The organism is Tsuneonella sediminis (genome assembly GCF_051912845.1).
Classification (GTDB): Bacteria; Pseudomonadota; Alphaproteobacteria; order Sphingomonadales; family Sphingomonadaceae; genus Tsuneonella; species Tsuneonella sediminis.
This window is the reverse complement of record NZ_JBNCBU010000001.1, coordinates 110,441-166,131: the sequence shown is the minus strand read 5'-3', so window position 1 is coordinate 166,131 and position 55,691 is coordinate 110,441. Positions and strand designations below refer to the sequence as shown.

The following is a 55,691-nucleotide window of genomic DNA, read 5'->3' as shown; positions in this document are numbered from 1 at the left end:
TCGACCGAGGCGCATGCGCGCCGTTCGGCCAGTTCGGTCGCGGCGATGCAGAGGCGATGCGCGGCCATTTTCGTGGAAGCAAGCGGTCCCCCGCCGACAGCGAAGCCGCTCGACACCAGGGCGCGCGGAAAGAACGGTGAATGGACTTCGGTCAGCGGCAGCCAGCCCGTGAGCGTGCCGTCCTTTTCGGCGAGAAGGCCCAGCGCGCGCTGCCCCGTCCCCGCTTCCACCGCGCGCAGCCATGCCGGTCGATGGAAAGGGGTGCCTCCGTGCTGCTCCACGAACCGCTCGATGCGGGCCGCTTCGCCCGGGTCGTCGAGGTCCGCGCGCGCAATAGTTTCGGCCGTGTGGGCGAACGGCGCGTTCATGCCGCGAGGCTCGTCGCGCGGCTCGCTTCCCGGTGAGCCAGCATATCCATCCGGCCCCACTCGAACTCGTGAACCAGTTCGCGCAGCTTGCCGGCCATTTTCTCGAGGTTGGTATAGTGCCGCAACCGGGAACGCATCGGGGCATTGGGAACGCGCGGCTGGTCGGGGTCGACCTCCCAGGGGTGGAAATAGAACACCGCGGGACGGCGCTCGGTCCGGTTGACCTGGCGGATCGCCCAGCGGCTGAATGCGTAAGGCAGGACCCGGAAGAACCCGCCGCCGCCCGCCGCGACACGCCGGCCTCCCAGCATGGCCGTGGTTACCGGGATCTCGACCAGCTGGCTCCACGGTAGGGGGTTGAAGGCGAACCGCGGCGCTTCGCGCCAGCCGTAATGGTCATGCGCGATCGGCGCGACCGACGAACTGTAGGCATACCCCTGATCGGCGAGTTCCATGTAGGCCCACGGGGTGCGCTGATCGATCGAGAAGCTCGGCGCGCGATAACCGGTCACCCGAGCGCCGGTGACGTCCTCGAGCACCTTGCGCGCCCGTGCGATATCAGCGCCGAAACTCTTGCGGTCGAGCGAGTGTACCCGGGCGTGGTCCCACCCGTGGCTCGCGATCTCGTGTCCGGCATCCGCGATTCTGCGCATCAGTTCGGGGTTGCGCTGCGCCACCCAGCCCAGCGTGAAGAATGTTGCCTTCACATCGGCTTCCGCAAACAGGTCGAGCACGCGCAGCACGTTGTCGGCCACGCGGAGAGGCAGCCGCTCCCACGCATCGCGCGCGATCACGTCCTCGAACGCGCCGACCTGGAACCAGTCCTCGACGTCGACCGAAAGGCCGTTGACGATCTTGCGTGAGGGGACGGTCAGGGCCGCCATGTCGGCAGTTCTCCTGTCAGGCCGCGGCGCGCGGCGTTTCGCCTTCGAGCCAGTCGATCAGCAGCGCCAGCATGCGGCGCACTGCGCCGTCCTGCTCCGCGACGCGTTCTTCGAGTTCCGCAAGACGCTGCTGCCAAGCCTCGTCGGCCCCGATTGAGGCAGGTCGCGATCGGCCGAGATCGGCAATCGCCCGCTGAAGCTCGGCGATGCGTGCATCCCGGTCCGCGAGAAGCTTCTCGACCTCGGCCCCCGGCATCGCGGCGGACGAAAAGGCGTGCTTGATCGGTCCGGCCGCGGGGGGCGCCGACAGCTTCGACGAAGGATTGGGCGCCGCCATCGGGAACGTGCTCTCGTCCTGCATTTCCTTGCGGATCGACGACAGCATCGCCGCATCGAGTCGCGTGCGCTTCTCGACCGCGCCGAGCAGAAGCAGCCGGCTCATCATCTGGTTGACCCTTCGCGGAATTCCGCCGGTCGCCTCGTGCAGGTCCGCGAAGACCCGCTGGTCGATGGCCGGATTGCCCGACCAGCCCACGCACTTGAGCCGGTGGCTCACGTAGGGCTCGATCTCCTCGCGCTCCATCGCATCGAGGTGGTGCGCGGCAATCACGCGCTGGCGCAGCTGTTCGAGCTGCGCATGGTCGGCCAGCACCTGCCTGAATTCCGGCTGCCCCAGCAGAAGCGTCTGGAGCAGCGGGTGTGCGCCCAGCTGGAAGTTTGACAGCATGCGCAGCTCCTCCAGCGCCTCGACGCTGAGGTTTTGCGATTCATCGACCACAAGAAGGCAGCGGCGACCCGCGCGCGCCTCGTCCTGAAGAAACCCCTCGATCGCGGCGAGCGCGGCGGCCTTGTCGCCGCTCCCGGCCAGATCGATGCCGAACGCCTGCGCGGCCGAGATCACCATTTCCTCGCCATCGAGGTTGCTGGTGACGATCTGTCCGACCGTAAGCTGGCTGGGATCGATCCTGCGCATCAGGTGCGCCACCAGCGTCGACTTGCCCGCGCCCACCTCGCCGGTGATGACGATGAAGCCTTCGCCCTGCGCCAGCCCGTAGCCCAAATAGCTCAGCGCCTTGCGGTGCGTTCCGCTCTCGAAATAGAAGTTCGGATCGGGCGTCAGCTGGAAGGGCCGGGCCGAAAGACCGTAGAAATCGTCGAACATGCTCTTCTCTCAGTTCCGTTACGGTCGTCGTCAGAAGTCGTAGCGCAGGCCCAGCAGCGCGGCGGCTGTGGACAGGTCGCGGCCTGCGGTGTCGCTTTCGAACCGATCCAGGCTGATCGCGGCGTTCGCAGACAGTCCGCTGTCGATGTACCGGCGATAGGCGGCAGCGGCGCCGAGCACGGTCGCATCCCCTCCGCCGGCAATGCCGCTCTTGAGCCACTGGATACGCGAATTGACCGTAAAGCTGTCGCGCGGGCTCAACTGGCCGGTCAGATAGCTCGCAACCCAGTAACTTTCGTCGACAACGCCGTTAGCCGCGGCGAGCACGGTGCCGGGTGCGCCGATGAACCGGCGACGGTCGTAGCCTGCGCCGATCCCGCCCGACATCCGGCCGACCCGCTTTGAAACGCCAAGCTGCACGCCGCGCCCGCGGAAAATAGCCGAGCGGACCGAACCCAGCACGCCGGTCAGGCAGCCCCCACCTTGGGTCGCGCTGACGCAACCCTGCAGATCGCCGGTGACCGGGTTGCGGATGGCCGCGAAGTCGGTCGGCAGGGCGGCAAGCGCGTTCGTCAGCAATCCGCCGAAACCCGAGATCCCGTCGTAGACCGACAGGTTCACCGACGTCCGGGTATCGGGTGCCCAGGCGAAGCTGCCGTAGTAGGTCGTCGAATCGTAGCGTTTGCCGACGTGTGCTTCGGCCGCAGTGCGGCTCGATGGGCGCCAGACGACGCCCACGTCCCAGATCAGGCCCGAAACGTCATAGGCAAGCCTGCGCGGCGACGACGGATCGGTTACGAAGCGGCCATCGGCGCCAATCAGCGGGTTGCCCGCGGCGTCGCGCGCGGCGTCGCGGTTCGAGATCTCGACATCCTCGTATCCGACACCCCCGACCAGCGCGAGGCTGGGTCCGAGGGGAACCGTCACGTCGCTGCGCCAGTGAAGGTCGCGAACGCGGCTATCGAGGGTGGTGGTGTCCTCCTGGTAGAACCCTGCTCCCACCCCGATACCCACCGGCAGGGGCGCCCCCGGCCTGAGTCCGGCGTGAACGTTGGCGCTCTGGACCACGCTTTCGTCGAACACGTCGACCCGCGCCGCGCCGGGTGCCAGTGCGACAGCGTCGGGCGCCTCGGCGCGGGTATAACCGACCCGGTAGTTGGCGTTGATTTCTGCCTCTCCCGCGCTCGTGTGCAGGGCGGGTCCGGCATAGGCCGAATAGATGCGGCTTTCCGCGGGATCGCTACGGACGGGAGTGAAAGTGGCGCCATTGCCCTCTACCCGCGTTCGCGTAGCGAGTGCGCCCGCTTCCAGCGTGAGCGCGTTGGGAACGACAGTAGCGTAGCCGCGCGCGAGGCCGCTGAGGGTTGAGCTGTCCGAGACCCGGTCGTCGTAACCGAATGTCCGCTCGTAGCGGATCGAAGCCGAACCGCCGTTATGGCGCCCCTGCACGCTGGCGTCGACCCCGACCGCCGCCTGACTGTATGTAACGGTATCGTCCCCGGGCGAAAGTTCGGCGGCGAGGACGTGACTCGCCTCGACATAGGGACCGATGCGCACCGCCTTTCGGCCGTCGTCGGAACCGCGTTCCTGTGCATGGGCGGGAACCGCCGCGACCGTCATGGCGCAAGCGAGTGCAATGGCTGTCCGGTTCACCGCCCTACCCCTCGTAACCATAGTACGTTCCGAATTTTCGCCCGCTCGGACTGAAATGCGCCGCGTTGAGCAGGAGCTTGATGTCGGGACACGAGCCGAGCAGACGCACTGCATCCTCGAGCGCACTGCGCCCGGTCCGGTCGGCGCGGCAGACGAGCAGCGCCTGGCCGACATGCTTGGCAAGCTCGGCCGCCGGCGATGCCGCCAGTGCCGGCGGACTGTCGAACACGATCATCCGGTGCGGTGCACCGCGCGTCAGTCGGTCGAGAACTTCGGCGGTGCGTGCGCTGGCCAGGTATTCACTGTCGGCCGTGCTCTGTTCGCCGGCTGGCAACACGAACAGTCCCGGAATGTCGGTCGCGAGCACGAGATTTTCGACTTCGACCGAGCGGTCCGCGAGCGCATCCATCAGGCCCGGGCGCTTGGGCAAGCCAAGGGTCGACAGTACCGAGGGCTTGGCGAAATCCGCGTCGATCAGCAGAACCTCGCGCTCGCGTTCGCCAGCCATCGCGACGGCAAGGTTGATTGCGCAGAACGTCTTGCCTTCTCCCGGGTGCGGCGAGCAGACGAGCACCCGGCGCGAACTTGCGTCGCCGGCCGCATTGGCCGCGGCGATGACCTCGCGCTTGACGATGCGAAACTCCTCGAGAAGCGCGGTCGCCCCAGCTTCGGGTACGATGATCCCGCGATCGGCCAGCCTGTCGCGATCGATCGAGTGACGGGGGCCAGAAAATCGGACCGGCTTCTCGTTTACGGGCGACGCGACCGCGCGCGGGGGTGCCGGCGGCAGATCGCCGGATGCTCCAGCCTCGCCCCTGTCCGCACCAGTCGCCGTTCTTGCAGCCGAGGCAGCCTCGTGCCTGGAGACTCCCGCGCGTTTCGCCGGCGGTTCCTCGAGCCGTTCGGGCATCTTTGCCGGGCGGAAGGGATCCAGCCCGAAAGCCCCGCTTGCGCGCTCCAGCAGCGAACCAGTGCCCGGATCTTCCGGCGGTTCGCCCGGAAGCAGGATCCTGGTCTGTTCGGTCATCTTGCCCGCCCCCTCACGCGACCATGCCGCGCTGGACGAACTCGATCCCCAGCAGCACCACGAACAGGCCGGCGAGCGCTCCGCTGCCGGCGTAGAACATTTTCATCCGCTTCGCCCGCAGCGCTCTGCCCCCTTCCGACAGTGTCTCGGAGATCGAGCCGAGCACGGGCAGATCGAACGCCCGTTCGAGGGCCGCCGCAGTGGCGAAGGTCGACCTCACCTGCGAAAGCGCGAACGCGGTGCCGATGCCCGCCGCCATTCCCGCCACGAGCACGCCGAACAGCAGCAGCGGGCGATTCGGCGATGCCGGCTGACGCGGCGTGGTGGGCGGATCGACGACGTCGAACTTGAAGCTCGAGCGTTCGCTCTCGACTTGCCCGCGCAAACGCATCTCCTCGCGGTTCTGGAGGAGTTCGTCGTATTTCTTCTTCAGCACTTCGTAATCGCGGCTGATCCGGTTCGCTTCGGCGGAGACGGCCGGTTCGCTCGCCTGGTCGGCCATCGCCCCGCTGATCTCGGCCTGGAGGGCCGCCTTGCGGGCCAGCAACGCCTGGACGTTCGCTTCGCGCTCCGCCTTGATCGAAACGAGCGAGCTGTAGGCGGGATTGGGCATGCCCGCCGCAGCGCTTCCCGCGCCGCTTTTCTGCAGCAGGGCGATCTGGCGTTTCAATGCGACGATGTCGGGATGGCTGTCGGTTAGCCCGCGCGCCTGAAGCCCGGCCAGCTGGGCCTGTGCCTGGCCCAGCGCGCTGCCGTCGCCCGCGCCCGCGAGCGTCCGGGGCGTACCGGCGAGCTGACCGCTGATCGCGGCGAGCGCGCTCTGCGCGGCGGCAAGGTCTGCCTCCACACCGCGCAGCTCCTGCCGGGTGCCCGACAGGCGGCCGGCTATCGCGGTCGATCCGCCGACAAGCTCGGGATGCTCCGCCTCGAATTGCGAGAGCTTCGCCTCGGCCGTTTCGAGCTCGGCTTTCCTTTCCTCGAGCTGCTGGTCGAGGAAGACCACCGTTTCGGCAACTTCGCCGCGATTGCCGGCGATGTTCTCCTCGCGGAAAATGTCGATCAGCTTCTGCACGACGTTTTGCGCCAGCCGGGCGTTTTCGGCATCCGACAGCTTGCGCTTGCCGATCTGCGCGGTGATGGTGAACAAGTTGTCCTCGACGCTCTCGACCTTGACGTCCTCGGCAAGTGCCGCGACCGCCTTCTCCATCTCGCGCTGGCTGGCGATGTCCCTGCCGAGGTCGGTTCCGCGGACCACTTTCTCCAGGTTCACCGCGCCCGCGAGGGTCTTCTTGACCCGCTGGATCTCGTCTGCGCCGCCGTTAGCGATCTTGAGCTGCTCGGACAGCACATCGTCGAGCTGGACGTAGATCCGCGCCTTCGATTCGTAGGCGTTCGGGATCAGCGCCACCGCGATCCAGCCGAGCAGGCACACGCCCCAGGCGACGCCCAGCACCAGCCATCGCCTGGTCCAGGCCGAGTACGCGGCTGCGCGCAGTTCCTCGAAGACTTCGTTCATCGCGCGCCGGGCCCTGTCAGAACATGCTTTCCGGGATGATGATCACATCGCCCGGCTGGAGCATGACGTTGGCCTCGCTCTCGCCGCGCTTGAGCAGGTCTCCGAGCCGCAGGCCGAATTCCCTCTGCCGCCCCGCCTGCTTGTCGAAACGGATCAGCTTGGCCCGGTTGCCCGCGGCGAACTCGCTGAGACCCCCGACCGCGATCATCGCGTCGAGCACCGTCATGTTCGCCCGGTAGGGGATGCTGGCCGGCTTCTCGGTCGCGCCGACTATCCGGATCTGCTGGCTGAAGGTCCCGGCAAAGTTGGTGACGATGACGCTGACCAGCGGCTCCTCGATGTACTGCGAAAGCTGGAGCCGGATATCCTCGGACAGCATCGCCGGGGTCTTGCCGACCGCGGGCATGTCGCTGACAAGCGGCGTGGTGATGCGGCCATCGGGGCGAACCTGGATCTTCTCCGCGCTCAATTCGGGGTTGCGCCAGACACTGACGGTCAGCTCGTCGAGGGGTCCGATAACGTAATCCTCGCCCGGCCCTTCCTGCATCGCGACGAAGGACGCGGGCGGCAACTGGCCCCCGCCACCGGTCGCACAGCCGGCCAGCATCAGCGCACCGAGGGTCGTGCTGGCGAGAAGGCGGAAAGGACGGGGAATCAGCATCGATGCATCCTCAAAGCTCGCGTTGCGCGGTCACGGTGCATCGTCCGGGAGCTACCCGGTGCACCGCACAGGCGCGGGTACCGGCCTGCTGTCTGGCCGAAATTGGTGAACATACCGTTAGGTTTGAGGGGCCTTGAGAGGGCCGGTCCCATATCGGGACAGTGCCCGGGTAAAGGTTAAACCAGCATCTCGTGAGCCGGGCCCTGGCCAAGGAACATGGCAGGGGACGCGCTGGCGCCGTAGGCCCCTGCGCAGAACACCGCGACAATGTCGCCGACCTCGGCCCGGGGCAGCATGGCCTTGTCCGCAAGCCGGTCGAGCGGGGTGCACAGGCACCCCACGACGTTCGCTTCCTCGTCCGCCTGCGCATCGAAGCGGGTAGCGATGGCGACAGGATAATTGCGGCGCACGACCGTGCCGAAATTGCCCGACGCCGCAAGCTGGTGGTGCAAACCGCCATCGGTGACGAGGTAGGTCTCGCCGTGGCTCTGCTTGCGGTCGACTATTTGACAGAGGTAAACCCCTGCCTCGCCTACCAGGAACCGACCCAGCTCGATGCAGAGCTGCGTGTCCGCAAGCGTGTCCGGCAAGTCTGCGAACCGCGCGGCAAGGCGCGCGCCAACGATCTCGAGGTCGACAGGGGCATCGCCCGCGAAGTAGGGGATCCCCAGCCCGCCGCCCATGTTGAGCCTGGGAAGCGGGCCGTGACCGATCTCGCGTGCAAGCCGGTCGGCAAGGTCCAGCACGTTGCCCTGCGTCTCGGCGATTGCCTCGGCGTCGAGAGCCTGGCTTCCGGTGAAGATGTGCAGGCCCCGCCATTCGGCGCCCACCGCGATCACCTCGCGCGCGAGCGCCGGCACGCGCTCTGCATCGATGCCGAAGGGCTTGGCGCCGCCGCCCATTTTCATGCCGCTTCCACGAAGTTCGAAATCCGGATTGACGCGAATTGCGACGCGGGGCGGCCTGCCGAGCCGCTTGCCGATCGCGAATGCGCGGCGCGCCTCGTTCTCGCTTTCGCAATTGATCGTCGCCCCAGCCGCGATCGCCGCTTCAAGCTCCCGGTCGCGTTTACCGGGCCCGGCAAAGCTGATGAGCGCCGGGTCGATCCCCGCCGCGGTGGCCTGGGCCAGCTCGCCACCGGAGGCGATGTCGAACCCGTCGGCTAGCCCCGCCATGTGTTCGAGCAGGGGCTGCCAGGAATTGGCCTTCACCGCGTAGTGGATCGCCAGCCGCTCGGGCATGGCACGGCGCAACCGGATCATGCGATCGGTCATGTGGCGCCGCGAATAGACGAACAGGGGCGTCCCGCCCGCTTCTGCTACGAGTTCTCGCGCGGTCCGCTCGCCGACCGCGAGCTGCCCGTTTATCGCTTCGTACCCGCTCGGGATCGGACCGAGCGGCTTCATGCGCCCAGTTCCGTAGCCAGCATGTTGCGGTCGAGCTTGCCGTTCGGGTTGCGCGGCATCTCGGCATACTGGCGGATGATCTTGGGCTGCATGAAGTTGGGCAACGTCGCCCCGAGCGCTTTGCGCAAGGCATCCTCGTCGAACGCGCCAACGGGGCGCACCGCCAGACACACCGCTTGTCCCAGCCGTTTGTCGGGCACGCCGACCGCGACGGCCTCTGCCGCCAGACCGCTAGCAATCGCCGCATCCTCGATCTCCTGCGGACTGATGCGATTGCCGGCGCTCTTGATCATCGCGTCGCGCCGGCCAACGAAGTAAAGCAGGCCGTCGGCCTCGCGCCGCACACGGTCGCCCGACCACACCGCCATCCCGCCGGAGTGCGATGCATCGGGTGCGGGCCGGAACCGCTCGGCCGTGCGGACCTCGTCCTTCCAGTAGCCGAGTGCGACGAGCGGTCCGGCGTGGACGAGCTCCCCTTCCTCCCCATCCGCCGCCACGGTTCCATCGTCGGCCACGACGACGATTTCCGCGAAGGGGATCGCCCTCCCCATCGAGGTCGGGTGGGTATCGACCAGCGCGGGGTCCAGGTAAGTCGAGCGAAAAGCCTCGGTGAGGCCATACATTGGAAATAGCCGGGCCTGCGGAAACGTCTGCCGCAGCGCTCTTACCAGTGGCTCGGTCAGCGCGCCCCCGCTGTTCGTCAGCCGGCGCAGTGGAGCTGCGGCATGCTCGGGCCAGTCGATCTCGGCCAGCTGGAGCCACAGCGGCGGCACTGCCGCCAGTGTCGTGACGCCGTGTCTTGCGCAGGCTTTCACCACGTCGCGGGGCACGAGGTAATCGAGCGGGACGACGCATCCGCCCGCATACCAGGTGCTGAAGAGCTGGTTCTGCCCGTAATCGAAACTCAACGGGAGGACCGCCAGCGTCACGTCGTCTGGCGCCATGTCGAGGTAATGCGCAACGCTTACGGCGCCGAGCCACATGTTCGCATGGCTCAACATCACTCCCTTGGGCTTGCCCGTCGAACCGCTCGTATAAAGGATGGCGGCGACCTTTCCGGGATCCTCGGCCGACGGACCGATCGGATCACAACCTTCGGCACCGTCCCAAATCGCGGCCTCGCAGATCATGGCGCAGTGGCCTGGCACGTCGCCGGGTTCAAGGCTGTCGAGCCGTGCCCTGGTGCCGACGAGCATCACCGCGCCGCTGTCTGCCAGGATGTGCGCGACCTGCATCCGCTTGAGCAGGGGATTGATGGGCACGTGGACCATCCCCGCGCGGGCACAGGCGAGCGGAAGGAGACAGGTCGTCTCACCCTTCGCCGCCCAGCTTGCGATGCGGTCGCCCCTGGCCGCCCGTTGTGCCAGCCACGCTGCGAGCAGTCCGACACGGGTTCTTAAGCCCTCGAAGCTAAGGGTGCCGGTGCGCAAGACCAGCGCCGACGCTTGTCCCTCGCCCCGTTCGGCGAGGTGATCGAGCGGCCGGGGCCGGGGATCGAGCGCAACTGGCATGGACACTCCGAAGGCGAAACGGGCTTGAGCGCGGTCAGCTATCACGACACGGTTAACGTCTTGCAAGCCGCAGATGCGGATTGCGGGCCGTTCGAGCGGACGGAATGGTTCACGCTGCTCGCCGAGGCGGGCCAGGCTCCGCTCGTCGCGCGGGCAGGCAACGCCGAACTCGTGCTGACCGAAGCGAACGGACGGATCGAAGCCTACCGGAACTGGTACGCATTCACCTGGCGCCCGCGGGGCGACAACCTGGTCCTCCTCGCTTCGATTGCACGGAACCTGCGCGACAGGACCCACCGCGTCACCCTGTGGCCGGTTCCCAACGAGGACGGCAGCGCGGACCGCCTGGAGCAGGCGTTCAGGATCGCGGGATGGCATGTCCGCACCGAGCCCTGTGACCATAATCATGTCCTGCCCGTCCGGGGCCGCAGCTTCGCCGATTACTGGGCTGCCCGTCCCGGCCGGATGCGCACGACGCTCAAGAGGAAGGGGAAGAAGGTCGAGGTGGAGATATTCGATCGTTTCGACCCCGATGCCTGGGCCGAGTACGAGGCCATCTATGCGGAGAGCTGGAAACCTGAAGAGGGCGATCCCGCCTTCTTGCGGCGATTTGCGCAGGCCGAGGGCGCAGCCGGCCGCATCCGCCTGGGCGTCGCCCGGACACATGAGAGTAAAGCGGTCGCTGCGCAGTTCTGGACGGTCGAAGATCGCACGGCCTACATCCACAAGCTCGCGCACCGGGAGGACGCGAGCGCCCTTTCGGCGGGAACCACGCTCAGCGCCGCGCTGTTCGAGCGAGTGATCGATCACGACCGGGTCGAACTCGTCGATTTCGGAACCGGTGACGATCCGTACAAGCGCGACTGGATGGAGGTCGACCGGCCACGCTACCGCATCGACTGCCTCGACCCCCGGCAACCGAAAGCCTGGCCCGCACTGGCCAAGCGCGCGCTTGCGCAGGCCCAGCGCGCTCGCTAGGGCGCAGCCCGCGCTTTCGTGAGGGGAAAAGCCCGGATGACTGACGGCCACCATCTCGCGCCAAGTCGCGCGGCGATCGACGCGAAGCTTCGCGCGATTCTCGGCGATGTCCTTGGCCTCGATGCCCAGCGGGTTGCCGCATTCGATGCGGGCACCGGCCTGTTTGGACACCTGCCTGAACTGGATTCGATGGCCGTCGCCGGGTTGCTCACGGAAATGGAAGACCGGCTCGATATCGTCATCGACGACGACGACGTCGACGGCGAGATGCTCGAAACCTACGGCGGTCTGCTGGCCTTCGCCGAGGGCAAAGCCGCAGCGACGTGACCTCGCTCGACCTCGTCGAATGGCCGTGTCCCGTTGCTGGCGGCGGGACGCGAGAGGAGATGGCGCTCGTTTTCGACGGGCGTCGGCAAGCGCGTGTGCTCGTTCTTCCCGCGTGGTTCGACGAGGCCAACAAGCTGCGCCGAACGACTGTCGAGGTGATGCGTCGACTCGACCTGTCGGGCATCGATTCCATGCTGCCCGACTTGCCGGGCTGCAACGAGAGCCTGGCGAAGCTGTCCGAGCAGACGCTCGATACCTGGCGCGAGGCGTCCGCCGCCGCCGCGACCCGTTTTTCCGCCACTCACGTGCTGTCGATTCGTGCCGGGGCCTTGCTCGTGCCCGAGGCGTTGCCAGGCTGGCAGTATGCTCCCGCCGGCGGCCGACAGGTCTTGCGCTCGATGATCCGGGCGCGCACGATCGCTGCCCGGGAAGCCGGCCGCGACGAGCGAACGGAAGACCTGATGGCGCTCGGGCGCAGCGAAGGAATCGAGCTTGCGGGGTGGCCCATCGGAGCCGCGATGTTCCGCGATCTCGAGGCTGCCGAGCCGGCGAGCGACCTGATCGAGATCGAGCAGGCTGCACTCGGCGGAGCGGCCCTTTGGCTGCGCGCCGAACCCGACGACGATCCCGAGCAGGCCGATGCCCTTGCGGCGATGATCGCTATCGGGATCGGCGGCGCATGAGCCGCCTCCATCTTACCTTCAACTGCGCGGGTACCATGCTCGCGGGCACGCTTGACACTGCGCCGAGCACAAGCGGCCTCCTGATCGTCTCCGGAGGCAACGAAGTGCGCAGCGGTGCCTTTTCGGGCCAGGCCGCGCTGGCCGCGCGCATTGCGCGAAAGGGTTTCCCGGTATTCCGCTTCGATCGCCGGGGAGTCGGCGACAGCGGGGGCGAGAACAAGGGATTCCGCAAGAGCCGCAAGGACCTGGAGGCAGCGCTGGCGGCTTTTCGCGCGATCGCTCCCCACGTGGACCGGGTGGTCGGCTTCGGCAACTGCGACGCCGCCAGCGCTCTGATGCTGGCCGAGGGCGATGGCTTCGACGCCCTGGTCTTGTCCAATCCCTGGACCCTTGAGGATGCAGGCTCCGTCCCCCCACCGGCCGCCGTCCGCGCCCGCTATTCGGCAAAACTGAAGGATCCGAAGGAAATTCTGCGGTTGCTGAAGGGCGGAGTGGACGTTCCCAAGCTGGCACGGGGACTGCTCCAGGCTGCGAGGCCCGGTGGCAGACCCTCGAATCTCGCGGGAGAAATCGCGGCCGGGCTCGCAGGGTTCAGTGGTCCTGCCAGGATCATCCTCGCGGGAGCCGACCGGACAGCACAGGCTTTCGATGCGAACTGGCCGGATGGCGACGCGCGCCTCACGCGCTGCCCTGGCGCCAGCCATGCGTGGGTCGAACCCCACGCGCGCGAGTTTCTGGACAGCGAATTACTGGCCATGCTGCGCGCCTGAACCCGCGATCAGCGGACGAACAGGCTGGCAAGCTCGACGTGCGTGGACCAGCGGAACTGGCCCACCGGCCTCAGCTCGGCCAGCACGAAGCCCGCGTCGATTAGCGTTCGCGCGTCCTTCGCCCAGCTGACCGGGTTACAACTGACGTAAACCACCCGGCTGACGCCGCTGGTCGCGATAGCGGCAACCTGTTCGCGCGCGCCGGCGCGCGGGGGGTCGAGCAGGACGGCGTCGAAAGCGCCGACTTCGTGAGGCGCAAGGGGATTTCGGAAGAGGTCGCGGTGGTGCGCCGACACCCGTCCGCCGGACCGCGCCGACGCCGCCCGGCATGCGAGATGCGCGCCGCGCGCAGCCTCGTAGGCGTCGACGCGCTTGTCGAGCGCAAAGGCGAACGTACCGAGCCCCGCGAACAGGTCGGCAACGTGCTCGCTGTTCGCCAGCCATTCCCGGGCTGCTGCGACCAGCGCGGCTTCGCCGTCGTCGGTAGCCTGAAGGAAGGATCCGGGCGGCAGCGGCACGGACGCGCTGCCAAGCGTCACGGTGACCGGCTCGGGCTCCCAAACCGCCTCGGGACCGAAGCCCAGGTCGACCGTCAGCCGCGCGAGACGTTGGCTCCGGGCGAAATCGAGCGCCGCCTCGGTCGCTTCGAGCCCCTCCACGACAAACCCCTTGAGCCCGCAATCAACCCCTCGATCGGTCACCGAAAGCTCGACGTCGACTGCCCACCGCCCCCGCTGGGCGGACAGCATCGTCCGCAGGGGTGCGACGAGCGCGAACAGCTCGGGTCGCAGGACATGACACTCCGCAAGGTCAACTATCCTGTGCGAAGCGGATTCCCTGAATCCAATGACGACCTTTCCCCCGGCGGGCTGGGCATGGAGCGTCGCCCGGCGACGGCTTCGGGGAGGGGACAAATGCGCCGCGGCAATGCCGGCAGGCTCGATGCCCTGAGCCCTCGCGGCGTTCAGCACCCGGTCGCTCACGAAGTCCGCCAGTGCAGCATCGTCGAGGTGCTGCAGCTGACATCCCCCGCAGCGACCGAAATGGCGGCAGGGCGGAACTGCGTGATGCGGTCCCGGTTGCACGGCTCCATCTGCGAGCACGACGTCGCCCGGCGCGGCCAGCGCGACGTGGCGACCACTCGCCGTCACACCGTCGCCCCTCGCGGCCACGCGAACTATTTCTTCGCCGCTCGTCACAGGAAACGGTCGTAAGCATATGAAATATGCTGCACAAGATCGTCGGCAATCGGGCTGGTCCCGGCCAGTCGGGCCGCTTCACCGTGTATCCAGACAGCCTCGCCCGCCGCCTCGAACGGGGGTCTGCCGACTGCGAGGCGACTTGCCGCCAATCCTGCGAGCACATCGCCCGTCCCGGCGCCCGCAAGCCATGTCGGTGCTGGCCGAAAGAACGCGAGGCGTCCATCGGCGGCGGCCAGGACGGTGTCGGGACCCTTGGCCAGCACGGTCAGGCCCGTCGCGCCGGCGAGCGACTTCACGCGGTCGACCTTGCCCTCGGCCACCACGCCCAGCGCGGCGCAAAGGCGGGACAGTTCGCCTTCATGCGGGGTCAGAAGCAGCCGCGAGGGATCGACGCCTTCGAGAAGGTCGTCGTCGAGAAGATGAAGCGCATCCGCATCAAGCACAGTGGGCTTTCCCGCGTCGAGCACCGCGCCCAGCATCGTTCGGGCGAGCGCATCGCGGCCCAGTCCGGGTCCCACCACGAGCGACGACCAGCGCCGGTCGCCGAGCGCGGTGTCGAGATCGGATGTATCGACCACCAGCGCGGCCGGTGCTGCCGGATGCGAATGCGCCGAAAGGAGTTTCACGTACCCCGCCCCGCCGCGCATGGCCGCCGTCGCAGCGAGGATCGCGGCGCCCGGCATCCGACCGGCTACCACCCCGACAAGGCCGCGCGAATACTTGTGCGCATCCCGTGCCGGGGGGACGAAGCGTGGACGCCGATAGACACCGGCCGCGTCCCCGATGGGGCTGACCCCGATCTCGACCAGCCGCGTTTCGCCGAGCACGCCGAGCGCGGGCATCAGAAAATGAGCCGGCTTCCATGCGCCCAGCGCCAGCGTCAGGTCGCAAGGCTGCACCGCGCCAAGGAGATCGCCGTCATCGGTCGAGACGCCGCTCGGGAGATCGACGCCAACGGTGTATGCATGGTCCGCGGCAAGCCGGGCCAGCAGCGCTTCGTGGTCCCGGGACAGGGCGCGGGTCAGTCCCGAACCGAACAGGCAATCGACGAAGATACCGCCATGGGCACCATCAGGCGCCGTCGCGACCTCGCCGCCCCAGGCCGATCGAGCTTTGCGCGCGGCCTCGGTTGTCGGCTCGCAGGGCGCAACTACCTTCACCCCCAGGCCGCGTGACCGCAGGGTTTCCGCGATGACGTAGCCGTCGCCCCCGTTGTTTCCGGGACCGCACAGCACCGTGACCCCTCGCCCGGCCGCCACCCGCCAGACCCATTCCGCCGCCCCGCGTCCGGCGCGCAGCATGAGTTCGTCGACGGAGGTATCGTCTGCGATCAGCGCTTCTTCGGCGGCGCGCATCTGCGCCGCGGTGAGAACCTGATCAGCGGGTTGCATCGATATCTGCCGGAAACCGGTAGCGATCGGCACCGACGGTGACTTCCAGAACCGGCGGGTCGCCCGCGATCGCGTTCACCGCGTCGTCGGCACCGTCGACCGCAATCATCCCGCGGCGATCCGGCGCGATCCGGAAGCGGCGGAACTTGCCGTCGGGATGGCGGACGACGAATTCGCCGCCCTCTTCACCCGCGACTCTTTCGACGAGGCAATCGGGGCCCATATTGCCGCCCTCGCCCAGCGCGCATTCGATACGCGTCGCACCCTCCGCGGCCTGCGGCTGGGTCTCCCCGCCGCAGGCCGCGACCAAGAGCGCTGCCATGACCGGAGCGAACCGCTTCAACGCCGCAGCCTGCCTACGTCGCGCACCGCGCCGCGCGCAGCGCTGGTCGTCAACGCGGCATAGGCCTGGAGCGCTGGGGACACTGCGCGCGGGCGCGGCCGGGCTGGGAACCAGCCCTTCTTGTCCTGCTCGATCCTGCGGCGGGCCAATTCATCGTCGGGCACGACCAGCTGAATGGTCCTGTTGGGGATGTCGATCTCGATCCAATCGCCATCCTCGACGAGACCGATTGCTCCCCCTTCGGCAGCCTCGGGACTGGCGTGGCCGATCGACAGCCCGCTCGTTCCGCCCGAAAACCGCCCATCGGTCACCAAGGCGCATGCGGCGCCAAGCCCCTTCGACTTGAGGTAGCTCGTCGGATAGAGCATCTCCTGCATGCCTGGCCCGCCACGCGGCCCTTCGTAGCGGATCACCACGACATCGCCTTCGACGACCTGGTCGGTCAGGATCGCCGCCACCGCAGCGTCCTGGCTCTCGAAGACCTTCGCCGGTCCGCCAAAGGTAAGGATGCTCTCGTCGACGCCGGCCGTCTTCACAATGCATCCGTCCTTGGCGATGTTGCCGAACAGCACCGCGAGGCCGCCGTCCTGGCTGAATGCATGGTCCTTCGACCGGATCACGCCGCTGGCCCGATCGGTGTCGAGATCGTCCCAGCGCCGTGACTGGCTGAAAGCGGTCTGTGTCGGCACCCCGCCCGGTGCGGCGCGGTAGAAATCCTGCACCTTGGGGTTGTTCGTCAGCCGCACATCCCAATCGGCAAGCGCATCGCCCATCGTGGGTGAATGCACGGTGGGCAAGGCAGTGTGGAGGAGCCCCGCCCGGTCGAGCTCGCCCAGGATGGCCATGATCCCCCCCGCCCTGTGGACGTCCTCCATGTGGACGTCGCTCTTTGCCGGGGCGACCTTGCAGAGGCACGGCACCTCACGGCTCAACCGGTCGATGTCCTGCATGGTGAAATCGACCCCCGCCTCGTGCGCCGCGGCGAGCAGGTGGAGTACGGTGTTGGTCGACCCCCCCATTGCGATGTCGAGGCTCATCGCGTTCTCGAACGCCTCGAACGAGGCGACCGATCGCGGCAGCACGCTGTCGTCGTCCTCGCCGTAGTAGCGACGGCATAGCTCGACCACTAGTCGCCCCGCGCGCTCGAACAGCCCCTGCCGGTCCGCATGAGTAGCCAGTACCGACCCGTTGCCGGGCAGCGACAGCCCGAGAGCTTCGGTCAGGCAGTTCATCGAGTTGGCGGTGAACATTCCCGAACAACTGCCGCACGTGGGGCAAGCGGCCTTCTCGATGTCGGCCACTTCCTCGTCGGTGTACTTCTCGTCGGCGGCAGCGACCATCGCATCGACGAGGTCAAGGGCGACCTCCTTGCCCTTTACGACGACCTTGCCCGCTTCCATCGGCCCGCCGCTCACGAAGACTGCGGGGATGTTGATCCGCATCGCGGCCATCAGCATTCCGGGGGTGATCTTGTCGCAATTCGAGATGCACACCATCGCGTCGGCGCAATGGGCGTTGACCATGTACTCGACGCTGTCGGCGATCAGCTCGCGGCTGGGAAGCGAATAGAGCATACCGTCGTGCCCCATCGCGATGCCGTCATCGACGGCAATAGTGTTGAATTCCTTGGCGACCCCGCCCGCAGCCTCGATCTGCCGCGCGACGAGCTGGCCAAGGTCTTTCAGGTGAACGTGTCCGGGGACAAACTGGGTGAAGCTGTTCACGACCGCGACGATCGGCTTGCCGAAATCGTCGTCCTTCATCCCTGTCGCACGCCACAGGCCGCGCGCGCCGGCCATGTTGCGGCCGTGGGTGGTCGTGCGGGAGCGAAGTTCGGGCATGGGCAAGGATCCTTGGCTGTCGGGACCCGGTTAGGCCAGACGCCGCGCGAACCCCAACGGCTTTTCCTTACGCCGCCTCAAGCATGAGTGCCACCCGGCCGGCGACGTCGGCTATCATCGCCGCCCAGCGGGCCTGGCCTGCTTCGGTCACGATCTGGTCCTGTCGCACCTCGATCGCGAGATAATGCCTCCCGTGCATCTCGGCGTGGCGGTTCATCGTCGCGTTCAGTTCCTTGCCGGAATAGGGCTGGTTGTCACCCACCGTCAGTCCCTGTTCGCCAAAAAGGCGGATGGCATGCCGCGCGGGCAGGTCGTCCTTGTTATAGAGCAGCGTGACCTCCCAGGGCCGTTCCTCGACCCTGCTTGAAAGAGCGGGCGTAAAGCTATGCAAGGAAATGATAAGTCCGGGATCGGCTTCGTCGAGCCATTTGGCCAGCGCATGATGATAGGGGCGGTGGAAGCGGTCGAGCCTGGCTTCGACATTCGCGCCGATGTTGCCCGGAACGAGGTGCCCGTCGCTGGTAGTGGGAACGACTGCCGGATGATCCTCCTCGCGGTGAAGATCGCACACGAGGCGACTGACTGTAGCCAGATGCGCCGGCACGCCGTGACGGCGCGCCATGCGCTCGGCGACACCCTCGACCCCGATGTCGAGCGCGACGTGCTCACTCAGGAGGTTTGGGTCGATCCCCAGTTCGACATCGCCGGGCACGAAGTTCGAGGCGTGGTCCGCCACGAGCACAAGCCCCCTGCGTCGTGGTTCGGGACCCACCCGGCGCCACGGCTGCCAATCGCTGATCAAGAACGCAGGCTCCCGCTCATCTGCCACCAGCCCGGCCTGTCGGTCGCAAGGCGCGCGGCGCCATCGCCCAGGGCGTCCATGCAAGGATAAAGCGCAAAGCACGTCGCTCCCGAACCCGACATACGGGCAAGAGATGCGCCGGTTTCGCGCAGCGCGTCAAGCACCTCCGCGATCTGCGGCACCAGCGCAATGGCGGGCGATTCGAGGTCGTTGCGCCCATCTGCAGCGATGCGCGAGGCGGGACCATCCGGCAGCGGCCCGCGATCGCGGCCGTCCCACCCGGCAAACACTGGCGCCGTGGCAAGCGGCACCCGCGGGTTGACGAGCAGCACAGGAGTCCCCTCCAGGTCATTGAGCACGCGCGACAATTGAGTGCCGGTGCCGTGGCCGAGACACATCTTGCTCTCGACGCAGGCGGGCACATCGGCGCCGAGCGAGGCGGCGCGTTCCCGCCATTCGTCGGGCAGCCCGTGCATCGCCTCGATGATGCGGAACACCGCCCCCGCGTCCGCCGACCCCCCGCCAAGCCCTGCGGCGACCGGCAGTTTCTTGTCGAGCGCAATCGAAATCCCGTCCGGGCGCGGCAGTTTGGAGAGCGCCTTGGCGACGATGTTACCCAATGGATCAACCAGTTGCGGCGCGAACTCGCCGGATACTGTCAGGTCGTCCCGCTCCGATCTTCGGGCTGACAGGTCGTCCCCGGCATCGACGAACGCGAACAACGTCTCGAGCGCATGATAGCCATCCTCGCGCCGCCGCCGGACGTGCAGCGCGAGATTGATCTTGGCGTAGGCGGTCTCGCGCACCGGCGCGTGATCACATGTTCGGATAGTTTGGCCCGCCGCCGCCTTCGGGCGTGGTCCAGTTTATGTTCTGGTTGGGGTCCTTGATGTCGCAGGTCTTGCAGTGGACGCAGTTCTGCGAGTTGATCTGGTACTTCGGTGCGCCGGTGGCCTCGTCGACCAGCCATTCGTAGACACCCGCCGGGCAGTAGAACTGCGAGGGCCCGCCGTAGACGCCAAGCTCGCTCCGCTTCTGCAGCTCCATGTCCTTGACCTTGAGGTGGACCGGCTGGTCCTCGGCATGGTTGGTATAGCTGAAACTCACGCTCGTCAGGCGGTCGAAGCTGATCTTGCCGTCGGGCTTGGGATATTCGATCTTCGGGTAGAGGTCAGCGCGGCCGGTCAGTTCGTAGTCGGGCTCGTGCTTGAATGCCGGGATTATCGGCATCTTGAGATAGCGCAGCCACATGTCGAGGCCCGCGACGATCGTACCCATGTCGCCGCCGAACTTGGCGACCGCCGGCTGCGCGTTCTGCACCAGCTTCAATTCGTCGGCGATCCAACTCGAACGCACCGCCGCGTCGTAGTCCATCAGCGCGCTCTTCTCTTCGCCGCGCCCGATCGCGGCGGCGATCGCCTCGGCGGCGAGCATTCCGCTCTTCATCGCCGTATGGCTGCCCTTGATGCGCGGCACGTTCACGAAGCCCGCCGCGCAGCCGATCAGCGCGCCGCCGGGGAAGGCGAGCCTCGGCACACTCTGCCAGCCTCCCTCGTTGATCGCGCGCGCGCCATAAGCCACGCGCTTGCCGCCCTCGAGGTATTCGCGGATCGCCGGGTGCTGTTTCCAGCGCTGGAATTCCTGGAACGGGCTGACCCACGGGTTGCGATAATCGAGCGCGGTGACGAACCCCAGCGCAACCTGCCCGTTCGCCTGGTGGTAGAGGAACCCGCCGCCCCAGCTTTCGCTTTCCGAAAGCGGCCAGCCCTGCGTGTGGATCACGCGGCCGGGCACGTGCTTGTCGGGATCGATGTCCCACAACTCCTTCACGCCGAGGCCGTAAACCTGCGGGCAGCAATCAGCCTCGAGGTCGAACTTCGCCTTCATCTGCTTGGTGAGATTGCCGCGCGCGCCTTCGGCGAAGAGCGTGTACTTCGCATGGATTTCCATGCCCGGTTGGAAATCGGGCTTCTGGCTGCCATCGGCGGCCACGCCCATGTCCTGTGTGATCACGCCGGCCACGCGGCCTTCGTCGTCGAACAGCACTTCGGCGGCGGGGAAGCCGGGGAACACCATTACCCCCAGGCCTTCGGCCTGCTCGGCGAGCCAGCGGCACATGTTTCCGAGCGACCCCGTGTAACACCCGTCGTTCGACATGAACGGCGGCATCAGCAGGTGCGGGATGCTCGTCTTGCCCTTCTTCGAGAGCACCCAGTGCCAGTTGTCGGTGACCGGGGTCTCGACCATCGGGCAACCCTGGTCGCGCCATTCGGGAAGCAGTTCGTCGAGCGCCTTGGGATCGACCACCGCTCCCGAAAGGATGTGCGCGCCGATCTCGCTACCCTTCTCGAGCACCACGACTTCGAGCGCGTCGTTCAGCTGCTTGAGGCGGATTGCCGCAGCGAGGCCGGCCGGACCTCCCCCGACGATCACCACGTCGCACGGCATCGATTCGCGTTCGCTCATTGCCTGGTCGGCTCCCCGTTAATGTTCGCGACCGGCTTGATTGCACGCGCGGGTGAGGTCAAGACCCATCTCCCGTGCAGCGCTCCGCCCCCTCCCCTCTTGCAGCCGATATCGCCGCGGCGTTCGATTGGTGGCGCGAAGCGGGCGTGGACGCGGTATTCCACGACGATCCCCGCACCTGGCTGGCCGATCCGGCAAAGCTTGACGATCGAACGCAGCCCGCACGGCCCGTCCCCGACAGGCCCACGCCGGTTGCCGTGCCAGAGCCGACGATCGGCGGCCCGCGGGAAGGGTGGCCACAGGATCTTGAATCCTTCAGGCAGTGGTGGCTGACCGAACCGTCGCTCGACGAGGGCGGCCTCGCGCCGCGCCTCGGTCCCATCGGCGCGGCCGGGCCCGAGCTGATGATCCTGGTCCCCATGCCCGAGGAAGATGATCGGGAAATGCTCCTGTCCGGCCCCCACGGGAATCTCCTGAGCGGATTTGCGCTCGCTGCGGGTCTGGGCCTCAACACGGTATACCGCGCGTCCGTCCTGCCGCGTCACACCCCGCTTGCAGATTGGGACCAGGTCCGGCGTCACGGGATGAGCGCACTGGTCGCTCACCACGTCGCGCTGGTACGGCCCAAACGGCTCATCGCGTTCGGACGCAACATCCTGCCGCTTTGCGGGCACGATCCGGCGCAAGGTGCTCAAAAGTTACAGAGCTTTAACCATGAAGGCGGAAGGGTGCCCGCGCTGTTCGAAGCGGGGCTCGAACGGCTGCTCGGCAACTGGCAGCTGCGGGCCCGGTTCTGGCGGCGCTGGCTGGACTGGACGGACACCGACGCATGGCGCGACGCGCAAGACTAGCTTACCTTTTTGCAGGCGCGCTCGCGCTCGCGGCTACGACCCCGGCGCTCGCCAACTCCAGTGCTGCCGAATATTTCCGCAAGCGCGCGACGAGCACGAACGTCCCCGAATTGCTCAGCCAGTCCGAACGAGACTGGTACAAGACCCTGTTCTCCGCGATCGACGCGAAGGACTGGACGAAGGTGGACACGATGTTCGCCGAGCGGCCCGACGGCCCGCTGCACCAGGTGGCCCGCGCGCAGTACTACCTCGATGCGGCAAGTCCCAAGGTCGAATTGCCGGCGATAGAGGCCTGGCTTTCGCAAGGCACCCGCCTCCCGATGGCGCAGCAGATGGCCAACCTCGGCCTAAAGCGCGGGCTGACCGCGACACCGCCCCTGCCGCCGGAGCAGCGCCTCGTGCCGCAGGGCTATGCGCCGCGCCGGGTCCTGCCGTCTGCCATCGACGACGGAACGATGCCGGCTGACGTGAAGGCAGCGATCCTCGATCGGATCAAGAACGACGATCCCGGCGGTGCGCGCCTCCTGCTCGACGGGGTTGACGCTTCGCTATCCCCGGCCGCCCGCGCGGAATGGCGCCAGCGCGTCGCGTGGAGCTATTACATCGAGAACCAGAACGCCGCCGCGCTCGCGATGGCGGAAACCGTGCGCGACGGCGGGAGCGGCGCATGGGTCGGCGAAGGCGACTGGACTGCGGGCCTCGCCGCATGGCGGCTCGACGATTGCGCGGGAGCGGCAGACGCCTTTCAACGGGCCGCCGGCTCGGCGCAAAACCCTGAACTGACCGCGGCCGCGCATTACTGGGCGAGCCGCGCATTCATCCGCTGCCGCCAGCCCGAACGTTCTGCCGAACACCTGCGCGGCGCGGCGCGAATGGACGAGACACTTTATGGCATGCTGGCGCGCGAAGCGCTTGGACAGGGTCTGCCCGGAGGCAAGCGAACTGCCGATTTCGACCTTGCCGACTGGCAACGCCTTCGCGGATCGAACAATGTCAGGACCGCCGTCGCCCTTTCTGAAATCGGGCGCGACGCGCTTGCCGACGAGGTTCTGAGACACGAAGCCCGGATCGGACCGGCCGGGGAGTACGACGCGCTGTCACGCCTGGCGCGTGAACTCGGCCTGCCCTCCACGCAGTTGTGGATGGCGGCCAATGCCCCGCGCGGCGCGCGCGCCGAAACCGCCCTGCGCTACCCCGCCCCGCGCTGGCAGCCGGCGAACGGCTGGCAGGTCGATCCGGCGCTCGCCTTCGCTCACGCACTGCAGGAATCGCGGTTCCAGGTGAACGCGGTCAGCCCGGCGCAGGCGAAGGGGTTGATGCAGATCACGCCGATCACGGTCCGCCAGCACGCCCCTCGACTCAACATGAGTGCAAGCTACGTCAACCTGTCGGACCCCGCGACCAACCTCGCTTTCGGGCAGGAAAACCTCACCATGCTGCGCGACAGCACGGCCACCGGCGGGCTGTTGCCCAAGATCATGGCCGCCTACAACGCAGGCCTCTCGCCGATCACCCGCTGGAACACCGAGATCAACGACGAGGGCGATCCGCTACTCTACATGGAGAGCATCCCGTACTGGGAGACCCGCGGCTACGTCGCAATCGTCATGCGCAACTACTGGATGTACGAGCGGCAGGCGGGCGCAGGCTCGGACAGCCGCCTCGCACTCGCGCAAGGGCTCTGGCCGACCTTCCCCGAGCTGTCGGGCAGCAAGGGCGTGCGGCTTTCGCGCCGTTAGATGGCAATCGATTCCAGCCGCGCGTTCCGGCCGATCAATATCGCTCTGCTCACCGTATCCGATACGCGCACGACCGCCGACGATACCAGCGGCGACATCCTGGCGGACCGGATAAGCCAGGCAGGACACGCGCTTGTCGCCCGCGCGATCGTGAAGGATGACGCGACCGATATCGCGGATAGACTGAACGCCTGGATCGACGATCCGCAAATCGACGCGATCGTGACGACGGGCGGGACCGGACTGACGGGGCGCGACGTGACGCCGGAGGCGCTCGACCGGGTCAAGGACAAGGACGTCCCCGGTTTCGGGGAGTTGTTCCGCTGGCTCAGCTTCAAGTCGATCGGAACCAGTACCGTCCAGAGCCGCGCGATGGCGGTGGTCGCGCGCGGCACCTACGTCTTCGCCCTTCCCGGGTCCAACGGAGCGGTAAAGGACGGGTGGGACGGCATCCTTGCCGAACAGCTCGATAGCCGCAACCGGCCCTGCAACTTTGTCGAGCTGATGCCTCGCCTGCGGGAAAAGTAGACGCTTAATCCGGCCATTTGTTCCGTGTATGTTCTCGCGGATGGAACGCCGACTCGAACCCGAGGTCGCTGGACGCGGCGCGCAAGGATCACGGGTGCCGACCCGCTTCGGCCTCGCCGAGCGGGAAGCGGACGGCGACTGGCGCGACTACGTTGAGCGGTTGGACGGTCCTCCGGTGAAGCTGCGCACCACCGTTACGGAGGAACGGCCCCGGACCATCCTCAGCTTCAACGCCTCGCCCGACATCGGCTTCGACCGGTCGGTCAATGCCTATCGCGGGTGTGAGCATGGCTGCATCTACTGCTTTGCGCGGCCGACCCATGCCTTCCACGACCTTTCGCCCGGGCTCGACTTCGAGACCAGGCTTTTTGCCAAGCCCGACGCGGCGCGGCTGCTGCGTGAGACACTCGCCAAGCCGCGCTACCGGCCGCGCCCTATTGCGATGGGAACCAACACCGATCCCTACCAGCCGATCGAGCGCCGCTACCGGATCACGCGGCAGGTGCTCGAGGTTTGCCTCGACGCCCGGCACCCGGTCATGATCACCACTAAGTCCGACCGCGTGCTCGACGACCTCGGCCTGCTCGTCCAGCTGGCGGAGCGACGGCTGGTTGCAGTGAGCATCTCGGTCACCAGCCTCGACGCAAGGCTATCGAGCAAGCTCGAGCCAAGGGCGGCGTCGCCTGCGAAGCGGCTTGCCGCGCTCGGCAAGCTGGTCGAGGCCGGCGTGCCGGCGCATTGCTCGGTTTCACCGGTCATCCCCGCGATCACCGACGAATTCATGGAGGAGATCGTTTCGCGCGCCGCTGCGCTCGGCGTTCGATCGGCGGGCTGGATCCCGCTCCGGCTGCCGCACGAGGTCGCACCGCTTTTTCGCGAATGGCTTTCGGTTCACTTTCCCGAGCGCGGCGACAAGGTGATGGGGATCGTCCGGTCTATCCGTGGGGGACGGGACAACGACCCTGGTTTCTTTACCCGGATGAAGCCATCGGGCGTGTGGGCCGAGTTGTTCCGCGCCCGGTTTACGCTGGCATGCAGGCGCGCGGGGATCGGCAAGCACCGGTTCGAACTCGATTGCACGAGCTTCCGTCCACCTGAGACCGGCGGGCAGATGCGCCTTCTCTAGCGAGCCCGGACTTTGCCCGGGCAATGGGAAGGCGTGATAGCTGGCAGAGATTCGGTATGCCTCGGGGCCTGTGAACGGTTTCGGGCGGGCGCGGCACGAGGGCCGTCGCCCGCCCGGTCCGACTACATACCATCGACAGCCTTACTGACGAGGATGTTCACCGCGACCCGGCGGTTCTGCGCCTTGCCGTAGGCGGTCGAGTTGTCGGCCAGCGGATCGGCCTCGGCCATGCCAGTCGGGGTCAGCATGCGATAAGGCTTCCAGCCGCACTGCTGCTGGAGGTAGTTGACCACCCGGCTCGCACGCTTCTCGCTCAGCGTCTGGTTGATCTCGTACCCGCCGGTCGAATCGGTATAGCCGACGACCAGAAGGAGCGCGTTGTCCATCGCCTGCGCCTGGTTTGCCGCCTGACACAGATCGGCCTGGGCCTGGGGCGTCAGGTTGTACTTGCCGGTGTCGAAGAACACGTTGGTCGTGCCCTTGACGTTGTAATTGTCGATATCGGCAACCCGGCTGCGCAGCGCTTCGGTTGCCGCAGTCTGTTCGGCGAACCCTTGCGCGGTCCCGCGGCTGATCATCGCGGCGGTCCTGTAGTCGCCCTTCTTGAACTTGACCGCGCTGGCGACGAGCCCGCCGCCCCACTGCACAGTCTTCACGGTCACCGGCAGGCCGTTGAGGATCGCATCCTGGCCAAGCTTGGTGCTGCCTAGACCCAGGAAGCCGCCGCTGCCCTTCACTTCGGTCGCGGCGCTGATACCGATGACGGTCTTCTCACCCGTCTCGCCGGTCACCTGGAACCGATCGCCCTTGCGCGCCGAAATGAAGCCGTCGACCTCCGGACCTTCAGGCAGGCCGGCAAGGTCGGCCGGCGGGGTGCCAAAAACTGTCAGGCCGTCATCGCCATAGGTCGTCGGCTGCGCATCCTGCGCGGCCCCGCCACTTGCCAGCGGCATGGCAAGGGTCGCCAGCAGAAGGGGCAACGCCGTCTTCCTGGAAAGTGCGTGCATCTTGAAACTCCTAAATCCTTCCCGGCCGATCAACTCCTCGCGGTCCGTCCTCCCGCGCAAAGGTGGTCGGCGGTGCTAACCCCCAACATGCTCGGACGCTGGACAGGACGAGAGCGACCCGCCCGGCGTTGCCGACCCGCTGTTCGGGGCCATATTTCGGCCACATGAACGGGCTGGCTGTTGGTGCAGGGAGTCCCGACGGCCGGAGCGTGTGACGCGGCGAACCGTGCTCGAGAGTTCGCGGCAGGCGTCAGCCAGCGGTCAGATCCAGCTGCATGTAGAGGGTGTCGAGAACCCTGCCGAACTTGTGCCCGACCTTGAGCATCCGGCCCGCTTCCACGAACCCTGCTTTCGCGTGCAGCGTTGCGCTGGCCGGCTCCGCTCCGCCGATCACGGCAATCATCTGCTCGAAGCCACAGTCCCGCGCGGCCTTGACAAGTGCTTCGAGGAGGACGGTTCCGATGCCCTGCCCGGTCAGCCCGCTCGCCACGTAAATGCTGTCCTCGCAAGTGCGCGCATACGCCGGCCGGTCGCGAAACTGGCTGGCGTAGGCATATCCCGCGACGGCTCCCCCACATTCCGCCACCAGGAACGGCCACCCGCGGGCAAGGATGTCGCCGATCTTGTCGGTCCAGCGGGACGCGGACGGCGGGTCGGTGTCGAAGCTGGCCGTCCCGGTCAACACGTGATGCGCGTAGATCGCGGCCACTGCTTCCGCGTCGGCCGGTATGGCTGAGCGGATGTGCAGGTCCATCAGGTTCAGGCGGCGGTGAGGAACATGTCCTCATCAAGCGCCATCATAGCCTCGCTTCCCGCCTCGATCTTGCGCCGCAAGGCGCCGGCATCGGGTCCGAAGCGCTCGAAGAAGTAGCGCGCCGTCTTCAGCTTGGCCGAGTAGAACGCCTCGTCGCCAGTGCCTTGCGCCAGCTGAGCCGCGGCGACTCGCGCCATCTTGAGCCACATCCATCCCAGCGAGACGAGGCCCATGATCGTCATGTAATGGTGCGCACCTGCGCCCAGGTTGTTGGGGTTGGCCATCGCGTTCTGCATGAACCACATCGTCGCCGCCTTCTGCTCGCCGACCAGCTTCGCGAGCGCATCGCTCAGCGGCTTGAGGTCGCCCTCCGCAGCGGCAGCCTCCTCGTCGACCAGCTTGAAGAACGCCTGGATCGCCGCGCCGCCCTTGCTGGCGAGCTTGCGGCCGCACAGGTCCATGGCCTGGATGCCGTTGGTGCCTTCGTAGATCTGGGCGATCCGCGCATCGCGCACGAACTGTTCCATGCCCCATTCGGCGATGTAGCCATGCCCGCCGAACACCTGCTGCATCTGCACCGCGGTGTCGAAGCCCTTGTCGGTGCCATAACCCTTGATCACCGGGGTGAGCAGGCCGAGCAGGTCGTCCGCTAGGTCGCGCTCTTCCTCGGTCTGTGCCTTGTGGGTCAGGTCTACCTGCAGCGACGCATAGAGGTACAGCGCACGCATGCCCTCGGTGAAGGCTTTGGCGTCCATCAGCATGCGGCGCACGTCGGGGTGAACGATGATGCTGTCCGCCTTCTGTTCGGGATCGGCGGGGCCGGTCAACGCGCGGCCCTGACGCCGGTCGCGGGCATAGGCAACGGCATTCTGGTAGGCCACCTCGGCCTGGGCGAGACCCTGGATCCCGACGCCAAGCCGCGCGGCGTTCATCATCACGAACATCGCCGCCAGGCCCTTCATCTCCTCGCCGACGAGCCAGCCCTTCGCCCCGTCGTAGTTCATCACGCAGGTCGAATTGCCGTGGATGCCCATCTTGTGCTCGAGCGAGCCGCACTGGACGGCGTTGCGCTCTCCCAGCGAGCCGTCGTCGTTGACGAGGAACTTTGGCACAACGAACAGGCTGATCCCCTTGCTGCTGTCGGGTGCGCCGGGAGTCTTGGCAAGGACGAGGTGGATGATGTTCTCGGTCAGGTCGTGCTCGCCCGCCGAGATGAAAATCTTGGTCCCGGTGATCGCGTAGCTGCCGTCGGCCTGCGGCTCCGCCTTGGTGCGGATGAGGCCGAGGTCGGTGCCGCACTGCGGCTCGGTCAGGTTCATCGTACCCAGCCATTTGTTGGCCACCATGTTGGGGACGTACTTGTCCTTGAGCTCATCGCTGCCGTAGGCCAGCAAGGCGTTGACCGCTCCATTGGTGAGACCCGGATACATCCCGAACGAATGGTTCGCTGTCGAGGCGAACTCCTCGAGCACGAAACCGAGGACGTGCGGCATGTCCTGTCCGCCATAGGCCGCAGGCGAGGCCAGCGTCGACCAGCCGGCCTCCACATACTGGTCGAACGCCGCCTTGAAGCCTGTCGGAGTGGTCACCGATCCGTCCGGATGGCGCGTGCAGCCCTCGCTGTCGCCAACCTGATTGAGCGGCTGCAGGACCTCCGCGCAGAACTTCCCGCACTCGTCGATGACCGTATCGATCAGGTCGGGCGTGGCGCTCTCGAACCCGGGCAGGTTGCCGTAGCTGGCAAGGTCGAGGACTTCGTTGACAATGAACTTGGTGTCGCGGGTCGGGGCCGTATAGGTGGGCATGGTCAGTCCTCGCTGGTTTCGTCCACCACGCGCTCGACGTGGCCAATGAATTCGGTGAGCTCGGCGATGGCCGAATCGAGATCGTCCCGCTGGCGCTTCATCTTGGCGACGTGTGCGCGGCACTTCTCGATAGTCACCCGCCGCTGTTCCGCCCGGTTGTCGCCGAGGTCGTACAGATCGATCATCTCGCGGATTTCGCCAAGGCTGAAGCCCACGTTCTTCGCGCGCATGATCCACGCCAGGCGTGCCCGGTCGCGCTTGGAGTAGATGCGCGCAAGGCCCACGCGGCGCGGCGCGATCAGCCCTTCATCCTCGTAAAAGCGCAGTGCGCGGGCGGTGCAGCCGAATTCCTCGGTCAAGTCGGAGATCGAGAACTGTTCGCGCGCGAGCAGATCGGGGCGATCGAGGTGAGCGCCGCCGTGTTCGGATTTCGTGGCAGAAGACTGCGTGCGATGGGGTTCGGCCATGGGCGCGGGGATAGCCGCGCCTTTACGTTTGCGTCAAGTATTGACGGGTCGGAGAACGTCGCCAGCGAGTTCGCGATAGAAGCAGGTCTGCTCTCCCGTGTGGCACGCCGGTCCGGCCGCGCGGCATTCGAGGACGAGCGCGTCCTGGTCGCAATCGACGCGGATTCGCTCGACGATGAGCGTGTTTCCGGAGGTCTCGCCCTTCATCCACAGCCTTCCGCGCGAGCGCGAATGGAAGTGGGCCATCCCCGTTTCACGGGTGCGGGCCAGCGCTTCGGCGTCCATGTGCGCGAGCATGAGGATCGCGCCGGTGCCCACATCTGTCACGACGGCGGTTACCAGACCGGCCGCATCGAAACGCGGGGTAAACGGTGCCTCGGGGGCTTCGGATGGAATGTCAGGGGTTTGTTGCACGATAACAACAGACCTCTTCCAAAAACCGCGCTGGCGCAAGATGTCCCTTTGAGGAAACCCGCAACAATGAGACACATCGCCTGCAGCCCGGAAGGGCCGCAACCGGAACGCCGGTGCCGACAGAGCGCCAGGTTCAGGGACCGCTACCGGATGCACCGCGCCCGTTCGGGGGAACGGACCGCGACTTTCGGTGGGCAGACGATTGAGGGATCGGACCACGGTTGTCCAAAGGGGGTTGGCGGCCGGAAGTCCAAAGATTTTCGTCACGGTGCGCCCGGGGTTTCGGCCCCGGGCGTTTCGTTTTGGTCCCCCGGTCTTGCCGACAGCCCTTGCGCCTCGTCGAGCACGCGCGCGAAGCACGCCACCACCACCGTTCTTACCCCCGCTCGCTTGAGCGCCCGGACGCAGGCGTTGCTCGTCGCACCGCTGGTAAGGACGTCATCGACCAGAATGACCTGCGCCCCGTCGATGGTCCTCTTTCGCCGGCCGGCGACCTCGATCGCGCCGGACAGCGTACGCTCCCGTGCCTTGCGCCCCAACCCGCCGAGTGCTGGGGTTCGTTTCGTCCGCACGAGGGCGTCCACCGCGATGTGCGCGCCGGTCAGACGGGCTATCTCGCGCGCGAGCAAGGCGGCCTGGTTGTAACCGCGCGCCCACAGCCGCCAGCGATGCAGGGGTACTGGCACGACGATCCAGTCCCCCTCCAGCCGGGGCAGCCGGGCGGCGATCAGCCGCGCGAGCATCGGGGCGAGCGCGATACGCCGCCCGTGCTTGAATGCGAGCACCAGCTTGCGCGAACCTTCCCCGTAGAGCGTTCCCGCCGCGATACCGTCATGGCGCGGCGGCACGGCCAGGCACGGGGCGCAGATAGCACCCTCGCCCACGTGCATCTCGCCGAACGGTCGCTGGCAGCGCGCGCAGGCCGGCTCCCCGGGTATGACGAGCGCGCTCCAGCACTCGGCGCACAGGCCGGTCTGCGCGCCAATCGCATCTCCGCACAGCGGACAGCGCGGCGGGAAGACGAGATCGACCAGCGGGGCCAACCCCTCGCGGAAGGTTGCGGCAAGGTTCACTCCGAAGCCCACCCTTGCCTCCGCGCCGGCGGGAGCGCAGGGACGCGCGCATGGCCAGCCACCAGCCGCCCCAGATCTTCAGCGCAGCCCGCAAGGCCGCCCGCGCACGGCGGGCGCGAGCACTCCAGCAGCGCGGCGGCGCGGCCGACTGGCTGCCCGTGGCGCTGGTCGAAGACGCGCTGGAGCGGATCGACTTCATGCGGCTCGCTCCGGACCGTGCGCTGGTGATCGGCACGGGCGGTGAAGAGCTCGGCCGCGTGCTCGAACGCATGGGCGCTCGGGTAACCGTGGCCGAACCGGGCGCAATCGATCTCGAGGCGCCCTTCCCTGCCGGGGGGTTCGGGCTGATCGTCAACCTGGGCGCGCTCGACACGGTCAACGACCTGCCCGGCGCACTGATCCACCAGCGCGTGGCACTCGGCCAGGGCGGGGTGATGATCGCGAGCATGGTCGGCGCGGGGAGCCTGCCGCGGCTGCGCGCCGCATTGCTCGCCGCCGACGGCGAGCGGCCGGCCGCGCGGCTGCACCCGGCGGTCGACGCGCGGTCTGGTGCTGCGCTGCTGCAACGCGCCGGTTTCCATCGCCAGGTCGCCGATAGCTGGACCCTGCGGCTGCGATATGGCTCGCTCGACACCCTGGTTGCCGACTTGCGCGCGCAGGGTCTTACGAGCGCGCTTGCCGACTGCGCCCCGCCGTTGACCCGAGAGGGCATCGACCGGGCCCGCCGGACCTTCCTCGAGGATGCGGACCGTCATGGCCGGGTGGTCGAGACGCTGGAGATCCTGACCATGACCGGCTGGCACGATTAGGCCCGGAGCGCCGGCTATCGCAAAGCCGCCTGCGCTGCCGCGAGCCGCGCGATCGGCACGCGGTAGGGGCTTGCAGAGACATAATCGAGGCCGACCTCTTCGCAGAAGGCGATGCTCGCCGGGTCGCCGCCGTGTTCGCCGCAGATGCCGAGCTTGATGTCGGGCCGGGTCTTGCGCCCGCGCTCGGCGGCGAGGCGGACGAGCTGTCCCACGCCGTCGATGTCGAGGCTGACGAACGGGTCGCGTGCGAACACGCCCTTGTCGACATAGGCCGACAGGAACCGCCCGGCATCGTCCCGGCTGACGCCGAGAGTGGTTTGCGTCAGGTCGTTGGTGCCGAAGCTGAAGAACCGCGCCTCCTCCGCGATCTCGCCCGCCATCAGCGCGGCTCGCGGCAATTCTATCATCGTCCCGACGAGGTAGTCGAGGCTGCGCCCCTTCTCCGCGAACACCGCGTCGGCGGTCCGGTTGACCAGCGCGCGCAGCAGTTCGAGTTCGCGCCGCGTCGCGACGAGCGGGATCATCACCTCGGGAATCGGAGCCTCCCCACCCTCGGCAGCGACATCGCACGCGGCCTCGAAGATCGCGCGGGCCTGCATCTCGTAGATCTCGGGATAGGTGATGCCGAGGCGGCAACCGCGATGCCCGAGCATCGGGTTGAACTCGTGCAGCTCGCCCGCGCGGCGCTTCAGGTGATCGGCGCCGTACCCGGTCGCGTCGGCAAGCTCGGCGAACTCCTCGTCCGAATGCGGCAGGAACTCGTGCAGCGGCGGGTCGAGCAGACGGATCGTACACGGCAGGCCCGTCATCACGCGGAAAATCTCGGCGAAGTCGGCGCGCTGCTCGGGCAGCAGGATGCCCAGCGCCCTGCGCCGGCCGGCCTCGTCTTCGGCCAGGATCATCTGGCGCACCGCGCTGATCCGGCGTGCGTCGAAGAACATGTGTTCGGTGCGGCACAGGCCGATCCCTTCCGCGCCGAACTGGATCGCCATGCGGCAGTCGTCGGGCGTCTCGGCGTTGGTGCGCACCTTCATCCGCCGGTGCCGGTCGGCCCACTCCATCAGCGTGCCGAAATCGCCGACCAGTTCGGGTTCGATCGTCGCCACCTCGCCCGCCATGACCTGCCCGGTCGACCCGTCGAGCGTGATCACGTCGCCTTCGGCAAGCTCGCGGCTGCCGATTCGCAAACTGCGCGCCTTCAAGTCGATCGAGACCGCGCTCGCGCCCGAGACGCAGCACCGCCCCATGCCCCGCGCGACCACCGCGGCGTGGCTGGTCATCCCGCCGCGCGCGGTGAGGATGCCGCGGGCCGCGTGCATCCCGTGAATGTCCTCGGGCGACGTCTCGACGCGCACGAGGATCACCTTCTCGCCGCGCGCGACCCACTGCTCGGCGGCGTCGGCGTCGAGCACGATCTTGCCGCTCGCCGCGCCCGGACTGGCGGGGAGTCCCGTCGTCAACACGTCGCGCGGCGCGTCGGGGTCGAGCGTGGGGTGCAGGAGCTGGTCGAGTGCCATCGGGTCGATCCTGAGGATCGCGGTCTTCTCGTCGATCAGCCCCTCGCCCGCCATGTCGACCGCCATCTTGAGCGCGGCCCTGGCAGTGCGCTTGCCCGAACGGGTCTGGAGCATCCACAGCTTGCCGCGCTCGACGGTGAACTCGATGTCCTGCATGTCGCGGTAGTGCGCCTCGAGCAGGTCGAAGACCTTCGCCAGCTCGGCGTAGGCCTCGGGCATTGCCTCTTCCATCGAAAGCGGCTTGGCCTTCGCCCTCTCCCGCGCGGCTTTCGTCAGGTATTGCGGCGTGCGGATGCCGGCGACGACGTCCTCGCCCTGCGCGTTGACGAGCCATTCGCCATAGTAGGCGCGCTCTCCCGTCGCCGGATCGCGGGTGAAGGCGACGCCGGTCGCGCTGGTGTCGCCCATGTTGCCGAAGACCATCGCCTGGACGTTGACGGCGGTGCCCCACCCTGCCGGAATGTCGTTGAGGCGGCGATAGACTTTCGCCCGGTCGCTGTCCCAGCTGTCGAACACCGCTGCGATCGCGCCCCACAGCTGCTCGGTCACCCCTTGCGGGAAGGGCTTGCCCAGCTCATCCTCGACGATCGACTTGTACCGCGCGACAAGCGCCTGCCAGTCGTCGGCCTCCATCTCGGTATCGTTGTAGAGGCCCTTGTCCTCCTTCGCGATCTCGAGCGCCTCCTCGAACAGGCCGTGGTCGAGGCCGAGCACGACGTCGGAATACATCTGGATGAACCGGCGGTAGCTGTCCCACGCGAAGCGCGGATCGCCCGACACGTTCGCAAGTCCCTCGACCGTCGCGTCGTTGAGGCCGAGGTTGAGCACGGTGTCCATCATGCCGGGCATCGACACCCGCGCGCCCGACCGGACCGAGACGAGCAGAGGATCGTCCGCGTCGCCGAAGCGCTTGCCGACGGTCCGCTCGATGTGGCCCATCGCCTCGCCCACCGCGCGCCGGAGCTCGACCGGGAACTCGCCGCCCTCGGCCAGATAGCGGACGCATTCCTCGGTTGTGATGGTGAAGCCGGGGGGCACCGGCAGCCCGATCGAGGCCATTTCGGCAAGGTTCGCGCCTTTGCCGCCGACGACGGTCTTGTCCTTGGCTCGGGGGTCGTCGAGCGATGCTCCACCGCCGAAAGTATAGACCGTCTGGTTCATGTCCGCCCCTGTCTGGCTGAATTTCGCCGGCCCCATGTCACACTTGTCACACAGTCCTAGCGAAGAAAATCTACCCCTCGATGCGGCTGAAATCGGCCACCCGGTGGACCGCGTCGCGGAACCGGGCGAGGAGGTCGAGCCGGCCCGCGCGTTTCGCGGGGTCGGCATCGTTCACGGTCACGTTGTCAAAGAACGCATCGATCGGCGCCCGCAGGCTGGCGAGCGCCGCCATGGCCGCGGCGAAGTCCTCGGCCTCGACTGCCGCCGCGGCGGTGGGTCCGGCCTTGTCCAGCGCCTCGATGAGCGCCTTTTCGGCAGGTTCGGGCGTGTAGGAAAGTTCTTTCGCATGGCGCTGCGCCATCTTGGCGTCGACCACCGCCTTGAGGTCGGGATCGTCGACCATCGCCAGCGGGTCTTCCTCGCCTGTATGCGCGATCTCGCCCTCGACGCCCTGCCAGTCCTCCTTCTTGAGGATGTTGGCCGCGCGCTTGTACCCGGCAAGCAGGTTCGCGCCGTCGTCGGTTTTCATGAACTCCTGCAATGCCTTCACACGGGCCAGAAGCCGCACGAGGTCGTCTTCGTTCCCGAGAGCGAAGACGGCGTCGATGAGATCGTGACGGACACCGGCCTCACGCTGTTGGACCTTGAGGCGGTCGGCGAAGAAGTCGAGAAGATCACCTTCCGCGATCGGCAGCCGCAGCCCGTTCTCCTGCACGATACGAATGACGCCCAGGGCCGCGCGGCGCAACGCGAACGGGTCTTTTGACCCCGTCGGCTTCTCGTCGATCGCAAAGAAACTGCGAAGCGTATCCAGTTTGTCCGCCAGGCTCACCGCTACCGTCACCGGCGCGGTAGGCACTTCGTCGCCCTGACCGACCGGCTTGTAGTGGTCGCGGATCGCGTCGGCGACGGCGTCGGGCAGGCCTTCGGCGCGGGCGTAATAACCGCCCATCAGGCCCTGCAGTTCGGGAAACTCGCCGACCATCTCGGTGACGAGGTCAGCCTTGGCGAGCCGCGCGGCCTGTTCGGCCTGGTCCGCGTCCGCGCCCTTCACGATGCCTTCCTCGACCAGCCAGCGGGCGAGTTTCGCCACCCGCTCGACCTTGTCGGCCACGGTGCCGAGCTTCTCGTGGAAGGTGATCCGCTCGAGCTTCCTGGCGTGCTCGGCCAGCGAAGTCCTGCGGTCCTGCTCCCAGAAGAAGCGCGCGTCGGACAGCCGCGCGGCGAGGACCTTGCGGTTGCCGTCGACGATCCGTTCGCCGCCGTCGGCCGCCTCGATGTTGGCGGTGCACACGAACGCGTTGGCGAGCTTCCCGCTGGCATCATTGCAAACGAAATACTTCTGGTTGGTCCGCGCGGTTAGCTGGATCACCTCGGGCGGGACGTCGAGGAAGTCCGCGTCGAAACGGCCCAGCAGCGGCACCGGCCATTCGGTAAGGCCGGCGTTCTCGATAACCAGCCCCTCGTCCTCGACCAGCGTGAGGCCCGCGTCGGCGGCAGCTTTCGCGGCCCCTGCCCGGATCGTGTCCTGCCGCTCCGCGTGATCGACGATCACGTGGCACGCGCGCAGCTTTTCCTGGTAATCGTCGGCTCCGCCGATGGTGATCGGGCCATCGTGGTGGAAACGGTGGCCCAGCGTCGCGTAGCCGCTCGCGATCCCGGCCACTTCGCACTCGACCAGGCCCTCGCCGAAAATCGCGAGGATGCCCGACAGCGGGCGCACCCAGCGCAAGCTCTCGGTCGACAGCGAGGCTTCGCCCCAGCGCATCGACTTGGGCCACGGGAAAGCGCGGACGATCGCCGGGATCGCCTCGGCCAGCACATCGCGCGTAGCGCGACCCGGTTTGTCGATCACCGCAAAGTACGTGCTGCGGCCCTTGACCTCGCGCAGCTCCAGCTGGTCGCGGGTGACCCCGGCCTTGCGGCAGAACCCGTCGATCGCGGCATCGGGCGCGCCTTCGGGCGGGCCCTTGGCCTCTTCGCTCACCGCCTCGGTCGCTTGCGGCAGGCCGCGAGCGATCAGCGCAAGGCGGCGCGGGGTCGACCAGACGGTGACCTCGCCCACCGACACGCCCGCCGTGTCCATCTCGGCGCGGAACAGCCGTTCAAGGTCCGCGCGCGCGCCGGCCTGCATCCGGGCGGGGATTTCCTCGGAGCGGAGCTCGAGCAGGAAGTCCGTGCCGTTCATGCCGACCACCCCGGGAATTCCTTTGCCCAGCGGTCCGCTTCCTTCGCCATGTAGGCCTCGCAGCTGCCCCGCGCGAGGTCGCGGACTTGCGCCATGTAGCTTGCGCGTTCCTGCACGCTGATCACGCCGCGCGCCTGAAGCAGGTTGAACAGGTGGCTCGCCTCGATCGCCTGCTCATAGGCGGCGATGGGCACATCGGCATCGAGAGCGTTTCTGCACTCGGCGGCGGCCCTGCGGAACAAGTCGAACAACGCGTCGGTATCGGCGACTTCGAAATTCCATTTCGACATCTGCCGCTCGTTCTCGAGGAAAACCTGTCCGTAGGTCGTGCCGCGACCGTCGAAGTTCAGGTCGAACACGTTGTCGACCCCCTGGATGTACATCGCGAGACGTTCGAGCCCGTAGGTCAGCTCGCCCGCGACCGGCTTGCAGTCGAATCCGCCCATCTGCTGGAAATAGGTGAACTGGGTCACCTCCATCCCGTCGCACCAGACTTCCCAGCCCAGCCCCCAGGCGCCGAGCGTCGGGCTTTCCCAGTCGTCCTCGACGAAGCGGATGTCGTGTTTCAGCGGGTCGATCCCGATCTCGACCAGCGATTGCAGGTAGAGGTCCTGCAGGTTCGCCGGGCTCGGCTTCAGGATCACCTGGTACTGGTAGTAATGCTGAAGGCGGTTCGGGTTCTCGCCGTAGCGGCCGTCGGTCGGGCGGCGGCAGGGCTGGACGAAAGCGGCGTTCCACGGCTCAGGCCCAAGCGCGCGCAGCGTGGTCGCCGTGTGGAAGGTGCCCGCACCCATCCGCATGTCGTAGGGCTGGAGGATCAGGCAGCCGTTCGCGCTCCAGAAATCATGGAGCGTCAGGATCATGTCCTGGAAGCTGTTGGCCGGGTTCCTCCGGGGAGCGTCGCGCGTCATGGTGCGGCGCGCAATGGCGCAGGCGCGAAAGGGCGTCAACCGCGCCTGGCATCGCCGAAGCGCCCGCCCCGAGCCTGCCGATTTGCCGGGGATTGACCGTGCGATCGCGGGCGATTTCGCTTTTCCTTTGCGCCCGGATCGCGAACAATGCCCGTCCATGACCCGAATACTGCGCACCCTCGCCCGCTCGCTCGCGCCCGCCGCCGTGCTGCTTGCACAACCCGCCTGGGCGTCGACTCCCGCGCCGGCCGACACGGCACAGGCCTCCGCTGCACCGGCCGGCCCCGCGCTGTGGAAGGTCTCCGACGAGGATACCGTCATCTACCTGTTCGGTACGGTGCACGTGCTCCCGCAAGGCGGCACGTGGTTCGACGATCGCATCTCCAGCGCCCTGGCGTCGTCCGACACGATCGTGACCGAGTTGCCGCCGAGCGCGATGACCGACCCTGCCGCGCAGCAGACGATCATGGCGCTTGCCATGCTGCCGCCGGAAAAGACACTGCGCGGCCTGCTCACCGAGCAGCAGCGAACGACTTATGAAAAGGCGCTGAGCAAGCTGAAGATGCCCCCGCAGGCGCTCGACCGGTTCGAGCCATGGTTCGCCGCAATGACCCTGTCGATGCTGCCGCTGCTCCAGAACGGCTACGCCGCCGATAGCGGGGTGGAAAAGGTGCTCGAGGCGAAGGCGGGCGCACACGTCAAGCGCGGCGCGGTGGAGACGCTCGAAAGCCAGCTCCGGCTGTTCGACGAATTGCCGGCCAAGGATCAGGCGGCTTTTCTCGCCAGCGTATCGGCGCAGATCGACGAGGTGGTGCCGCAGCTGTCCCGGATGGTCGCCGCGTGGGAGGCCGGTGACGCCGACCGGCTCGCGGCGCTGATGAACGAATCGATGAAGGACGACCCCACGCTCGCCGAACGGCTGCTCTATGCGCGCAACCGCACATGGGCCGGGTGGATCGCCGATCGCCTCGCGCAGCCGGGCACCGTGTTCATGGCCGTCGGCGCCGGACACCTGGCTGGCGCGCAGAGCGTGCAGGACGCCCTGGCCGCGCGCGGCATCGAGAGCGTCCGGGTCCCGTGATCCGCCGCGCGCTGGCGCTGGGAATCGCGCTCCTGCTCGCGGCCTGCGGGCGCGATGCCGCGGCACCCGAGCTGCCGCCCCCGAATCCTGCGCTGTGGGAAGTCGCAAGGGCCGACGGGACGCCGGCGGGATGGCTGTTCGGCACGATCCATGCGCTCCCCGAAGGCGCCAAATGGCGCACCTCCGTGATCGACAAGGCGATCGTCGAGGCGGACCTGCTTGTGGTCGAGGCGAAGGAACTCGAGAACGACGGCAAGCTTGCCGCGACCTTCACGCGGCTGTCGCATTCGCCCGACGGGCTGCCTCCGCTGTCGCAGCGGGTTCCCGCCGGGCTTCGCGCGAACCTGCGCGCGCTGCTCGTCAAGGGAGGCTATCGCGAAGCCGATTTCAAGGCGATCGAGACATGGGCCGCCGCGCTCATGCTCGCGCAGCTCGCTGACGATTCGATCGGCGAGAACGGCGTCGACCGTGCGCTCCTGCGTGATTTCCGGGCCCGCCGGATCGAGGAACTCGAGGGGATTGAGGGACAGTTCTCCATCTTCGACCGGCTACCCGAAGCGGACCAGCGCGACCTGCTCGGCGCGGTTGTAGAGGAGGACACGATGAACGCGGGGGACACCGCCAGGCTGGCGAAGCTGTGGCTAGCCGGAGACATGGACACGATCGCCAGGGAAGGCGACGAGGGGATGCTTGCCGACCCTGAACTCAGGAGCGCGCTTCTGACCGACCGCAACAAGGCGTGGGCGGACAGGCTCGATGCGCTTTACAAGACCGCGCGAAAACCGTTCGTCGCGGTCGGGGCTGCACACCTCGCTCCGCCCGCCGGCCTGCCCGAGCTGCTCGCCGCGAAAGGCTATACTGTCCGGCGCGTGCGCTGATCCCTCCTGTTGTGCAGCTTGCTTTTCGGGCTCGCGCCCGCTAACGGCGCGCCCTTCGGCGTCATGGTCATCCCTGGAGGCGTGGCGGACCGAAGTTCTAACGCATTCGAAAGGCACCACGATGAGCGAAGCTCTGACCCTGCCGGCCGAGGCGCGCGAACGGGCTGGCAAGGGAGCCTCCCGTGTACTGCGCCGCGAAGGCCGCGTCCCCGCCGTTATCTACGGCGGCAAGGAAGAACCCACCCCGATCCACGTCGAGGCCAAGGAGCTGGTCCGCCAGCTCGGCACCGGCCACTTCATGAACTCGATCGTGATGATCGAAGTCGGCGGCAAGACCGTTCGCACGCTCCCCAAGGACGTCGCGTTCCATCCCGTCACCGACCGGCCGATCCACGTCGACTTCCTGCGGCTGGCAAAGAACGCCAAGGTCGAGGTCATGGTCCCCGTGGTGTTCCTGAACGAGGAAAAGAGCCCCGGCCTCAAGAAGGGCGGGGTGCTGAACGTGGTCCGTCACGACCTCGAACTGGTCTGCGAATCGGACAAGATTCCCGACCAGATCGAGATCGACGTCACCGGCAAGGACGTCGGCGATTCGATCCATATCAGCGAGGTCACCCTCCCCGCCGGTTCGGAAAGCGCGATCACCGACCGTGACTTCACCATCGCGACCCTGGTCGCACCCTCGGCGCTCAAGAAGGCCGAGGGCGCCGAAGCCGCCGCTTCGGGCGACGGTGCGGGCGCCGACATGGACGCGGGCGAGACTGCCGCGACCGAACAGGGCGTGGACGAAGACGCCGTCGAAGAGCAGGAAGAGAAGAGCGAGTAACGCTCTCTTCCAGTTTGATGCACAGCAAGCGCCGGTCCTCGCAAGGGGGCCGGCGCTTTCGTCTTTCAGGGCGGGATTTCCGTGCCGTCCCAGGCGAAACAGCGCCCGCTTTCAGCTGGGCTGAGGCGATCGACGACAGCAAGCAGCTGCGCAGCAGCCATGTCGGCCGTGAACAGGCTATCGGGGCGAACGTTTCCCTGAAACGGCTTGCTGAGGCCGGTATCGACGGTCCCCGGATGAAGCCCCACGCAGATCGCTTCCGGGTGGGTGCGCGCCAACTCGACGGACAACGTCTTGATGAGCATGTTCAAGGCGGCCTTCGAGGCGCGATAGCCGTACCATCCGCCCAGCCGGTTGTCGCTTATGCTGCCGACCCTGGCAGACATGGCCGCAAAGATGCAGCGGCCCTTCGTCGGAAGGAGCGGGACGAAATGCTTGGCTATCAGCGCCGGCCCGGCCGCGTTCACCGCAAGGAGGCGCATGAGCGAATCTTGCTCCAGTTCTCTCAACGCCTTCTCCGGCCGGATCCCCTCTTCATGCAACAAGCCGGTGCAAATCAGGATCCTGGAGAACGGCGCATCGCGGCCCAGACGTGTTGCGGCCGCTTCGATCGTGCTTTCCTGAAGCAGGTCGATCGCAATACTTTCAGCGCAATCCGGCGCACTGCGCGAGAGTCCGGCGACCAGAAAACCCTCAAGCGTGAGCTGTCGCCGCAGTGCTGAGCCGATGCCACCGGAATCGCCGACTACGATGGCGCGGCGTAGCGTCGAAGAAGCGTTCGCGGGCAACACGGCCCGCTTTGTCACGAACCGGTAGGGAAGAGCAACTTCGGGAAACGTTCGCAGGAGGCCAACCCTTCGGCAAGCGGTCGGCCAAGACCCTTCCCGCTCTTCCCTGTACCTGCTCGCTAGGGTAGGCGCGCGCCATGCAAGTCTGGGCAGGCCTAGGAAATCCCGGTCCGCAATACGCGATGCACCGGCACAACGTCGGCTTCATGGCGCTCGACGCCATTGCCGAGGTGCATGGCTTCGGCCCGGTTCAGAAGAAGTTTTCCGGCTGGGTGCAGGAAGGGCGCATCGGGTCCGAGAAAATCCTGTTGCTCAAGCCCGCGACGTTCATGAACGAGAGCGGCCGCGCGGTGGGCGAGGCGCTGCGGTTCTACAAGCTCGAGGTGGATGCCCTGACGGTGTTCCACGACGAACTCGATCTGGCACCGTTCAAGGTCAAGGCGCGGGTCGGCGGCGGGCTTGCCGGGCACAACGGTCTGCGCTCGATCGACCAACATATCGGGCCTGATTTCAGGCGCGTGCGGATCGGAATCGGCCATCCCGGCCACAAGGATCGGGTGACAGGCCACGTCCTCGGCAACTACGCCAAGGCCGAGATCGACGACCTGGCAGAAATGCTCGGCGCGATTGCGGCCGAGGCGGAATGGCTCGCGAAAGGCGACGACGCGCGCTTCATGAGCGAGATCGCGCTGCGGCAGCGGGCCTAGAGGTCGATCGACGCGGCCGGCTTCGGCGTCCAGCCGAGTGCACCCATACAACCGACGAAGAACTCCCGACGGTTCTGCTCCTTTGAGGTCGTCTGAAGCAGCTCGGTGCAGCTCTTTTCGGCCTGGCCGAACGGCGTATGCGCACCGCCGGTCCAGTCATCGGAATCAGTCGTCTGGCAGGCGGGAAGGGCAATGGCGGCAAAGAGAATGAGAGCGCGGCGCATCCGCGCTTCGTGAACGCCCGCCGCTCGACGCGCAAGGCGAATGCCGTTATCTCCCGGGCGAGGGAGAAACCTTATGTCCATTGCCCGCCGCGACCTGCTCGCTGGCGCCGCCGCCACCGGCGCGCTGTCCCTCACCGTCCGTGCCGCCGAAACAGCCGTCCCGCCCTCGCTCGCAGGCAAGGCGATCCTGATCACCGGAAGCTCATCGGGCTTCGGCCGCGCCGGGGCAGAACACTATGCGCGTCTCGGCGCCAAGGTCTTCGCGACGATGCGCAACGTTCCGCGGCCCGAGGCTGAGCAGCTGCAAAGACTTGCCAGGGACGAAAAGCTCGACCTCACCGTCATCGAACTCGACGTGCTCGACGAGGACATGGTGAACCGGGCAGTCGGGGAGGCAGAGCGCCAGACCGGGCGCGGGCTCGACGTGCTGGTGAACAACGCCGGGATCGGCATCACCGGGCCGGTCGAAGTGCAGGACATGGAGGCGACCCGGCTGGCCTTCGACACAAACGTGTTCGGCTATCACCGGCTCGCCCGCGCGGTGCTGCCGGGTATGCGGGCGCAAATGTCCGGGCTGATCATCGCGGTGTCGAGCCAGCTCGGCCGGGTGATCGTGCCTTTCGCGGGGCACTATTCGGCGACAAAGTTCGCGGTGGAAGCGATGTTCGAACAGCTCGCCTACGAGGTCGCGCCCCACGGGATCGAGGTGACGATCATCGAACCGGGCGGATACCCGACCAAGGTCTGGGTCAATCGCAACCGCTATTCGGCCGAGCTGAAGGCGCGCGCCTCGGACCGACATACCGACGGATATCCCGCAGTCGTGGCGCGGATGGGACAGGAAGATGGCTCGGGCCGCTCCGCCGACGTAATGGACATTCCGCGCGCCATAGCGGAGATCGCAGCGATGCCAGCGGGCTCGCGCCCGCTTCGCCGCCCCGTCGCGGCAGGCTCCATCCCCCAGACCGCGATCAACGACGTGTCGGCGAAGACCCAGCTCGCCATGCTCGGCAATTCGCCGATGGGCGCGTTCGTGAAGGGCGTGCTCGACTAGACGGCCCCCCGTCGCCGGTCGGCCAACCAAGGGTGGCGCCAACCGCCGCCCGGCGCTAAGGCGCGCGCCGTCACCTTCACGAGGATAAAGTCACCATGGGATTCCGCTGCGGAATCGTCGGGCTGCCGAACGTCGGCAAGTCGACCCTGTTCAATGCCCTAACCGAAACGCAGGCCGCGCAGGCCGCGAACTACCCGTTCTGCACGATCGAGCCCAACGTCGGGCAGGTCGCCGTGCCCGACGAGCGGCTCGATCGAATCGCGGCGATTGCCAAGTCGGCGAAGGTCGTCCCGACCCAGCTGGCGTTCGTCGACATCGCCGGGCTGGTAAAGGGCGCGAGCAAGGGCGAAGGCCTAGGCAACCAGTTCCTTGGCAATATCCGCGAGGTCGACGCGATCGTTCACGTGCTGCGCTGCTTCGAGGACGACGACATCCAGCACGTCGCCAACAAGGTCGATCCGATCGCCGACGCCGAGGTGGTCGAAACCGAGCTGATGCTCGCCGACCTCGAGAGCCTCGAAAAGCGCGTCCCCGCCGCCCAGAAGCGCGCGACCGGCGGCGACAAGGAGGCCAAGGTCATGGCGAGCGTGCTGGGGCAGGCGCTCGAGCTGTTGCGCGAGGGCAAGCCCGCCCGCCTTACCCAGCCCAACGGCGACGACGAGGAAAAGGTGTTCGCGCAGGCGCAGTTGCTCACCGCCAAGCCGGTCCTTTACGTCTGCAACGTCGCCGAAGAGGACGCCGCCGAGGGTAACGCGCTTTCGGCCCGGGTCTTCGAGAAGGCGAAGGCCGAGGGCGCCGAGGCGGTGGTCGTCTCCGCCGCGATCGAGAGCGAGCTGGTAGCGATGCCGGCCGAGGACCGCGCCGAATACCTCGCGGAGCTGGGCCTCACCGAAAGCGGGCTCAGCAGGGTCATTCGCGCCGGGTACAAGCTGCTGGGTCTCAAGACCTTCTTCACCGCCGGACCCAAGGAAGCGCGCGCGTGGACGTTTCCGTCCGGTGCCAGGGCGCCGCAGGCAGCGGGCGAGATCCACACCGACTTCGAACGCGGCTTCATTCGTGCCGAGACCATCGCGTTCGATGACTATGTCGCGCTGGGCGGAGAAGCCGGGGCCAAGGAAGCCGGCAAGCTGCGGCAGGAAGGCAAGGACTATGTCGTGCAGGACGGCGACGTTATGATGTTCAAGTTCAACGTCTGATCGCAGGACCCATTGCGGCGTTCGCCCGTTCAGCTTCGAAACGGGGAGTTTGCACGCGATGGTCGACAAGTCCGAAAAGTTCAGCTGGCTCGTGCGCCTGGGTTATGCCGCGCGCGGCCTGGTCTACGTCCTGCTTGGCTACGTCGCGCTGCAGACGGCCGGCAAGGCTGAGGATGGACAGGCAGCTGTGTTCGACCTCGTGCAAGACGTGCCGCTCGGCACAGCGATCCTCTACCTCGTCGCCATCGGTCTTCTCGGCTATGCCGCCTTCAAGGCCCTCGATGCGGCCACCGATATCGAGAACCACGGCGACGACGCCAAGGGCAAGACCAAGCGCATCGGCTCGGCCGCGAGCGCGGTGGGGCACCTGTTCCTGGCCATCACGGCATGGCAGTTCGCGACCGGCGAAAAAAACCAGTCCGGAAGCGGCGGAGACGGCACGCAGGAGAAGGCGAGCACGTTGCTGAGCTGGGAGATCGGACCGGTAGTCCTCGGCATCATCGGCCTTGGCTTCATCGTTGCCGCCATCATGCAGGCGAAGTCGGCATACGATGCGCACTTCATGAAGCACGTCGGCGCGGGCGCGCCGAGTTACGTCGAGCCGCTCGGCCGCGGCGGGCATGCGGCACGCGCGGTCGTCTTCCTGCTGATCGGGTGGTCGCTGCTGAAGGGCGCGTGGTTCGATCAGTCGAGCGAGGTGAAGGGGCTTGGCGACGCGATCGTTTCGCTCAGCGGCATGGGCGTGCTCTATTCGCTCGTCGCGGTGGGCCTGATCCTGTTCGGCATCTTTACCCTGATCGTCGCCCGTTACCGTATCATCCCCGACATCGGGCACGGCGACCTCAAGCCGAGAGCGTAGAGCCCGCTGCCCCCCCCCTCGAGGCGCTGTCGCATCCGCGCCAATAGGCTAAACGCGCGTTCTCGACTCGCCAATTGAGGGAATGAAGGCTTGCAGTATTTCGAGGACATCGAGGTCGGGCGAACGGCCAGCTTCGGCCATTATGACGTGACGCGCGAAGAGGTTGTCGAATTCGCCTTGAAGTACGATCCCCAGCCCTTCCATCTCAACGACGACGCTGCCGCCGCGACCCATTTCGGCCGCCTTTCGGCAAGCGGCTGGCATACCTGCGCGATGACGATGGCAATGCTGGTCGAGAACCTGAAGGCGAATCGGCAGGCAGGGCTTGGTTCTCCCGGCATCGACCAGCTGCGCTGGATCAAGCCCGTGTTTCCCGGCGATACGCTCCGCTGCGAAAGCACCGTGATCGAAAAGCGCCGCAGCCGGTCGCGGCGGGAAATGGGCATCTTCAAGTCGAGCCTTGCCGTGTACAACCAGAACGACGAACCGGTGATGAGCATGATCTCCAACGGTCTGATCGCGGTGCGCGAACCCGACGCGCCGATCGAAGACTGACGCGGAGGGAACCGTCGGCTCCCGCCGGGTCAGCTGCCGCACTGTGCGATCCCGCTGGCCTCGTAGACCACCTGGTCGCGATCGTTGCGCAAAATCAGGCGCGCGGGAAAATTGACCGTTTCGATGCCGTCCTGCTCGCCCTCTCCCTCGCCGATGTCGAGAAGGAACGACCAGGCACCGGCGGTATATTTCCCCTTCGCGCCCAGCGGCAGATCGGAACTGCCCGCATCGGGGGCGAATGCCTCTAGCTTGCCGTCGATCTTCATGTAGCCGCGCCCGGGCTGCGCAAGCGCTATCGCGGCCATCGAACCCTCCGGCGCGAAATTGCAGCCTGCGCCAAAGAGGTCGTTTCGCTCGATATCCGGGTACAGGATCTTGTCGGGCGTGACGGGAACCGGCGGAGCCTGCTGGGCCGCCTTCACCGCTTCGACATCGGCTTCGTCGCTCATCGCCTGCTCGCGCGCGCTCGGCTCGCCCTCGCCGCAACCGGCCGCCGCCAGCGCCGCCGGCAAAATCCACATAGCCCGCATCAATGTCTCCCGAAGAGCTTCTCGACGTCTTCCATGCGCAGCTTAACCCACGTGGGGCGCCCATGGTTGCATTGGCCAGAACGCGGGGTGCGCTCCATCTCGCGTAGGAGCGCGTTCATCTCGGCAACGGAGAGGGTGCGGCCGGCGCGAACCGAGCCGTGGCAGGCCATCGTGGCGAGCACGAGGTCGAGCTTCTCGCCCAGCAGCAATGCCTCGCCGTGGTTTGCAAGATCGTCGGCGATATCCCGCAACAGCCTTGCCGGGTCCGCCTTGGCCAGGGCGTGGGGCAAGCTGCGCACCAGCATCGCGCCCGGGCCGAACCGCTCGACCTCGAGGCCGAAGCCGGCCAGCCTTTCCGCCGCGCCCTCGAGCCGGTCGCAATCGACCTCGTCCATTTCGACCACGTCGGGTATCAGCAGTGCCTGCGGCCTGGCCGTCGCCGCGCCGGCGCCAGCCGCCCTGAGCCGTTCAAGGACCAGCCGCTCGTGCGCGGCATGCTGGTCTACGATCACGAGTCCGTCGGCGGCCTCAGCCACGATGTAGGTCTGCGCCACCTGCCCGCGCGCGATGCCTAGCGGAAACTCCTCGAGGGATTCGGGCATTGGGGCGGCCTCTTCGGCGCGGCCCGATGGGGCCGGACCGGAACGATCCATGACCTCGCCTTCATACGCGCGCCATGCCTGCGATGCCTCGCGCACCGCGGCGGACGGCCGGGTCCAATCGCGGCCCGCGAAAATCGAGGCCAGCGCCGGAACCGGTTCGTGAGTCACAGGCTCGCTGATCCACCGCCCCATCGCGGCCCCGTCGGGCGCCTGTGCGCTGCGTCGATCGCCGCTCGCGAGCGACTGCCTGAGGCCCGAGACGATGAACCCGCGCACCGCGGCGGCATCGCGAAAGCGCACTTCGGTCTTGGCGGGATGGACGTTGACGTCGACGTCCTCGGCCGGGAGGTCGAGGAACAGCGCCAGTACGGCATGGCGGTCGCGTGCGAGCATGTCGGAATAAGCGCCGCGCACCGCGCCCACCAGCAGGCGATCCTTCACCGGCCGCCCGTTGACGAACAGATACTGGTGATCGGCCACCCCGCGGTTGTAGGTCGGCAGGCCGGCAATCCCGGTGAGGCGCATCGTGCCCTCGCCGCTCGGCCGCTCGAGATCGATCGCGACACCATTGTCCTTCAGTTCGCGCGCGACGACCTGCGCCACGCGGTCGGCAAGGCCCTGGCCTGCCTGGAGCGAAAGGATGGTCCGGCCCCCGTGGTCAAGCGTGAAGCCGATTTCCGGGCGCGCCATTGCGAGGCGTTTCACGACGTCGAGGCAGGCCGCATACTCGCTGCGCGCCGTTCGCAGGAACTTGCGGCGCGCCGGCACCTTTCCGAACAGGTTTTCGACCCGCACCCGCGTGCCGGGCGGCAGGGCCGCCGGTCCTTCTTCCACCACCGCGCCATGGTCGACGACGCGCCGCCAGCCCTGGTCCGCTCCGCGCACCCGGCTCTCCAGCGCGAACCGCGCAACGCTGGCGATGCTCGGCAGAGCTTCGCCCCTGAAGCCGAGGGTAGCGACAAGCTCGATGCTCTCACCGGGCAGCTTCGAGGTCGCGTGACGCTCGAGCGCGAGGGCCATTTCGCCGGGTGTCATCCCGCACCCGTCGTCGGTCACCTCGATCCGCTCGAGCCCGCCTTCCGACAGCGCGATCGCGATCCGGCACGCGCCGGCGTCGATCGCGTTTTCGACCAGTTCCTTGAGGGCGGCTGCGGGACGTTCGACCACTTCGCCGGCGGCGATGCGGTTGACTAGGCTTTCGGGCAGGCGGCGGATTTCGGCCATTCCCCGCGACTAGCGACCAAACGTCGCAATTTCGAGGCGATCTGTTGAGATAGCGGTGGAACGCCAAATAAAAATTTTGGCGTTTTCGGGCAGCATTCGATAAGGGACGCGCATCCCCCGTCACACCCGGGTCGCGACTGTCGCAGGTCCATGCGGCAAGGGCCTGAAACATCTATGGAACGCGCAGCGCAATGGGCTTTTTCTCCAATCTTCTGAAGTTCGGCTCGCAGAACATGGCGATCGATCTCGGCACCGCGAACACGCTGGTCTATGTCGAGGGTCAGGGCATCATCCTGAACGAGCCGTCGGTCGTCGCGATCGAGACCCAGAACGGGATCAAGCGCGTGAAGGCCGTGGGCGACGACGCGAAGATGATGATGGGCAAGACCCCTGACAACATCGAGGCGATCCGCCCCCTGCGCGACGGTGTCATCGCGGACATCGAGATCGCCGAGGAGATGATCAAGCACTTCATCCGCAAGGTTCACGGGAAGAAGAGCCTGCTGCGCTACCCCGAGATCGTCATCTGCGTTCCGTCGGGCTCCACGTCGGTCGAACGACGCGCGATCCGCGACGCCGCCAGCAACGCAGGCGCCAGCCAGGTCTATCTCATCCTCGAGCCGATGGCCGCGGCGATCGGCGCCGACATGCCGGTGACCGAGCCGGTCGGATCGATGGTCGTCGACATCGGCGGCGGCACCACCGAGGTCGCCGTCCTTTCGCTGCGCGGGCTTGCCTACACCACTTCGGTTCGGACCGGGGGCGACAAGATGGACGAGGCAATCGTCAGTTACGTGCGCCGGCACCACAACCTGCTGATCGGCGAGGCGACGGCGGAGCGGATCAAGAAGGACTACGGCATCGCCCGTCCCCCCGAGGACGGAATCGGCGAAGTCATCACGATCAAGGGCCGTGACCTCGTCAACGGGGTTCCGAAGGAGATCCAGATCAACCAGGGTCACATCGCCGAGGCGTTGAGCGAACCGATCGGCGCGATCGTCGAGGGCGTGCGTATCGCGCTCGAGAACACCGCGCCCGAACTTGCTGCCGACATCGTCGACCAGGGTATCGTCCTCACTGGCGGCGGTGCGCTTATCAGCGGTCTCGACGATCACTTGCGCGAGGAGACCGGCCTGCCCGTGTCCATCGCGGAAGACCCGTTGTCCTGTGTCGCGATCGGCACCGGGCGGGCGATGGAAGATCCGGTCTACCGCGGCGTGTTGATGACCGCCTGACCTGAAGGGTGATTTGAGATGGCGCCGCCTTCCTCACGGCGCTCCGGGCATTCGCGCAGGGCGCAATACGGACAATTCACGGGCTACGTGCTCGCCGCCATCGGCGCTGCGCTGGGCGCGGTGCTGCTTGGCATATCGCTGTGGCGGCCCACGTCGTTCAACGGCGTGCGCGGCGCAGCGGCAGACACCATCGCCCCCGCCGGCGAGGCGGGCGCGGTCGTGCGGACCGAGGGCCAGAGCCTGTTCGACAAGGTATCGGGCTATCTCCAGGCCGGCGCGCAGAACGCCGAACTGAGGAAGGAAGTCGAGCTGGCGCGCATCCGTCTCAAGGAGGCCGAGGCCGTTCGCCAGGAGAACGCGCGCCTCAAGGCGCTGCTCGGTTTTCGCGAATCGGAGGTCAAACCGGTGGCGGTCGCGCGCCTGGTGGGTTCGACCGCGACGAGCACGCGGCGCTTCGCCTACCTCGGCGCGGGACGGGACCAGGGCGTCGGCGTCGGGATGCCGGTACGTTCGCCGCGCGGCGTGGTCGGCAGGGTGCTCGAAGTCGGGGACGACAGCTCAAGGGTGCTGCTCCTGGGTGACAGCGAGAGCGTCATTCCCGTCCGCCGGGCGAAGGACGAAGTGGTCGCCTTTGCCGAAGGACGCGGCGACGGGCGATTGCGCATTCGCCTGATCAACCTCGGCATCAACCCGCTCAGAAAGGGGGATGTCTTCGTCACCAGCGGCGCCGGCGGATACTACCGTCCCGGCATCGCGGTGGCGATCGTGCAGCAGGTCACGCCGGATGGCGCGGTCGCGGCCGTCGTCAGCGATCCCGCGGCGACCGATTTCGTCTCGGTCGAGCCGATCTGGCAGCCGCGCGCTGTCGACGCCGCGAAGACTCCGGTCGGCGAGGAAATCGGCGGGTCCGGCGGCGAATGATCGGCGAACTCTCCAGCCGCGCGCGCCGCGATCGCTATGGCTCGAAGATCAATCGGACCCATTCGCCGATCCGCGCCTACGCGGTGCCGTGGGTCTCGATCATGCTCGGCTCGGTACTGCCGCTCTTCTTCCTCGCGAGCGCCGTCCCGCTGATCCCGCCGCTGGGATTCCTCATGCTGCTGTCGTGGCGGCTCGTCCGCCCCGGCCTCCTGCCCGTCTGGGCAGGCTTCCCGCTGGGGCTGTTCGACGACATGTTCAGCGGTCAGCCATTCGGAAGCGCTATCATGCTGTGGTCACTGACGATGATCGCGCTCGAATTCATCGAAACACGATTCCCCTGGCGCGGGTTCTTCCAGGACTGGGCGGTTTCCGGCGTGCTGGCGCTTGCCTATCTCGTCTCCGCGGCGGTCTTTTCCGGCGGGCAGCTGGGGGCGACGATGCTGGCGGTCCTCGTCCCGCAAGCCGTGCTCACGCTCGCCCTGATCCCGGTGCTTTCGCGGTTCGTTGCCGGGCTTGACCGGTTCAGGCTCGCCCGCGTTCGGGGGATCGACTGATGGGATTGCGCAAAAGGCGCCGCCCTCGCCGCGCGAAACCGATCACCAGTCCCGCGACGCTGTCCGCCAGTTTCGAGCGGCGCAGTTTCGTGATCGGAGCCGTCCAGGGCGGGATCGGCCTGCTGCTGGCGGGCCGGATGACCTACCTCTCCGTCTTCGAAAGCGAAAAATACTCGCTCGAATCCGAGAGCAACCGGGTCAACCTTTCGCTCATCCCGCCTCGCCGCGGATGGATCCTCGACCGCAACGGCGCCCCGCTGGCATCGAACAAGGCGGACTTTCGCGTCGACATCATCCCCGACCGGATGCGCGATCCCAAGGCCGAACTCGCGACCCTGGCGCCGCTGTTGGCACTCGACGACGAAAAACTGCGCGATCTGCACGACAAGATCGACGCCAACCAGGGCTTCCAGCCGATCGAGGTCGCCAGCGGGCTCAACTACGAACAGTTCGCGGCGGTCAGCGTGCGCCTGCCGGACCTGCCTGGCGTGGTGCCGCAGCGCGGCTTCTCGCGCTTCTATCCCACCGGGCCCGCGGTCGGCCATCTCATCGGCTTCGTCGGCCCTGCCAGCGCCGAGGAATACCAGAAGGATCGCAACCCGATCCTGATCACGCCCGGATACAAGATCGGCAAGGACGGGATCGAGAAACAGTTCGAACAGCGCCTGCGCGGGGTGCCGGGTGCGCGCCGGGTCGAAGTGACCGCTTCAGGCCGCATCGTGCGCGACCTGGCCACGCGAGAGGACATCCAGGGCAAACCTGTAAAACTCACGATCGACGGGCCGCTCCAGGACTACGCGGCGCGAAGGCTGGGGGTCGAATCGGGCTCGGTCGTGGTGCTCGACTGCAAGACCGGCGACCTGCTCTGCATGGCATCGATGCCGAGCTTCGACCCCAACAGCTTTTCCGACGGCATCGGCCGGGTCGAATACTCGATGCTGAGCCAGGACGAGCGGGTTCCCTTGCGCAACAAGGTCCTGAAGGGGCTTTACCCGCCAGGCTCTACGGTTAAGCCGATGGTCGCGATGGCGTTCCTCGAAGCCGGGCTCGACCCGTCGGCATCGGTGGGCTGCGCAGGCGGACTGCGGGTGGGCAACCGCGTTTTCCATTGCTGGAACCGGCGCGGCCACGGCACGGTCGACATGGCCAAGGCGATCTACCAGTCGTGCGACGTCTATTTCTATCACTTCGCGCAGAAGCTCGGCATGGACGTCATTGCGCCGATGGCGAAGCGCTGCGGCATGGGCCAGGAATTTCCCCTGCCCGTTCTCAGCCAGTTCTACGGCACCGTTCCCGACCCCGCGTGGAAGCTGAAGAAATACGGCGAGGAGTGGAAGGCATACGACACCGTCAATGCGACGATCGGGCAAGGCTACATGCTGGCCAACCCGCTCCAGCTCGCGGTGATGGCGGGGCGCCTGGCAACGGGGAAGAAGTTGATGCCCCGCCTCCTGCTCAACCCCAACGAACCCAATCCGGACGCGATGAACTTCCACGGCGATCACGTGCAGGTCATCCAGAACGCGATGAGCGACGTGGTCAACGGGCCGGGTACTGCCGGACGTGCGCGCCTGCCGATCGACGACGTGCTGATGGCTGGCAAGACCGGAACGGCGCAGGTCGTCGGGCTCAACATCTCCTCGGGCAAGGGCGGGATCTGGAAATACCGTGACCACGGCCTGTTCATCTTTTTCGCCCCGTTCGACAATCCGCGCTATGCGGGCGCGGTGGTGATCGAGCACGGCGGGGGTTCTGGCGCGGCCTACCCGATTGCCCGCGACGTGATGACCTTCATGTTCGACCCGCAGAAGGGCCTCGAGGCGCTGTACGGACTGGAGAAGCAATGGGGCGGCACGGCGCAGGAGCGGCTCGCCGCCAGGTATGCCGCGTTCGCCGCAGCAGCGGGTGAGAACATCGGCCCCGCCCCGCGCCGCGACGAGGACGTCTTCGCCCGGGTCGACGCCGAATCGCGCGCCGCGCAGATCCGGCCCCAGCCGCTTGAGACCGGCGCGGTCACGCCTCCCCCCGAACCGGTCGCCAACGCGGTCCCGCCGAATTCCGCCGGAGCGGTTCCGGTGCCCTCGCCCGGACCCTCGCCCCTTTCGTCCCCCGCAGCTTCGCCAGAACCGCGATGAACTCGGTCGTCCCCGCTCCGATCGCGCGCCAGCCGTGGGCCATGCTCGCACCGCTGATCGCTCTGACCGTGTTCGGGGCCGCAGTCCTTTTTTCGGCCGCGGGCGGCGATCTTCAGCCTTTCGCGCTGTCGCACCTGATCCGGTTTGCGATATTCCTGACCCTTGCAAGCGTGATGACGCTCTTCAGCAGGGAATTCGTCCGTCTGTTCGCCTATCCCGCCTACGTCGTCATCCTGGTCCTGCTGGTGGCGGTCGAGGCCATGGGGTTCGTCGGCGGCGGTAGCCAGCGGTGGATCGATCTCGGCCCCATCATGCTCCAGCCGTCGGAACTGATGAAACCGGCAGTCGTCCTCGCGCTCGCCCGCTTCTACGGCGACCTGCCTTCAGGGATGGTCCCGACCTGGCGCTCGCTGGTCCCGGCCGGCGCGATGATCGCGATTCCGATGGCCCTCGTGCTCGCCCAGCCCGACCTCGGAACCGCGCTCGCGATCGGGTTCGGCGGCGCGATCGTCATGTTTCTCGCCGGGCTTCCGCTCAAGTGGTTCGGAGGCGCGGCGGCGGCAGGCGCGGTGCTTGCGCCGGTGGCGTTCTTCTTCGGTCTCAAGCCCTACCAGCAACGGCGCGTATTCACCTTCCTCGACCCGGAAAGCGATCCGCTGGGCGACGGCTATCACATCACCCAATCGAAGATCGCGATCGGATCGGGCGGCGTTACGGGTAAGGGGTTCAACGAGGGCTCGCAGAGCCATCTCAACTACCTGCCCGAACCGCATACCGATTTCGTGTTCGCGACGATGGCCGAGGAATGGGGTCTGCTTGGCGGACTGTTCGTCCTCCTCGCGTTTTTCCTGATCCTGCGCTGGGGGTGGAAGGTCGCGCTAGCGTCCGAGGACCGCTTCGCCCGCCTGCTCGCCGGCGGCATGGTCGCGACGATTTTCTTTTACGTCGCGATCAACCTGATGATGGTGATGGGTCTTGCCCCGGTGGTCGGCATACCCCTGCCGTTCATGAGCCACGGCGGCAGTTCGATGATGACCAACATGATCTGCCTCGGCACGCTGATGATGGTCCACCGGTGGAACGTCCGCAGCGGCCGGCGGGGACTTGCCTAGCACCCTCCGGATTGGCCCTTGGCATCTGCGAGAGGGACGCTATATGCGCCTCTCCCGACGATTCGGGGCCCGCGGAAACGCAGCCTCACGACGACGGAATGGACGCATAGCTCAGTTGGTAGAGCAGCTGACTCTTAATCAGCGGGTCCTAGGTTCGAGCCCTAGTGCGTCCACCATCCTCACCTTTCAGAACAGTGCGCCCCGCATCCAGTCGAGGGTGTCGTCGCCGCTGGCGAGAAGCGATCGGCCCAGGCTTGCCGCCCAGGCCGTCTCCCCTCCCCCGTCCAGTCGCCAGGCGTGCAGGCGGCGGGTGTATAGCTGCAAGTCGTATTCCGCGCTGATGCCGATGGCCCCGTGGATGGCGTGTGCGGTGTTGGCGATCGCGGTGGCGTAGGTCGCGGCAACTGTCTTGGCGAGCGCGGCCCGCTCGACGCCTGGCCACGCAGACCGCGCTGCAAGTTCGACCGCCATGCGGATCGCGACCACCTGCTCGGCCATCAGCGCCAGTTGCTGCTGCACCGCCTGCTGACGGCCGATCGGCTTGCCGAACTGGCTCCGCTCGCGGGCATAAGCAGTGGTCATCTCGAGCACGCGGTCGGCCGCCCCGGAAGAGGCCGCCGCGAGCAGGATCTGGCGCAGTTCCTTGCCCGGGCGACCTGAGCGGTCGATCATCGCCTCGCCGATCGCAAGTGGCGCGGCCCGGTATCCGATCGCCCGCCACAGCGGCACCACCTCGGCAAAGCTTACTGCCAGTTTCTCGGTCAGAGCGTCGAAAAAGCCTGCGACCTCAATCTCGTCGCGCTCGGCAGACCAGTCTTCCCCGGCGTCGATCGCGCGCGCCCGCGCGGCGGGGAACAGCCGCGTCAACATAGCTTCGAAAGGGGGAAGGATCTCGCTCATCGCAGCCCCATTCCCCGGGCGATTATGCCACGCAGGATCTCGCGCGTGCCTCCGCGCAGTGAAAAACTCGGCGCGACGAGGGTAAGGTAGCTCAGCGCGGCGATGAGGTCCTGATGGGGCGATTCGGAGGGATGCGCGGCAAGATCATCGGCAATTGCCAGCGGAAGTTCCTGTTCGAACGCGGTTCCCAGGTCCTTGACCAGCGAAGCCTCGACCACGGGGCTTTCTCCCGCTGCGAGCCGCGCCGTGCAGGCGAGCGACATCGCCCGCAGCGCTGCCAGCCGTGCGGCAAGGCGGCCGACAAGGGCAGCGGTTGCGCTGTCGGCGCGGCCCGCCCCGCGCAGGTGAGCGACCCATGCGTCGAAAACGACATGGCTGGAATAGATCCGCTCCGGACCGCTACGCTCGAATGCGAGTTCTGCGGTGACCTGCGCCCACCCCTGTCCCTCTTCGCCGATGAGGGCGTCCTGCGGCAGATCGACGTCGTCGAAAAACACCTCGTTGAAGTGCTCGTCGCCGGTCAGGTCGCGGATCGGACGAACCGATACGCCCGGCGCTGCCAGCGGGACGATCAACTGCGACAGGCCCGAATGGCGGTCACCGCTGCCCTCAGCGGTCCGCACGAGCGCGATCATGTAATCGGCGTGGTGCGCGCCGGTCGTCCACAATTTCTGGCCGTTGAGGCGCCAGCCATTGCCAGTCCGCTCGGCGCGGGTGCGGACGGCGGCAAGGTCGCTGCCGGCACCCGGTTCGCTCATCCCGATACAGAACAGCGCCTCGCCGCGGCAGATGCGCGGCAGGTATCGGCGCCGCTGCGCTTCGCTCCCGTAGTTGAGGATCAGGGGTGCGCTCTGGCGGTCGGCGATCCAGTGCGCGCCCACCGGCGCACCTGCCGCGAGCAATTCTTCGACCACCACGAAGCGTGCGAACGGTCCGCGGCCGGCTCCGCCGTATTCGGGCGGAAGGGTC

Annotated in this window: 53 protein-coding genes and 1 tRNA gene (2 of these 54 running past the window's edge); 23 read left to right on the top strand and 31 right to left on the bottom strand. The window is 67.1% G+C overall.

From position 1 onward, the window contains the following. From ACPV3N_RS00855 to ACPV3N_RS00815, 9 genes are all read right to left on the bottom strand, one after another. Positions 1-368 carry the 5' portion of a FemAB family XrtA/PEP-CTERM system-associated protein gene (locus ACPV3N_RS00855; RefSeq protein ID WP_440113319.1) on the bottom strand. Its footprint begins 691 nt before the window's first position, so the window shows 368 of its 1,059 coding nt (coding positions 1-368); it begins with the start codon at positions 366-368; its stop codon lies beyond the left edge, outside the window. Next, complete coding sequence (locus tag ACPV3N_RS00850) at positions 365-1,252, bottom strand: XrtA system polysaccharide deacetylase (protein WP_440113316.1); 888 nt, start codon at positions 1,250-1,252, stop codon at positions 365-367. The genes ACPV3N_RS00855 and ACPV3N_RS00850 overlap by 4 nt, the downstream gene beginning before the upstream one ends. Before the next feature lie 16 nt (positions 1,253-1,268). Continuing rightward, positions 1,269-2,414, bottom strand: a complete 1,146-nt coding sequence (locus tag ACPV3N_RS00845; RefSeq protein ID WP_440113313.1) for an XrtA/PEP-CTERM system-associated ATPase — start codon at positions 2,412-2,414, stop codon at positions 1,269-1,271. Positions 2,415-2,444: 30 nt separating this feature from the next. Next, positions 2,445-4,067 carry a preprotein translocase subunit YajC gene (locus ACPV3N_RS00840; protein ID WP_440113311.1) on the bottom strand — a complete coding sequence of 541 codons (1,623 nt, stop codon included), beginning with the start codon at positions 4,065-4,067 and terminating at the stop codon, positions 2,445-2,447. 4 nt (positions 4,068-4,071) lie between these two features. Next, positions 4,072-5,094 carry a P-loop NTPase family protein gene (locus ACPV3N_RS00835; RefSeq protein ID WP_440113308.1) on the bottom strand — a complete coding sequence of 341 codons (1,023 nt, stop codon included), beginning with the start codon at positions 5,092-5,094 and terminating at the stop codon, positions 4,072-4,074. 13 nt (positions 5,095-5,107) lie between these two features. Next, a complete protein-coding gene (locus tag ACPV3N_RS00830; RefSeq protein ID WP_440113305.1) occupies positions 5,108-6,610 on the bottom strand; it encodes an XrtA system polysaccharide chain length determinant in 1,503 nt (500 codons plus the stop codon). Positions 6,611-6,626: 16 nt separating this feature from the next. Further along, positions 6,627-7,271 (bottom strand): XrtA/PEP-CTERM system exopolysaccharide export protein, encoded by a 645-nt coding sequence (locus ACPV3N_RS00825; protein WP_440113302.1) that lies wholly within the window; start codon positions 7,269-7,271, stop codon positions 6,627-6,629. A 176-nt stretch (positions 7,272-7,447) separates the two neighbouring features. Then, entirely contained in the window at positions 7,448-8,677 is a 1,230-nt protein-coding gene (locus tag ACPV3N_RS00820) for a pyridoxal-dependent decarboxylase, exosortase A system-associated (protein WP_440113299.1), read from the bottom strand. Then, the gene (locus ACPV3N_RS00815) at positions 8,674-10,188 is read right to left on the bottom strand and encodes an acyl-CoA ligase (AMP-forming), exosortase A system-associated (protein WP_440117381.1); all 1,515 of its coding nucleotides are present in this window, start codon (positions 10,186-10,188) and stop codon (positions 8,674-8,676) included. The genes ACPV3N_RS00820 and ACPV3N_RS00815 overlap by 4 nt, the downstream gene beginning before the upstream one ends. A 24-nt stretch (positions 10,189-10,212) precedes the next feature. On the opposite strand from ACPV3N_RS00815, the gene ACPV3N_RS00810 reads away from it, so the two are divergent. The 4 genes from ACPV3N_RS00810 to ACPV3N_RS00795 are packed head-to-tail and all read left to right on the top strand — an operon-like array spanning position 10,213 to position 12,946. Beyond that, entirely contained in the window at positions 10,213-11,166 is a 954-nt protein-coding gene (locus ACPV3N_RS00810) for a GNAT family N-acetyltransferase (RefSeq protein ID WP_440113296.1), read from the top strand. A gap of 36 nt (positions 11,167-11,202) precedes the next feature. Further along, a complete protein-coding gene (locus ACPV3N_RS00805; protein ID WP_440113293.1) occupies positions 11,203-11,493 on the top strand; it encodes a phosphopantetheine-binding protein in 291 nt (96 codons plus the stop codon). After that, on the top strand, positions 11,490-12,176 hold the full coding sequence (locus tag ACPV3N_RS00800; RefSeq protein ID WP_440113290.1) for an alpha/beta hydrolase family protein: 687 nt from the start codon (positions 11,490-11,492) through the stop codon (positions 12,174-12,176). Before ACPV3N_RS00805 ends, ACPV3N_RS00800 begins: the two co-directional genes overlap by 4 nt. Further along, on the top strand, positions 12,173-12,946 hold the full coding sequence (locus tag ACPV3N_RS00795; protein WP_440113287.1) for a hydrolase 1, exosortase A system-associated: 774 nt from the start codon (positions 12,173-12,175) through the stop codon (positions 12,944-12,946). Before ACPV3N_RS00800 ends, ACPV3N_RS00795 begins: the two co-directional genes overlap by 4 nt. Before the next feature lie 8 nt (positions 12,947-12,954). Here ACPV3N_RS00795 and ACPV3N_RS00790 read toward each other — a convergent pair whose 3' ends face one another. From ACPV3N_RS00790 to ACPV3N_RS00760, 7 genes are all read right to left on the bottom strand, one after another. Continuing rightward, a complete protein-coding gene (locus ACPV3N_RS00790) occupies positions 12,955-14,145 on the bottom strand; it encodes a class I SAM-dependent RNA methyltransferase (RefSeq protein WP_440113284.1) in 1,191 nt (396 codons plus the stop codon). Then, a complete protein-coding gene (locus ACPV3N_RS00785; RefSeq protein WP_440113281.1) occupies positions 14,142-15,539 on the bottom strand; it encodes an NAD(P)H-hydrate dehydratase in 1,398 nt (465 codons plus the stop codon). Before ACPV3N_RS00785 ends, ACPV3N_RS00790 begins: the two co-directional genes overlap by 4 nt. Then, complete coding sequence (locus tag ACPV3N_RS00780) at positions 15,526-15,861, bottom strand: hypothetical protein (protein WP_440113278.1); 336 nt, start codon at positions 15,859-15,861, stop codon at positions 15,526-15,528. The genes ACPV3N_RS00785 and ACPV3N_RS00780 overlap by 14 nt, the downstream gene beginning before the upstream one ends. Positions 15,862-15,878: 17 nt before the next feature. Further along, positions 15,879-17,723, bottom strand: coding sequence for a dihydroxy-acid dehydratase (ilvD, locus tag ACPV3N_RS00775; RefSeq protein WP_440113275.1), 1,845 nt, complete (start codon positions 17,721-17,723; stop codon positions 15,879-15,881). A 67-nt stretch (positions 17,724-17,790) separates the two neighbouring features. Next, complete coding sequence (locus ACPV3N_RS00770) at positions 17,791-18,465, bottom strand: N-formylglutamate amidohydrolase (RefSeq protein WP_440117379.1); 675 nt, start codon at positions 18,463-18,465, stop codon at positions 17,791-17,793. 56 nt (positions 18,466-18,521) lie between these two features. Further along, positions 18,522-19,331: a 4-(cytidine 5'-diphospho)-2-C-methyl-D-erythritol kinase gene (locus ACPV3N_RS00765; protein WP_440113272.1), complete on the bottom strand. Its 810-nt coding sequence runs from the start codon at positions 19,329-19,331 to the stop codon at positions 18,522-18,524. Positions 19,332-19,341: 10 nt separating this feature from the next. After that, the gene (locus ACPV3N_RS00760; RefSeq protein ID WP_440113269.1) at positions 19,342-20,991 is read right to left on the bottom strand and encodes an electron transfer flavoprotein-ubiquinone oxidoreductase; all 1,650 of its coding nucleotides are present in this window, start codon (positions 20,989-20,991) and stop codon (positions 19,342-19,344) included. A gap of 74 nt (positions 20,992-21,065) precedes the next feature. On the opposite strand from ACPV3N_RS00760, the gene ACPV3N_RS00755 reads away from it, so the two are divergent. The 4 genes from ACPV3N_RS00755 to ACPV3N_RS00740 are packed head-to-tail and all read left to right on the top strand — an operon-like array spanning position 21,066 to position 25,235. Next, entirely contained in the window at positions 21,066-21,842 is a 777-nt protein-coding gene (locus tag ACPV3N_RS00755; protein ID WP_440113266.1) for a uracil-DNA glycosylase family protein, read from the top strand. After that, positions 21,821-23,581, top strand: a complete 1,761-nt coding sequence (locus ACPV3N_RS00750; protein ID WP_440113263.1) for a transglycosylase SLT domain-containing protein — start codon at positions 21,821-21,823, stop codon at positions 23,579-23,581. Before ACPV3N_RS00755 ends, ACPV3N_RS00750 begins: the two co-directional genes overlap by 22 nt. Beyond that, positions 23,582-24,109 carry a molybdenum cofactor biosynthesis protein B gene (gene moaB, locus ACPV3N_RS00745; RefSeq protein ID WP_440113260.1) on the top strand — a complete coding sequence of 176 codons (528 nt, stop codon included), beginning with the start codon at positions 23,582-23,584 and terminating at the stop codon, positions 24,107-24,109. It begins immediately after the preceding gene. 28 nt (positions 24,110-24,137) lie between these two features. Next, entirely contained in the window at positions 24,138-25,235 is a 1,098-nt protein-coding gene (locus ACPV3N_RS00740; RefSeq protein WP_440113258.1) for a PA0069 family radical SAM protein, read from the top strand. A gap of 122 nt (positions 25,236-25,357) precedes the next feature. Here the strand turns inward: ACPV3N_RS00740 and ACPV3N_RS00735 are convergent, their stop codons facing one another. The 6 genes from ACPV3N_RS00735 to ACPV3N_RS00710 form a co-directional block, all read right to left on the bottom strand. Next, positions 25,358-26,242: an OmpA family protein gene (locus tag ACPV3N_RS00735; RefSeq protein ID WP_440113255.1), complete on the bottom strand. Its 885-nt coding sequence runs from the start codon at positions 26,240-26,242 to the stop codon at positions 25,358-25,360. Between the two features lie 250 nt (positions 26,243-26,492). Further along, positions 26,493-26,996 carry a GNAT family N-acetyltransferase gene (locus tag ACPV3N_RS00730; RefSeq protein ID WP_440113252.1) on the bottom strand — a complete coding sequence of 168 codons (504 nt, stop codon included), beginning with the start codon at positions 26,994-26,996 and terminating at the stop codon, positions 26,493-26,495. Between the two features lie 5 nt (positions 26,997-27,001). After that, the gene (locus ACPV3N_RS00725) at positions 27,002-28,801 is read right to left on the bottom strand and encodes an acyl-CoA dehydrogenase C-terminal domain-containing protein (RefSeq protein WP_440113249.1); all 1,800 of its coding nucleotides are present in this window, start codon (positions 28,799-28,801) and stop codon (positions 27,002-27,004) included. A 2-nt stretch (positions 28,802-28,803) separates the two neighbouring features. After that, on the bottom strand, positions 28,804-29,268 hold the full coding sequence (locus ACPV3N_RS00720; RefSeq protein WP_440113247.1) for a MerR family transcriptional regulator: 465 nt from the start codon (positions 29,266-29,268) through the stop codon (positions 28,804-28,806). 33 nt (positions 29,269-29,301) lie between these two features. Next, positions 29,302-29,682: a phosphoribosyl-AMP cyclohydrolase gene (gene hisI, locus ACPV3N_RS00715; protein WP_440113244.1), complete on the bottom strand. Its 381-nt coding sequence runs from the start codon at positions 29,680-29,682 to the stop codon at positions 29,302-29,304. A 263-nt stretch (positions 29,683-29,945) separates the two neighbouring features. Further along, on the bottom strand, positions 29,946-30,755 hold the full coding sequence (locus ACPV3N_RS00710; RefSeq protein ID WP_440113241.1) for a double zinc ribbon domain-containing protein: 810 nt from the start codon (positions 30,753-30,755) through the stop codon (positions 29,946-29,948). 50 nt (positions 30,756-30,805) lie between these two features. On the opposite strand from ACPV3N_RS00710, the gene ACPV3N_RS00705 reads away from it, so the two are divergent. After that, positions 30,806-31,564, top strand: a complete 759-nt coding sequence (locus ACPV3N_RS00705; protein ID WP_440113238.1) for a methyltransferase domain-containing protein — start codon at positions 30,806-30,808, stop codon at positions 31,562-31,564. Positions 31,565-31,578: 14 nt separating this feature from the next. Here the strand turns inward: ACPV3N_RS00705 and ppdK are convergent, their stop codons facing one another. The 3 genes from ppdK to ACPV3N_RS00690 all read right to left on the bottom strand — a co-directional run bounded on the left by ppdK (position 31,579) and on the right by ACPV3N_RS00690 (position 37,341). After that, on the bottom strand, positions 31,579-34,242 hold the full coding sequence (gene ppdK, locus ACPV3N_RS00700) for a pyruvate, phosphate dikinase (protein WP_440113235.1): 2,664 nt from the start codon (positions 34,240-34,242) through the stop codon (positions 31,579-31,581). Positions 34,243-34,312: 70 nt separating this feature from the next. Next, positions 34,313-36,430, bottom strand: coding sequence for a glycine--tRNA ligase subunit beta (gene glyS, locus ACPV3N_RS00695; protein ID WP_440113232.1), 2,118 nt, complete (start codon positions 36,428-36,430; stop codon positions 34,313-34,315). Next, positions 36,427-37,341, bottom strand: a complete 915-nt coding sequence (locus tag ACPV3N_RS00690) for a glycine--tRNA ligase subunit alpha (protein WP_440113229.1) — start codon at positions 37,339-37,341, stop codon at positions 36,427-36,429. Before ACPV3N_RS00690 ends, glyS begins: the two co-directional genes overlap by 4 nt. Positions 37,342-37,498: 157 nt before the next feature. Here ACPV3N_RS00690 and ACPV3N_RS00685 point away from each other — a divergent pair, with 157 nt between their 5' ends. From ACPV3N_RS00685 to ACPV3N_RS00675, 3 genes are all read left to right on the top strand, one after another. Beyond that, the gene (locus tag ACPV3N_RS00685) at positions 37,499-38,422 is read left to right on the top strand and encodes a TraB/GumN family protein (protein ID WP_440113226.1); all 924 of its coding nucleotides are present in this window, start codon (positions 37,499-37,501) and stop codon (positions 38,420-38,422) included. Next, positions 38,419-39,300 carry a TraB/GumN family protein gene (locus ACPV3N_RS00680; protein ID WP_440113223.1) on the top strand — a complete coding sequence of 294 codons (882 nt, stop codon included), beginning with the start codon at positions 38,419-38,421 and terminating at the stop codon, positions 39,298-39,300. The genes ACPV3N_RS00685 and ACPV3N_RS00680 overlap by 4 nt, the downstream gene beginning before the upstream one ends. A gap of 121 nt (positions 39,301-39,421) precedes the next feature. Beyond that, a complete protein-coding gene (locus ACPV3N_RS00675) occupies positions 39,422-40,126 on the top strand; it encodes a 50S ribosomal protein L25/general stress protein Ctc (protein ID WP_440113220.1) in 705 nt (234 codons plus the stop codon). 65 nt (positions 40,127-40,191) lie between these two features. Here ACPV3N_RS00675 and ACPV3N_RS00670 read toward each other — a convergent pair whose 3' ends face one another. Beyond that, positions 40,192-40,932: an SDR family NAD(P)-dependent oxidoreductase gene (locus ACPV3N_RS00670; RefSeq protein ID WP_440113217.1), complete on the bottom strand. Its 741-nt coding sequence runs from the start codon at positions 40,930-40,932 to the stop codon at positions 40,192-40,194. Positions 40,933-41,051: 119 nt separating this feature from the next. Between ACPV3N_RS00670 and pth the strand changes: the two genes are divergently transcribed. Continuing rightward, positions 41,052-41,621 carry an aminoacyl-tRNA hydrolase gene (gene pth / locus ACPV3N_RS00665; protein WP_440113214.1) on the top strand — a complete coding sequence of 190 codons (570 nt, stop codon included), beginning with the start codon at positions 41,052-41,054 and terminating at the stop codon, positions 41,619-41,621. Here the strand turns inward: pth and ACPV3N_RS00660 are convergent. Further along, the gene (locus ACPV3N_RS00660) at positions 41,618-41,845 is read right to left on the bottom strand and encodes a hypothetical protein (protein WP_440113213.1); all 228 of its coding nucleotides are present in this window, start codon (positions 41,843-41,845) and stop codon (positions 41,618-41,620) included. The two genes, pth and ACPV3N_RS00660, sit on opposite strands and share 4 nt — an antisense overlap. A 73-nt stretch (positions 41,846-41,918) precedes the next feature. On the opposite strand from ACPV3N_RS00660, the gene ACPV3N_RS00655 reads away from it, so the two are divergent. The 4 genes from ACPV3N_RS00655 (at position 41,919) to ACPV3N_RS00640 (ending at position 45,509) form a co-directional block, all read left to right on the top strand. Continuing rightward, complete coding sequence (locus ACPV3N_RS00655) at positions 41,919-42,899, top strand: SDR family oxidoreductase (protein WP_440113210.1); 981 nt, start codon at positions 41,919-41,921, stop codon at positions 42,897-42,899. Between the two features lie 95 nt (positions 42,900-42,994). Next, entirely contained in the window at positions 42,995-44,095 is a 1,101-nt protein-coding gene (gene ychF, locus ACPV3N_RS00650) for a redox-regulated ATPase YchF (protein ID WP_440113207.1), read from the top strand. A gap of 58 nt (positions 44,096-44,153) precedes the next feature. Next, positions 44,154-44,954 carry a DUF1206 domain-containing protein gene (locus ACPV3N_RS00645; protein ID WP_440113204.1) on the top strand — a complete coding sequence of 267 codons (801 nt, stop codon included), beginning with the start codon at positions 44,154-44,156 and terminating at the stop codon, positions 44,952-44,954. A gap of 90 nt (positions 44,955-45,044) precedes the next feature. Beyond that, positions 45,045-45,509 (top strand): MaoC family dehydratase, encoded by a 465-nt coding sequence (locus ACPV3N_RS00640; RefSeq protein WP_440113201.1) that lies wholly within the window; start codon positions 45,045-45,047, stop codon positions 45,507-45,509. Positions 45,510-45,538: 29 nt separating this feature from the next. Here the strand turns inward: ACPV3N_RS00640 and ACPV3N_RS00635 are convergent, their stop codons facing one another. Both ACPV3N_RS00635 and mutL read right to left on the bottom strand, forming a co-directional pair. Continuing rightward, positions 45,539-46,030: a hypothetical protein gene (locus tag ACPV3N_RS00635; RefSeq protein WP_440113198.1), complete on the bottom strand. Its 492-nt coding sequence runs from the start codon at positions 46,028-46,030 to the stop codon at positions 45,539-45,541. A gap of 8 nt (positions 46,031-46,038) precedes the next feature. Further along, complete coding sequence (mutL, locus tag ACPV3N_RS00630; protein WP_440113195.1) at positions 46,039-47,865, bottom strand: DNA mismatch repair endonuclease MutL; 1,827 nt, start codon at positions 47,863-47,865, stop codon at positions 46,039-46,041. Between the two features lie 191 nt (positions 47,866-48,056). Between mutL and ACPV3N_RS00625 the strand changes: the two genes are divergently transcribed. From ACPV3N_RS00625 to ACPV3N_RS00600, 6 genes are all read left to right on the top strand, one after another. Further along, entirely contained in the window at positions 48,057-49,100 is a 1,044-nt protein-coding gene (locus ACPV3N_RS00625) for a rod shape-determining protein (protein ID WP_067682518.1), read from the top strand. A gap of 18 nt (positions 49,101-49,118) precedes the next feature. Then, positions 49,119-50,021 carry a rod shape-determining protein MreC gene (gene mreC, locus ACPV3N_RS00620; protein ID WP_440113192.1) on the top strand — a complete coding sequence of 301 codons (903 nt, stop codon included), beginning with the start codon at positions 49,119-49,121 and terminating at the stop codon, positions 50,019-50,021. Beyond that, positions 50,018-50,575: a rod shape-determining protein MreD gene (gene mreD, locus ACPV3N_RS00615; RefSeq protein ID WP_440113189.1), complete on the top strand. Its 558-nt coding sequence runs from the start codon at positions 50,018-50,020 to the stop codon at positions 50,573-50,575. Before mreC ends, mreD begins: the two co-directional genes overlap by 4 nt. Beyond that, positions 50,575-52,710, top strand: coding sequence for a penicillin-binding protein 2 (mrdA, locus tag ACPV3N_RS00610; protein ID WP_440113186.1), 2,136 nt, complete (start codon positions 50,575-50,577; stop codon positions 52,708-52,710). The genes mreD and mrdA overlap by 1 nt, the downstream gene beginning before the upstream one ends. After that, positions 52,707-53,822, top strand: coding sequence for a rod shape-determining protein RodA (rodA, locus tag ACPV3N_RS00605; protein WP_440113183.1), 1,116 nt, complete (start codon positions 52,707-52,709; stop codon positions 53,820-53,822). Before mrdA ends, rodA begins: the two co-directional genes overlap by 4 nt. A 100-nt stretch (positions 53,823-53,922) precedes the next feature. Next, positions 53,923-53,998, top strand: a tRNA-Lys gene (locus ACPV3N_RS00600). Between the two features lie 10 nt (positions 53,999-54,008). On the opposite strand, the gene ACPV3N_RS00595 is transcribed toward ACPV3N_RS00600, so the two are convergent. Together ACPV3N_RS00595 and ACPV3N_RS00590 are read right to left on the bottom strand one after the other, a co-directional pair. Continuing rightward, positions 54,009-54,722 (bottom strand): acyl-CoA dehydrogenase family protein, encoded by a 714-nt coding sequence (locus ACPV3N_RS00595; RefSeq protein ID WP_440113180.1) that lies wholly within the window; start codon positions 54,720-54,722, stop codon positions 54,009-54,011. After that, positions 54,719-55,691, bottom strand: partial view of an acyl-CoA dehydrogenase family protein gene (locus ACPV3N_RS00590; protein ID WP_440113177.1) — the 3' portion only. Its footprint extends 203 nt past the window's final position; 973 of the gene's 1,176 nt are visible here — the last part of the coding sequence; the start codon falls outside the window, past its right edge; it ends in the stop codon at positions 54,719-54,721. The genes ACPV3N_RS00595 and ACPV3N_RS00590 overlap by 4 nt, the downstream gene beginning before the upstream one ends.

Excerpts from the sequence above, each read along its gene's own strand:
- ACPV3N_RS00850 (WP_440113316.1), bottom strand. The coding sequence starts at position 1,252 with ATGGCGGCCCTGACCGTCCCCTCACGCAAGATCGTCAACGGCCTTTCG.
- ACPV3N_RS00845 (WP_440113313.1), bottom strand. The coding sequence starts at position 2,414 with ATGTTCGACGATTTCTACGGTCTTTCGGCCCGGCCCTTCCAGCTGACG.
- ACPV3N_RS00835 (WP_440113308.1), bottom strand. The coding sequence starts at position 5,094 with ATGACCGAACAGACCAGGATCCTGCTTCCGGGCGAACCGCCGGAAGAT.
- ACPV3N_RS00830 (WP_440113305.1), bottom strand. The coding sequence starts at position 6,610 with ATGAACGAAGTCTTCGAGGAACTGCGCGCAGCCGCGTACTCGGCCTGG.
- ACPV3N_RS00825 (WP_440113302.1), bottom strand. The coding sequence starts at position 7,271 with ATGCTGATTCCCCGTCCTTTCCGCCTTCTCGCCAGCACGACCCTCGGT.
- ACPV3N_RS00820 (WP_440113299.1), bottom strand. The coding sequence starts at position 8,677 with ATGAAGCCGCTCGGTCCGATCCCGAGCGGGTACGAAGCGATAAACGGG.
- ACPV3N_RS00815 (WP_440117381.1), bottom strand. The coding sequence starts at position 10,188 with ATGCCAGTTGCGCTCGATCCCCGGCCCCGGCCGCTCGATCACCTCGCC.
- ACPV3N_RS00805 (WP_440113293.1), top strand. The coding sequence starts at position 11,203 with ATGACTGACGGCCACCATCTCGCGCCAAGTCGCGCGGCGATCGACGCG.
- ACPV3N_RS00795 (WP_440113287.1), top strand. The coding sequence starts at position 12,173 with ATGAGCCGCCTCCATCTTACCTTCAACTGCGCGGGTACCATGCTCGCG.
- ACPV3N_RS00785 (WP_440113281.1), bottom strand. The coding sequence starts at position 15,539 with ATGCAACCCGCTGATCAGGTTCTCACCGCGGCGCAGATGCGCGCCGCC.
- ACPV3N_RS00780 (WP_440113278.1), bottom strand. The coding sequence starts at position 15,861 with ATGGCAGCGCTCTTGGTCGCGGCCTGCGGCGGGGAGACCCAGCCGCAG.
- ilvD (WP_440113275.1), bottom strand. The coding sequence starts at position 17,723 with ATGCCCGAACTTCGCTCCCGCACGACCACCCACGGCCGCAACATGGCC.
- ACPV3N_RS00760 (WP_440113269.1), bottom strand. The coding sequence starts at position 20,991 with ATGAGCGAACGCGAATCGATGCCGTGCGACGTGGTGATCGTCGGGGGA.
- ACPV3N_RS00750 (WP_440113263.1), top strand. The coding sequence starts at position 21,821 with ATGGCGCGACGCGCAAGACTAGCTTACCTTTTTGCAGGCGCGCTCGCG.
- moaB (WP_440113260.1), top strand. The coding sequence starts at position 23,582 with ATGGCAATCGATTCCAGCCGCGCGTTCCGGCCGATCAATATCGCTCTG.
- ACPV3N_RS00740 (WP_440113258.1), top strand. The coding sequence starts at position 24,138 with ATGTTCTCGCGGATGGAACGCCGACTCGAACCCGAGGTCGCTGGACGC.
- ACPV3N_RS00735 (WP_440113255.1), bottom strand. The coding sequence starts at position 26,242 with ATGCACGCACTTTCCAGGAAGACGGCGTTGCCCCTTCTGCTGGCGACC.
- ACPV3N_RS00730 (WP_440113252.1), bottom strand. The coding sequence starts at position 26,996 with ATGGACCTGCACATCCGCTCAGCCATACCGGCCGACGCGGAAGCAGTG.
- ACPV3N_RS00725 (WP_440113249.1), bottom strand. The coding sequence starts at position 28,801 with ATGCCCACCTATACGGCCCCGACCCGCGACACCAAGTTCATTGTCAAC.
- ACPV3N_RS00720 (WP_440113247.1), bottom strand. The coding sequence starts at position 29,268 with ATGGCCGAACCCCATCGCACGCAGTCTTCTGCCACGAAATCCGAACAC.
- ACPV3N_RS00705 (WP_440113238.1), top strand. The coding sequence starts at position 30,806 with ATGGCCAGCCACCAGCCGCCCCAGATCTTCAGCGCAGCCCGCAAGGCC.
- ppdK (WP_440113235.1), bottom strand. The coding sequence starts at position 34,242 with ATGAACCAGACGGTCTATACTTTCGGCGGTGGAGCATCGCTCGACGAC.
- glyS (WP_440113232.1), bottom strand. The coding sequence starts at position 36,430 with ATGAACGGCACGGACTTCCTGCTCGAGCTCCGCTCCGAGGAAATCCCC.
- ACPV3N_RS00690 (WP_440113229.1), bottom strand. The coding sequence starts at position 37,341 with ATGACGCGCGACGCTCCCCGGAGGAACCCGGCCAACAGCTTCCAGGAC.
- ACPV3N_RS00685 (WP_440113226.1), top strand. The coding sequence starts at position 37,499 with ATGACCCGAATACTGCGCACCCTCGCCCGCTCGCTCGCGCCCGCCGCC.
- ACPV3N_RS00675 (WP_440113220.1), top strand. The coding sequence starts at position 39,422 with ATGAGCGAAGCTCTGACCCTGCCGGCCGAGGCGCGCGAACGGGCTGGC.
- pth (WP_440113214.1), top strand. The coding sequence starts at position 41,052 with ATGCAAGTCTGGGCAGGCCTAGGAAATCCCGGTCCGCAATACGCGATG.
- ACPV3N_RS00660 (WP_440113213.1), bottom strand. The coding sequence starts at position 41,845 with ATGCGCCGCGCTCTCATTCTCTTTGCCGCCATTGCCCTTCCCGCCTGC.
- ACPV3N_RS00655 (WP_440113210.1), top strand. The coding sequence starts at position 41,919 with ATGTCCATTGCCCGCCGCGACCTGCTCGCTGGCGCCGCCGCCACCGGC.
- ychF (WP_440113207.1), top strand. The coding sequence starts at position 42,995 with ATGGGATTCCGCTGCGGAATCGTCGGGCTGCCGAACGTCGGCAAGTCG.
- ACPV3N_RS00645 (WP_440113204.1), top strand. The coding sequence starts at position 44,154 with ATGGTCGACAAGTCCGAAAAGTTCAGCTGGCTCGTGCGCCTGGGTTAT.
- ACPV3N_RS00635 (WP_440113198.1), bottom strand. The coding sequence starts at position 46,030 with ATGTGGATTTTGCCGGCGGCGCTGGCGGCGGCCGGTTGCGGCGAGGGC.
- mutL (WP_440113195.1), bottom strand. The coding sequence starts at position 47,865 with ATGGCCGAAATCCGCCGCCTGCCCGAAAGCCTAGTCAACCGCATCGCC.
- ACPV3N_RS00625 (WP_067682518.1), top strand. The coding sequence starts at position 48,057 with ATGGGCTTTTTCTCCAATCTTCTGAAGTTCGGCTCGCAGAACATGGCG.
- mreC (WP_440113192.1), top strand. The coding sequence starts at position 49,119 with ATGGCGCCGCCTTCCTCACGGCGCTCCGGGCATTCGCGCAGGGCGCAA.
- mreD (WP_440113189.1), top strand. The coding sequence starts at position 50,018 with ATGATCGGCGAACTCTCCAGCCGCGCGCGCCGCGATCGCTATGGCTCG.
- mrdA (WP_440113186.1), top strand. The coding sequence starts at position 50,575 with ATGGGATTGCGCAAAAGGCGCCGCCCTCGCCGCGCGAAACCGATCACC.
- rodA (WP_440113183.1), top strand. The coding sequence starts at position 52,707 with ATGAACTCGGTCGTCCCCGCTCCGATCGCGCGCCAGCCGTGGGCCATG.
- ACPV3N_RS00595 (WP_440113180.1), bottom strand. The coding sequence starts at position 54,722 with ATGAGCGAGATCCTTCCCCCTTTCGAAGCTATGTTGACGCGGCTGTTC.